Raw genomic sequence first — 57,671 nt, forward strand, 5'->3', positions numbered from 1 at the left:
AAGAAGTTACAAGTAATAACGCATCATCATCTTCCTCCTATCTTTTCACCTAAGAATAAGCCTTTTAATAAAGAATGTCCAGTTTTGTTACAAACAGGAACTGCAGTAAATAAAAACCTGGAGACAACAATTGAGGTTATAAAAGGAATGAATGTAAAATTACGTGTTTTAAAAAAAATGACAGATAAACAAATTGAATTATGTAAGAAATATAACATTGATTTTACAAATAGATATGGACTTCCTTTTTCTGAGGTCGTTGCAGAATATGACAATGCTGACATTGTTTTATTTCCAACTTTATTTGAAGGTCTGGGTGTACCTACAATAGAGGCACAGGCAGCAGGTAAACCGGTAATTACAACTAATAAAGAACCTATGAATTGGGTAGCCGGTCCTGATGGGGCTCTATTACTCGACAATCCGTTAGACGTAGAAGAATATAAATCTAAACTAATACAGTTAATTAATGATGAATCTTTACGAAACCGTTTAATAACAAATGGACTCAATAATATAAAAAGATTCTCATTAGAAAATGCGATAAAACTATATTGGGAATTATATTGTAAATTATAAAACTTATCATTGTTGGCTATAACTATATGTTTCTAATCCCATACAATAGATTTTTATGAGAAAAAGCAAGACAGCCCTATATAGAAATAGAACATTATTATTTTGTTTTCATGTAAGCTTCCAAAATTGGCGTATTGACTAGCATGGTTCTTTCCCATACCTTCGTGCTAAACTTAAAACTCGAAAGATTATGTTTAGCGAAAAAGATTTTGAAAGACTGTGGTTCCTCTACAAAACCGAGGGTGAGCCCAATGGAGTTTCCATCAACTCGTTCTGCATTGGCAACAATATTCCATACACGGCATTCTATGACTGGTTCAAGAAGACACAGAAGAAGGTTGTACCTGTAGAAGTGGAAGGTATTCCTGAAGAGTTGCTCCAAAGCGACAATACACATGAGGATGTTACTGAGGACAAGCCCAAACGTACAACTCCCCATAAAGGAAGTATCATGGTAACGATAAGAACCCGTGAGGGCTTGTGCATTCAGAAGAAAGGCTTAGACTATCAGGGGCTGAAAACGCTGGTAGAGAAACTGGAGGGCTTATGCTGAGCATCAACGGTCTTCACAACTTCTACTACCTTCCTGAGCTTCATGATATGAGATGCAAGGCTCAGCGTATATGTGAGATAATCCGCGGCAGGTACCACCGTGACCCGATGAACGGCGATGTTTACATGTTCATGTCTAAAGACCAGCGCAAGGTTCGCATGATACACTATGAGCGCAATGCCTATTATCTTCATGAGAAGTCCTTCATAAAGGGCTACAGGTTCATGAGGATAGAGCGCAAGGACGATGTGACAGTGTATAAGATAGACTGGAAAGACCTGGTCACGATACTTGAAACTCCGGTAATAACGAGCATAAGAATTTAATGATATAACTCTGAATATCAGCAATAAAAGTTCTCTAAATATTTGTGTATCTCACTGAAAATGAGTATTTTTACATAAAATTTAGAGAACATGGAAACAGAGGAACTCATAGAACACATACTCAGACAGAAGCATCTTGAAGAGATGATGAACAGGCCTGAAAAGGAGCATACACCCCTTGAAGGTATGGATAATGAGCAGATAAAGAGGTTCGCCCTGTTCCTGTTTGAGGAGAATCAGAACAAGAGCAAGCAGCTTGATGAAATGATAGCACGACTTGATGAAATAGGAAAAGACCTGAAGGAAGCCAACCGTAAGATTGATTCCCTTACAGATGCCCTGCTTAAGGCAAACAGCAAGGCAGAGAAGGCTGCCATTGAATGCAAGCTCCGCGACAAGGAATACAAAAAGCTTGAGAAAAAGCATAACGCCCTTGTCGAGCGTCTTTCACTTATGAATAACCAGACTTACGCTTCATCCAAAAGCCTTAAAGGCATTGACCGCAAAAAGGTCGTAAAAGGAAAGCATGACGACAAGGATGACTTTGACGGAACTCCCACTGCTCCGGCTGGTGAAGTTCCACAGTCAGACTCTGCCGCATCATGCGACGCGCAGGATACTCCGGCCACTCCTCATTCCAAGGAAAGACCGTATAGAAAAGGGATGAGATACAACAAGAACTGTGTAGGTACCCCGATAATACACAAGTCCGATTATACAATGCTTCCTGAGGGGTCTGTAGTGATATCATCAAGCTATCGTAAAATAAGAAATATCGTGAGCCATATTGAGGAACATCACTTTGAAGTGCTTAAGGTAAAGCATGCCGACGGCAGGATTGAAAGCATGTTCCTTCCTATGAAGGATGACGCCCGGGCTGACATCTACAATGAGATTGTACCGGGTACAAGCATTACGGCAAACATGCTCTCGTATCTTATGTTCAACCGCTTCCAGATGTCAACACCGGCATACAGGGAAGCTAAAAACCGTCTGTCGGATATGGACTGGAACACTTCTGTGCAGAACCTGCTGAACTGGGCCGACAAAGGTGCCATGCAGCTGAACAAGCTGATACCTGCCCTCAAGAAAATTGCCCTTCAGGACGGTGCGAACGTGAATGTGGACGAGACATGGCTTCGTTACCACGCTTACAATAAGAAACGCAAGACCTATATGTGGTGTCTGGTAAACAGAAAAGCCCGTATTGTCATCTTCTTTTATGAGAACACAACGGACGATGAAGGTTTGCAGAAACATGGAGGAAGGAGCAGAAATGTGTTGAAGGAGTTCCTTGGTGATGCAAAAATCAAATCACTGCAGAGTGACGGTTATAACGTATATATGTATCTTGACAACGAACTTATGGATATAGATCATCTCTGCTGTCTGGCTCATGCAAGGGCAAAGTTCAAGTATGCCTTCGACCAGGGAAGCCCGCAGGCAAGAATCTTCCTTGAGCAGATAGCAAAGCTATACGGCATGGAAGATACTTATCGCCGGGAAAAACTTACTGCAGACGAGATTTACCGCAGAAGGAACAGTAAGGAAACGACGGAAATCATCGATAGGATAAGGACAGAGCTTTATGATCTGCTTGCAAATCCGGATGAGAGCCGAAGTGAACTTATGAGCAAGGCCCTTAACTATCTGAAGAACTTCTGGAATCAGATCTTCGCCTACAGAAATGACGGAGAATACTCAATAGACAATATGGCGGCGGAAAGAGCGATAAGACCAATCACTGTCCAACGAAAGAACAGTCTGTTCTTCGGAAGCGTGAAAGGAATACAGAACTCCGCAATCTATAATACCTTTATAGAAACCTGCAAACAGGTAGGTGTCTCCTTCAGGGATTACTTCTGCAGGCTGCTCAGAGAATTAAAAAAGGGAAGAACGGATTACGAAAACCTGCTTCCCATGACAATATGCAAATAATAATCGTTAAATGTGTGAACTCTTTTTTAGACGGGTGCCTGCTGGCACCCGTCTAAAAGGGGCTACCCTAAAATTGGAAACTTACTGTTTTCATTTTATGCCATAGTTCTTGGAGATAGTAATTAGTTGTCAAATTTAGTATTTGCTGCTGGTATTGTATTTCATTTCTTCCAAAGAGAATAAAAAGAATTATGGACATCAATATTTTCATAGAAAAGAAAACAGAGTGGAATAAAAAATAATGCTAAAACAAAATATTGTATAAATAAAATACTGATAAATAGTTTTAATAATGAAAATAAGTCTTCTAATTACCGGTGATTTTTGTCCTCATCTAAATGATTTAGATGATAATTCTTTTGAAGACATAAAAGACATATTGTCTGGTCATGATTTAATTATAACTAATCTTGAATGTGCGCTTAAATATAAAGATGAAAAACCTATAATTAAAGAAGGACCCTCATTATACAGTAATGAAGAACAACTAAAATATATAACTTGCTATGGTAAGACTCTTTTTACAATAGCTAATAATCATACATTGGATTATGGTTATGAAGGATTTAATAATATTATAGACTATTGTAAAAATAATTCAGTTGAATTTGTCGGAGGAGGGAAAAATTCAGAAGAAGCTTCAAAACCTTTTTATTTTGAAAAAGATAAATGTAAAATAGCCATTATAAATTGTTGTGAGCAGGAGTTTTCCATCGCAGGTGATATGACTTCTGGAGCAAATCCTATGGAGCCTATTAAAATATATAATCAGATACAACAGGCTAAGAATAAAGCTTCAATAATAATATTAATAGCTCATGGCGGACATGAATATTATCAATTACCAAGTCCTCGATTACAAGAAAATTACAGATTCTTTATAGATGCTGGAGCAAATGCTGTTGTTGGCCACCATCCTCACTGCATAAGTGGTATGGAAGAATATAAAGATGGAATTATTTTCTATAGTTTGGGTAATTTTTATTTTAACAATAAAAATCGAGATAGAAGTGTATGGAATGAAGGTTTTTGTTTAAATATAAAAATAGATTCTGTCGCCCAAAAGATATCAACTTATGAAAAGATACCATATGTTCAATGCTATAATAATAATAAGATACTAAAACTAAGAGAACCTGATTTATCTATATTTAATAATAAATTTGATGAGTTAAGTTCGATAATAGTTGACGATATGCGTTTGAATGAAAAATATTGTAAATACAAGAAATCACAAGAGAGAAAAGCGATTTCACGTATTTTACCATATACTAATAGATATCTCGTAGCTTTATATAAAAGAGGCTATTTACCTTCTTTACTCTCAAGAAAGGATTTGGCAACACGCTTAAACGCTGTAAGATGTGAATCACATAGAGAATTACTGATTTCTGCACTAAATAAAAAATATCTTAAGAAATGAACGCAAAAGATTTAATATTTTGGATAAAGAATAGGCTTTTCAGAAAGGCTGCATGCTCTCAATATAAGTTATCGCTTATTAATATTTCTTTAAATTCCGGGGGGGGGCAAATTAGAATATTTAAAAAAATTAAATTGGGAAAGAAGAATTGAAATAGTACAATTTGCATATGATAACATACCATTCTATAAAGAATATTATGATAGCAAAGGTTTCAATCCTTCTGATCTTAAAAAAGAAAAAGACTGGGAAAAAGTTCCTATTCTTCCTAAAAAGTTAGTGCGAGAAAACATAGAGAAAATCAAAAATTCAAATGTACCGGATAAACATATAGGAATAGCAACAACAGGAGGATCTACCGGATTACCACTAAAAATCTATACAGACAAAAGGTTCAATTGGGAAGTGTTAGGATGGAGAATGTTCAAGCAATGGGACGTTTCCCCCGCCGATAATGTTGGAATTATACATAGAAGAGTGCCTACCACTTTTTTCGGAAAATTTAAGAACAGAGCCTTATGGTGGCCTACCCAAAGAGCTTATCTGAATGCTTCCTCGATGAATGAGGAAGAAATAAAAAACTTCGTAAATGAGATTATCAGCAAGAAAATAGTTTGGCTTCAGGGATACGTGGGTGGATTGGAAAAAGTTGCCGATTATATAAATACACATAATATTTCAATAACTACATTGAGATTAGTTTGGTCAACAAGTGCTCCATTGATGGATAATGTCAGACTAAAAATGGAAAGAGCTTACAATTGTAAGATTATGAATCAGTATGGTTCTAATGAGTTTCCTAATATTGCCATGCAATGTAAAGATTCGGATGATTTGCATATTAATTACGATTCAGTACACATAGATATTTTATCTAATAACAAATATGTAACTGATGAGGAAGGTGACATACTGGTAACATGCTTTGAGAATAAGGTCTTTCCTCTAATCAAATATGAAATAGGTGATAAAGGTACAATCATATCAACATCCTGCAAATGCGGCAACCCATTGCCTCAACTTAAAAGAATAAAGGGTAGGACTTCTGATTCTGTTTATACTCCCAATGGAAGATATATTGATGGCAATTATTTAACTTGTTTGTTTGATGATTATCCTACAATCTTTGATCAATTTCAGGTATATCAGGCGAAGGATTATTCTTTAGATATCAGAGTCAAAATATACAAAGATAATGTAGAGACAAAGAAAGCTCTTGATACCATAAAGAGAACACTTGAAGCTAAAGTAAATAATGAAATACCCGTCAGTATATCTATTGTGAACCATATTAATGATGATAAGGGGAAAATAAGATATATAATCAGTGAAATAGCATTGGATAAAATAAAGAACAATTTATGAAAGTCCTTCATTTCGGAACCCTTAATGTCAATGCCGGAGGACCGGCTATGAGTACCTATAACACGCTTTATGGACTCAAACAACAAGGAGTTAACGCAGAAATAATCATGTATCCTCTTTCTACAAACGGGAAACTAAGAGGTGAAGAGGTGCAAGTTCATTATGCCAAAGCTCCATTGGAACACAAATTAGCATACTCTCCTACTCTAAAAAAAGAGATAAAGGCTTTGGGTGATTACGACATATATCATGCCCAGGGTGTATGGCAATATCCGACATACGCCATAGCAAATGTGGCAAAATCATTGAATAAACCTTATATCATTACCCCAAGAGGAATGCTTTATCCGCAGGATATAAGGAAATCGAACAAGTTTTTCAAACTCCTGTCGTTAAAGCTTCGACTATTAAATGATCTGAACAAGGCTGCTTGTGTACAGGTGACATGTATGGATGAAATGAGGTATTGCAGGGAACTTGGAGTGACCTCTCCTATCGCTGTTATTCCTAACCCTATAGAAATCAAAGAATATACCGAGAAGAAGAAAGATGATATATTCAGGCTTGGTTATTTAGGCAGGTTGTCGCCAAGAAAAAATGTAGAGAGCCTTATATATGCTTTTGATGATTTAAAAGACATAGCAAAGGATGCTGAATTGCTGATAATAGGTGGTGGAGATGAAAAATACGAACGTTTCCTGAAGGACGAAGTAAAAAGGCTTGGACTGAATAACGTAAGATTTACAGGTTTCCTTTCAGGCAAAGAGAAAGATGAAGCTATAGCCTCTGTTTCCGTTTTGGCTATGCCAAGTGAATTCGAGAATTTGGGGAATGTCATTCTTGAAGGCTTAATAAGACGTATCCCATGTATAGCAACCAAAGGTTCACCATGGGAAGAACTGGAAACACACAAGTGCGGATGGTGGGTTGATTATAACCAGCAAGTAATTACAGAAGCAGTAAAAAAGGCTATACAATTACCTCAAACTGAATTGGATGAAATGGGTGAAAGAGGTCGTAAGCTGATGGAAGATAATTATTCGATAGAAGAAGTCGCAAAGAAATTCAAGATCCTTTATGAATGGATCTGTACAGATAAAAATAAACCTTCTTTTGTTTATTTTAATACATAGTTATTACTAACAATGATTAATAAAGTTCAGCTTGATTCTTTTTCAAACGGAAATTTTAGTAAGGGAACAGGTTTTCTTAAAATAATTATATGGTATTTCGTGAACGCACTAATTGTACGCGCCTCATGGAATCCGTTTATGGGAATAAAGATAGCTCTGTTAAAAGCATTCGGGGCCAAGATAGGTAAAGGGTTGATAATAAAAAATAATGTATGTATCAAGTTCCCATGGAAACTAACTATTGGAGATAATGTTTGGTTGGGTGAAAATTGTTGGATAGATAATCTGGATTACGTTACTATTGGTAACAATGTGTGTATATCGCAAGGGGCTTTACTACTTACTGGTAATCATGATTATACCCTTACTTCGTTTGATTATAGAAATGCTCCTATCATCATAGAAGATGGAGCTTGGATTGGAGCAAAATCAGTGGTTTGTCCGGGAGTAACAGTTCATAGTCATGCGCTACTGACTGTTGGATCTATTGCAACAAAGGATATGGAGGAATATAGTATTTATCAGGGGAACCCAGCTAAACAGATAAGAAAAAGAATAATCAGATGAAAAAACTAAAAATATTTTTGGCTATTCCAATTATTTTGTTAGGGGGGGGGGAAATCGCCCTAAGAATTTACGGATTATGCAATGCCCCACTCTATCAGGCAAGTGACAAATATGAATATATGGTTTGCCCCAACCAGGAGGGCTCGAGATTTTTCAACCATTACAAGTATAACAGCTATTCGCAACGAAGTGACGAGCCGGACAGCACAAAGACCATAATATTAGGGCTTGGCGACTCGGTGATATTCGGAGGAATACAGACAGACCAGAAGGACTTGGCTACGTCTGTATTCACGGCAGAAACGGGAATGCAGATGCTGAACATTTCTGCAGGCAGCTGGGGACCGGATAACTGTGCGGCGTATTTGAAAGAGAAGGGTCTGTTCAGGGCAAAGGCTATGTTTCTGCTTGTGAGCAGCCACGACGCACACGACAATATGGATTTTCAGCCTATAGTTGGAGTGCATCCTGCCTATCCTGACAAACAGTATAAATTGGCTCTATGGGAACTGATGGACAGATATGTGATGCCACGGGTGTTCAAGAAAAAGAGTACGGAGCCTGATCCTGACCAGAAGGTGGCGCAGGGTGTGGGGATAAAGAAAGGCGGAATGGTATTCAATTCGGGTTTTGACGAGCTGAAAGCCATAGCAGATAGTGCCGATATTCCCTTGGTGGTATATCTGCATGCAGACCTGGATGAACTGAAAAAAGACAAATACAATGAACAAGGCATGGAAATAATAGACTGGACAAAAAAGAACAAGGTAACTCTAATAAAAGAACTGGACTACAACTTTACGGAAAAGGATTACAGAGACGGAATTCATATCAACGCTAAGGGACAAAGGAAGCTGGCAGATATAATGGAAAAAATTATGCCGGAATATATAAAATGACGATTAATGAAAGTTTCAATAATAACCTCGTGCTTCAATCGTGAAGCTACCATAGCACAGGCGATAGAAAGCGTACTGGCACAGGACTACCCGGACATAGAATACATCGTAGTGGACGGAGCCAGTAAGGACAACTCACTAGAGGTGATAAACCGCTATAAGGACCGCATAGCGAAAATCATCTCGGAACCGGACAGAGGTATGTATGAGGGTATCAACAAAGGTATCAAACTGGCTACCGGAGACATTATCGGTCTGCTGCACAGCGATGACTTTTTATATTCCACTGACACCATCAGTAAAATAGTCCGGAAATTCCATGATTCGAAAGCAGACTTCGTGTATGGGAACGGACTGTTTGTTGACTTTCAGGATACAAACAAGGTAATCCGTAACTGGATAGGAGGAAATTATTCCAAATGGAAAGTGAAACACGGATGGCTTCCTTTGCACCCGACATGTTATATCCGGAAATCCTGCATAGACCGACTAGGACTTTATGATGAGAGCTACAAAATAGCGGCAGATTCGGATTTCCTGTTCCGCTACCTCTATGAAGCGAATCTGAAGGTATCCTACCTGAACGAATACATTGTCAGGATGCGGATGGGAGGGCTTTCTACCGATAGTGCCAAGCGCAAACAGATGTGGGAAGAGGATGTACGTATGTACCGGAGCCATGGGCTCCCCCCTACCTGGACTAAACTTCAAAAAATGGCCTGGAAGATACCTCAGTTCATTACAGCCAAATTAAAATTTTAAATTCTCGAAATATGAACGATTTCAAGCATATAAATATCGCCGTAGCCGGTACAGGCTATGTAGGTCTGTCCATCGCTACCCTACTGGCCCAACACCATAGAGTGACGGCTGTAGACGTGATTCCTGAAAAAGTCAATAAAATCAATAATAAAATCAGTCCGATACAGGACGAGTATATCGAAAAATACCTGGCTGAAAAGGAACTGGACCTGACCGCTACGCTGGACGGAGCTTCCGCCTACAAGGATGCGGACTTCATCATCATCGCGGCTCCGACCAACTATGATCCGGTGAAGAACTATTTCGACACAAGCCACGTGGAAGAAGTGATTGACCTGGTGCTGGAAGTGAACCCGGATGCGGTGATGGTCATCAAGAGCACTATCCCGGTAGGTTACTGCCGGAGCCTGTACGTGAAGTACGCGGAGAAATTCAAAACCTCTCCTGCCCTTCAGGGAAAGAAATTCAACCTGCTGTTCTCGCCGGAATTCCTGCGCGAGAGCAAGGCCCTCTATGACAACCTCTACCCCAGCCGCATCATCGTGGGCTATCCGAAATTCATCGACGGACGGGATGCCGAAAATGCAGCCATCAACGCCATCGCCGGAGAACACCTGGAAGAAAAGGCACATGAGTTTGCGGCCCTGCTACAGGAAGGGGCTATCAAGGAGAATGTGGAAACGCTGTTTATGGGACTGAAGGAAGCAGAGGCAGTAAAGCTTTTCGCCAATACATACCTTGCCTTGCGTGTTTCCTATTTCAATGAACTGGATACATACGCCGAAGTGAAAGGGCTGGATACACAGGCTATCATTCAGGGTATTTGTCTGGATCCACGTATCGGTACACATTATAACAATCCGTCGTTCGGCTACGGGGGCTACTGTCTGCCGAAAGACACGAAGCAGCTTCTTGCCAACTATGCAGACGTACCGGAAAACCTGATTCACGCCATTGTGGAATCGAACCGTACACGCAAGGATTTCATTGCCGACCAGGTGCTGAAAATGGCCGGATATTATGATTATTATAACCGGGGAGACTTTGACCCTGCGAAAGAGAAACAATGCGTCATCGGGGTGTACCGCCTCACCATGAAATCGAACAGCGATAACTTCCGCCAAAGCAGTATCCAGGGCGTTATGAAACGTATCAAGGCCAAAGGAGCCACCGTAATCATTTATGAACCTACGCTGGAAGACGGCAGCACCTTCTTCGGGTCGAAAGTAGTGAATGATCTGGAAACATTCAAACAGCAGAGCCAGGCCATCATAGCCAACCGCTATGATACGTGTCTGGACGATGTAAAGGAAAAAGTATATACACGGGATATATTCAGAAGAGATTGACATAAAAACAAAAAACAAACTTTTAATAATTTTATGAGTAACAAGACAGCATTGATTACCGGTATCACCGGACAGGACGGCTCTTTCTTGGCTGAGTTCCTATTGGAAAAAGGTTATGACGTACACGGCACCATCCGCCGCTCGTCGGTAGACTACCGTGAACGTATCGCACACCTGGAAGGAAAGCCACACTTCCACCTGCACTATGCCGACCTGGGAGACTCCATGAGCATAATCCAGGTGGTGAACAAGGTGAAACCGACCGAAATATATAACCTGGCCGCACAGAGCCATGTGCAGGTGAGCTTCGACTCGCCGGAATTTACGGCCGATGTGGACGCTACGGGCGTGCTCCGTGTGCTGGAAGCCGTGCGCCAGTGCGGACTGACGGAGACCTGCCGCATTTACCAGGCATCGACTTCGGAACTGTACGGCAAGGTGGAGGAGGTTCCGCAGAACGAGAACACACCGTTCCATCCTTACAGCCCGTATGCCGTGGCCAAGCTGTACGGATACTGGATAGTGAAGGAATACCGCGAGGCATATAACATGTTCTGCTGCTCGGGTATCCTGTTCAACCACGAAAGCGAACGCCGTGGGGAGACTTTCGTAACCCGCAAGATCACGCTGGCCGCCGCGCGTATAGCACAGGGCAAGCAGGAGAAGCTGTACCTGGGTAACCTGTCTTCCCTGCGTGACTGGGGCTATGCGAAGGACTACGTGGAATGTATGTGGCTGATCCTGCAGAACGACAAGCCGGAAGACTTCGTGATAGCTACGGGTGTGCAGCACTCGGTACGTGAGTTTACGGAACTGGCCTTCAAGTATGTGGGCATCGAGCTGGAGTTCAAGGGTGAAGGGCTGGACGAAAAGGGCTACGACAAGGCTACCGGCAAGGTGCTGGTAGAGGTATCTAAAGACTTCTACCGCCCGACGGACGTGGTGAACCTGTGGGGTGACCCTACCAAGGCGAAGGCGAAACTGGGCTGGAACCCGTCGAAGACCAGCTTTGAGGAACTGGTGAAGATCATGGTAGACCATGACATGGCGAAGGTGGCCGTGGAGAAGGCAGGCGACCATATCCGGATGAACCTGGCCGAATACCTGGAAAAAGGAATCGTGAAATAAGGGACGTTTTTAAAAGAAAGGGAAAAAGATATGTTGGAAAAATCGGCCAAGATATATGTGGCGGGACACCATGGACTGGTGGGTTCCGCCATCTGGAACAACCTGAAGGAAAGGGGCTATGAGAACCTGGTGGGCAAATCGCACAAGGAACTGGATCTGCTGGACCCGGTAGCGGTGCGCCGCTTCTTCGATGAGGAAAAGCCGGATGCGGTGGTGCTGGCTGCCGCACATGTGGGCGGCATCATGGCCAACCTGCATTACCGGGCGGACTTCATCTACCAGAACCTGCAGATACAGCAGAACGTGATAGGCGAAAGCTTCCGTCACGGGGTGAAGAAGCTGCTCTTTCTGGGCAGTACGTGTATCTACCCGCGTGAGGCTCCGCAGCCGATGAAGGAGGAATGTCTGCTGACTTCGCCGCTGGAATATACCAACGAGCCGTATGCCATTGCCAAGATTGCGGGACTGAAGATGTGTGAGAGCTTCAACCTGCAGTACGGCACGAACTACATTGCGGTGATGCCTACCAACCTGTACGGACCAAACGACAATTTCCACCTGGAGAACAGCCACGTGCTGCCTGCCATGATCAGGAAAATTTACCTGGCCAAATGCCTGAACGAAGGCGACTGGGCTGCGGTACGCGAGGACATCGGTCTGCGCCCGGTAAGCGTGATGCGCAACGGTGAGAAGTTTGTGGTGGACGGAACATCGGACGAGAAGGACATTACGGAGGTGCTGGCTCATTACGGCATAGCGGCCGAAGCGGTAACGCTGTGGGGCACCGGAAAGCCGCTGCGTGAGTTCTTGTGGAGCGAAGAAATGGCGGACGCCAGCGTGCATGTGCTGCTGAACGTGGACTTCAAGGATACGTATAGCACCGCAGTGAAGAATGCCGACGGCATTACGGAGATACGTAACTGCCACATCAACGTGGGCACAGGCAAGGAGCTGAGCATAAAGGAAGTGGCAGAGAAGATCATGAAGGAGATAGGCTTCAAGGGCGAACTGCGCTGGGACGCTACGAAACCGGACGGCACCCTGCGCAAACTGACTGACGTGACGAAGCTGCACAGCCTGGGATGGCACCACAAGATTGAAATAGACGAAGGTATACACCGCCTGTATGAATGGTATCTGAAGGGTATCTGCATTAACCATCAGACAGTGTAAGAGAAAACTGAATGGACTTGATTAAATTTACACCGATCTACAAGCCTACCCTGTGGGGTGGCAACAGAATACATATGTACAAGGGATTCCATACCCTGCCGGAACAGATAGGCGAAAGCTGGGAGCTGTGCGCTATGGAAGGAAACAATACGGTGGTAGCGGAAGGCAGGTACAAGGGCATCCCCCTACCCGACCTGGCGGACGAACTGAACGAGAAGCTGGTGGGAACAGAGAACTACCGCCGGTACGGAAATCGCTTCCCGCTGCTGGTGAAGTTCATCGACGCCCGCACGGATCTCTCGGTACAGGTACACCCGGGAAACGAACTGGCACGCATGCGGCACAACTGCCCGGGGAAGAGCGAGATGTGGTATGTGATAGACGCCGAACCGGGGGCGCGCCTCTGCCTGGGATGGAACCGGGAAATGACACCCGGGGAGTATGAAGACCGGCTGCGGAACCACACCATAGAAGAGGTGTTGCGCTGGCACGACGTTCACCCGGGGGATGTGTTCAACGTACCGGCAGGACGGGTACACAGCATCGGGGCGGGCATCCTGCTGGCGGAGATACAGCAGCCATCGGACATTACGTACCGCATCTATGACTACAACCGCCGGGATGCAAAGGGGAACCTGCGCGAACTGCACACGGAGCTGGCCAAGGATGCCATAGACTACCGCCTGGCGGACAACGCCCGGGTAGCATACACTCCCTGCAAGGACAGGCGGGGGGAACTGCTGGACACGCCGTACTACCGTACTTCCCTACTGGACCTTACACAGCCCATGACGTGCGACTACACGGAGCTGGACAGCTTTGTGGTGTATGTGTGCGTGGGCGGAAGGGCTACGCTTCTGCCCGACGGTGGTGCGGCATGCACGCTGGCACAGGGTGAAACGGTACTGGTACCTGCCTGTGTACACATGGTGGAGATAAGACCGGAAGGCGGAGTCAGGCTGCTGGAGTGTGGGGTGTAGCGTAAACAAGAATAACGCCGAAGGAATGAAGAAATACGTTACGGCCGGACATAGACTCATGGCCTTTACGTATACTCCCGAAAAGTAACGGACCAAACAAAGATGCAATTACCCTACGAACCGCAGGCATCCGTCTCTCCCTGGAGGAACGGATGCCTGCAGCGTTTATGGGGGGGGGGGGGGGGAAAGGGACAAGGGACTATGGCACGAAGGTTCCACCTCTTCCCATTCCGAACAGAGAAGTTAAGCTTCGTCACGCCGATGGTACTGCGTAAAAGTGGGAGAGTAGGTAGTCGCCGTCTTATCAAGGCCCCGAGGTCAGTCCGACTTCGGGGCTTTTTTTTATGCCCGATAAAATACGAATGTATTATTTCATATGGAAACAACAATTAAAAAAGAAAAAATATATTGGGTTTCTAGGGATTATCAATATTTATTTGTAACTTTGCTGCCCGATTTATATAGTGTTTCAAATTGGGAAAACTGAATACATATAAGGTTGAGTTAAAGGATATGAGTCAGGATTCGTGTGTTTATGAGTATACGCTGACTGACGATTTCTTTACTGCAATTGATGCTCCTGAAATTCAGAAAGGGAATTTAAAAGTACTTTTGAATGTCAGGAAGAGTATCGGTGTCTTCCTTTTGAGTTTTCATATTGAAGGTACGGTGGTTGTACCATGCGACCGTTGCTTGGATGATATGGATGTATCCGTCAATACGGATAATGAGTTGAAGGTAAAGCTCGGTATGGAATTCTCGGATGAAGAAGAGTTGGTTGTGGTTCCGGAAGAAGACGGATATATAGACGTCGCCTGGTTTATGTATGAGTTTATAGCTTTGAGCCTGCCGATGAAACATGTGCATGCGCCCGGTGAATGTAATAAAAGCATGATGGGAGCGTTGAGCCGACATTTAATGACATCGGCTGATGAGGAGGATGATTTTGCGGATGATATGGATGACGAAATCTATGATGAAGCGGAAATACCTCAGCAGACAGATCCCCGGTGGGATGCTTTGAAGAAAATATTAGATAATAATTAAATAAAGTTTTAGAAAAATGGCACATCCTAAAAGAAGACAATCAAAAACGAGAACTGCTAAGAGAAGAACTCATGACAAGGCAGTTGCTCCTACTTTAGCCATCTGCCCTAATTGTGGCGCATGGCATGTTTATCACACAGTATGTGGAGCTTGCGGTTATTACAGAGGTAAAGTAGCTATTGAAAAAGAAGCTGCTCTTTAATAAAAAAGCTTAGTTAGACACGTGTGTGTTGACATGTAAAGGATAAAAGCCGGAGAGCTTTCGGCTCTTCCGGCTTCTTTTATATGGAGAAACACATCAATCAAACTTTAGAAATGATGGAAAAAATAAATGCTGTAATTACAGGCGTCGGTGGATATGTTCCTGACTATGTATTGACAAACGAAGAATTGTCACGCATGGTGGATACTAACGACGAGTGGATTATGACCCGTATCGGAGTCAAGGAAAGACGTATCTTGAACGAAGAGGGTTTGGGTACTTCATATTTGGCACGTAAGGCTGCCAAACAATTGATGCAGAAGACAAACTCAGATCCGGATTCAATTGATGCGATCATTGTTGCTACAACGACTCCTGACTATCATTTCCCTTCAACTGCCTCTATTTTGTGTGATAAGTTGGGATTGAAGAATGCATACGCATTCGACCTGCAGGCTGCATGCTGCGGTTTCCTCTATGCAATGGAAGTCGCTGCCAGCATGATTCAGTCGGGAAGACATAAAAAAGTGATCATTGTCGGTGCCGACAAAATGTCTTCTATGGTCAATTATTCCGATCGTGCAACTTGTCCGATTTTCGGTGATGGTGCTGCAGCCTGTATGGTAGAAGCTACTACTGAAGATTATGGTATTATGGATTCTATCCTTAGAACAGATGGCAAAGGACTTCCGTTCCTTCATATGAAGGCTGGTGGTTCTGTTTGTCCTCCGTCATATTTTACAGTCGACAATAAGATGCATTATCTGTATCAGGAAGGTAGAACCGTATTCAAATATGCTGTATCGCATATGTCGGATGTTACAGCTGAGATAGCTGCAAAGCATGGCTTGACTAAAGATACAATTGATTGGATTGTACCTCATCAGGCTAATTTGCGTATCATTGATGCCGTTGCTTCTCGTCTTGAAGTTCCTTTGGATAAAGTGATGATCAATATCCAGCGTTATGGAAATACCAGTGCCGGTACATTGCCGCTTTGTTTATGGGATTTTGAAAAGCAGTTGAAAAAGGGCGATAACATCATCTTCACAGCATTCGGTGCCGGATTTACTTGGGGTGCTACTTATGTGAAGTGGGGATATGATGGTAACAAATGATAGAATCAGATTCAAATCAACCCAGATAGAAAAACGCATCCCAACCCGATGCGTTTTTTTGTCTGTCAATTAACTATATCTTTATGCACAAAGCCGGATTTGTAAATATTGTAGGTAACCCGAATGTCGGAAAATCTACTATAATGAACTTGTTGGTGGGCGAACGGATTTCTATCGCAACGTTCAAGGCACAGACAACGCGTCACCGTATTATGGGAATCCTGAATACGGACGATATGCAGATTGTCTTCTCTGATACTCCGGGAGTCTTGAAGCCTAATTATAAGCTTCAGGAATCTATGCTGAACTTTTCGGAGTCGGCACTTGTTGATGCAGATGTGTTGCTTTATGTGACCGATACTGTTGAGAAACCGGATAAAAACGCTGATTTTATTGAGAAGGTCCGCAATCTGAAGGTGCCTGTATTGTTGCTTGTCAATAAGATCGACCTGACCAATCAGGAGAATCTGGTCAAGATTGTAGAAGAGTGGCATGAAATATTGCCTGATGCTGAAATCATTCCTGTTTCGGCCAAGGCTAAGTTCAATGTGGATGTCGTGATGAAACGTATCAAGGATCTGATTCCGGATTCACCTCCATACTTCGGCAAGGACCAGTTGACCGACAAGCCTGCCCGCTTCTTTGTTACGGAAATCATTCGGGAAAAGATTCTGTTGTATTACGATAAGGAAATCCCGTATGCGGTAGAGGTAGTCGTAGAACAGTTCAAGGAGGAAGCTAAAAGCATTCACATCAATGCCGTCATTTATGTGGAACGGGAATCTCAGAAGGGGATAATTATCGGACATCAGGGCAAGGCTCTGAAAAAGGTTGCGACTGAGGCCCGCAAGACGTTGGAACATTTCTTCCAGAAGGCTATCTATCTGGAGACTTTCGTAAAAGTCGATAAGGACTGGAGAAGTTCGGATAAGGAACTGAAGAACTTTGGATATCAATTAGATTAATTATATTCGGCTGTGATAGCCGTAGTTTATTCAAGAAAGAATATGGGAAATTTAGTAGCAATTGTGGGACGTCCCAATGTGGGAAAGTCGACACTGTTTAATCGCTTGACAAAAACCCGTCAGGCAATTGTGAATGAACAGGCCGGTACAACCCGCGACCGCCAATATGGAAAGTCGGAATGGTTGGGAAAGGAATTCTCTGTAGTTGATACAGGAGGATGGGTGGTCAATTCGGATGATGTGTTTGAAGAAGAGATCCGTAAGCAGGTAGTTCTGGCAATTGAGGAAGCCGATGTAATCTTGTTTGTGGTAGACGTGATGAATGGAATTACCGATCTGGATATGGAAGTCGCTTCCATCCTGCGCCGTTCCAAGACTCCGGTAATTGTGGTAGCAAATAAGACCGATAACAACAATCTGCAATACAATGCTGCCGAATTCTATTCGTTGGGTCTGGGAGATCCTTATTGCATTTCTGCCTTGAGTGGTAGCGGGACCGGTGATTTGTTGGATCTGATCTTGTCTAAATTCAAGAAGGATGTAGAGGAAATGGTGGACGAGGATATTCCGCGTTTTGCTGTAGTGGGACGTCCTAATGCCGGAAAGTCATCTATCGTGAACGCCTTCATCGGCGAGGAACGTAATATAGTAACGGATATAGCCGGTACAACCCGTGACTCCATCTATACGCGTTATGACAAGTTCGGCTTCGATTTCTATCTGGTAGATACTGCTGGTATCCGTAAGAAGAATAAGGTAAATGAAGACCTGGAATATTATTCTGTAGTACGTTCGATCCGTTCCATTGAGAATTCGGATGTATGCATATTGATGCTTGACGCTACCCGTGGTATCGAAGGGCAGGACCTGAATATATTTTCGCTGATCCAGCGTAACCAGAAGGGGTTGGTAGTTGTAGTCAATAAATGGGATCTGGTGGAAGACAAGAGTGTAAAGGTGATGAAGAATTATGAAGATGCCATTCGCAGCCGTTTTGCTCCGTTCACTGATTTCCCAATCATTTTCGCTTCTGCAGTGACCAAACAACGTATCTTTAAAGTGCTGGAAGCGGCAAAGGAAGTTTATCAGGCACGTACAACGCGTATTCCGACTGCCCGTTTGAACGAAGAGCTGTTGCCGTTGATCGAGGCGTATCCGCCACCTTCAAATAAAGGTAAGTACATCAAGATAAAATATGTAACCCAGTTGCCGAATACTCAGGTTCCTTCGTTTGTGTTTTTTGCAAATCTGCCACAATATGTGAAAGAGCCGTATAAACGTTTCCTGGAGAACAAGATGCGTGAACGTTGGAAACTGTCGGGAACACCGATAAATTTGTTTATCCGTCAGAAATAATGATGGGGTATCTGATATAAAGACAGGAAGCAGAATTCTTTGGAACTCTGCTTCCTGTCTTTATTTTAAGTCTGGATGTGTTTCTTTTATTTGTTTCCTTCTTCCTTTACTTTTTTCAGCAGATCGGAAGCGAAAATGAAATTGTTTAACCGTTCGTTGGTGGACTTAAATACATCGTTTTTTGTCCCCTCCCATTCTTTATGTCCTTCGTAGATATATAGAATACTGTCACCGATGCCCAATACTGAATTCATGTCGTGTGTATTGATTACGGTAGTCATATTGTATTCTGTGGTAATGTCATGAATCAGTTCATCGATAACCAGGGAAGTCTTGGGGTCAAGGCCGGAATTCGGTTCATCGCAGAACAGGTATTGTGGCTGTAGGGCGATGGCACGTGCTATGGCTACACGTTTCTGCATACCGCCACTTATTTCACCCGGATACTTTTTCTGTGCATCAATCAGGTTGACACGGTCCAGACAGAATTGGGCCCGTTCTACACGTTCGCGGTAGGTCATTGTCGAGAACATGTCGAGAGGAAACATTACATTTTCCAGAACAGACAAGGAATCGAACAAGGCTGCACTCTGGAAAATCATACCCATTTCACGGCGCAACTTTTTCTTCTCTTTCTTGTCCATGGTAATCAGGTTGCGGTTGTCATATAGTACTTCGCCCTTCTCTGGTGTAAGAAGTCCTACCAGACATTTCATCAGGACCGTTTTTCCTGAACCGCTTTGTCCGATAATCAGGTTGGTCTTGCCATTTTCAAAAGTGAAATTGATATCGTTAAGGACATTACGTCCGTCGAACGATTTATAGATTGAATTGATCTGTATCATCCCATTAACAATTGAGTAAGTATCAAATCGGAGAATAGAATCAGGACACTGCTGCAAACGACCGAATCGGTACTGGCTTTACCTACTGCAATTGATCCTCCTTCTACGGTATAGCCGAAATAGGCCGATACACTGGCAATGATGAAGGCAAAGAACAGTGATTTGATGAAACTGCACCAGATGTACCATTCTACAAAACTGTATTGCAGTCCGTAGGTCAGGTCGGTGGCGGTCATGATACCTCCGAACCAGGCTGTACAATATGCTCCTATAATACCGGCTACAATACTGAATACAACCAGAAACGGAATCATGGTCATCAGTCCCAAGATTTTAGGGAGAATCAGATAGGAAGCCGAATTGACTCCCATAATTTCAAGGGCGTCGATCTGCTGGGTTACCCGCATTGTTCCGATTTCGGACGCAATGTTGGAGCCTACTTTACCGGCCAATATCAGACACATGATTGATGAAGAGAATTCCAACAAGAGAATTTCACGGGTAGTATAGCCGACAACGAAACGAGGCATCCAAGGACTTTCAATGTTCAGTTTGATCTGGATACAGATAACGGCTCCGATGAATAGTGATATCAGCAGTACGATACCGATGGAGTTGATTCCCAACTGTGCCATTTCGTTGACGTATTGTTTCAGGTACATCCGGATGCGTTCCGGACGGGAGAACACCCGGCCCATCAGCATGAGGTATTTACCTAAAGTAGTAATTGGTTTTACCATATGATTCTATATAAATTTGTACAAAAGTACTGTTTTTTAGCTATATTATAATAAAAGCCGGGATGAAAATAGCTGGATGTACCATAGAACCCAAGATTTTTACTACTTTTGCCGTCGGTAACCGTTTGGGGGAATTTTTACTTGGAGCGGTTGTGTAATTGACTAAAAATAAAGATTATGGCAGAGCAGGAAAATCAGCAGCAACCTGAAAATACGTTTGAATTACCTTCTGACGGGCGCATGGTACTCCGTACCGAAAACCTGGTGAAGAAGTATGGGAAACGTACGGTGGTCAGTCATGTTTCTATCAATGTGAAACAAGGTGAAATTGTAGGACTTCTCGGACCGAACGGTGCGGGCAAGACTACCTCGTTCTATATGACGACCGGACTGATTGTTCCGAATGAAGGACATATTTATTTGAATGATCTGGATATAACCGGCTATCCTGTATACAAGCGTGCTCAAAGTGGTATCGGTTATCTGGCTCAGGAAGCGTCTGTATTCCGGAAAATGAGTGTGGAAGACAATATCGCTTCCGTACTGGAGCTGACAAAGACATCAAAGGAATATCAGAAAGAAAAACTGGAAAGTCTGATCAGTGAGTTCCGCCTGCAGAAGGTCCGGAAAAACTTGGGGGACCAGCTTTCCGGAGGGGAACGTCGCCGTACGGAAATTGCACGTTGTCTGGCCATTGATCCGAAGTTTATTATGCTGGATGAGCCTTTTGCAGGAGTTGACCCGATTGCCGTAGAAGATATACAGCATATTGTCTGGAAGCTGAAGGACAAGAATATCGGGATTCTGATTACCGACCATAATGTACAGGAAACACTGAGTATTACTGACCGTGCCTATTTGTTGTTCGAAGGAAAGATTCTTTTCCAGGGAACGCCGGAAGAATTGGCGGAAAACAAGATTGTACGTGAGAAATACCTCAGTAACAGTTTTGTGTTGCGTAGGAAAGATTTCCAGACAAGGGGAGATATCCGGGAATAGATGACCGGGTGAAAATAAAAAGGAAGTGGCAGAAACAGTCGGGCTGTTTCTGCCACTTCCTTTTATGGGATTATGGACGGTTCGGGTTATTCGATTTTATTACTGCATGTTTTAAAACCAATTGTCTTCCGGCAAATTCTGTTCCGTTCAGTTCATCCAGTATTTTCGCTGCTGACTGATCATCCATTTCGACAAAACCATAGCCTTTCGATTTTCCTGTTTCACGGTCTCTGATTATCTTTACAGAGCTGACAGTTCCATAAGCGGACAAGAATTGTCCCAGATCTTCTTCCTTAACCCGATAGTTAAGGTTCCCAATGTACATATTCATGTTGGTAAAAGTATAAAATAAATGATTCGTTTCTTTTAGATCAGTGAGGTTAAAAGAAATTTGAGGGATTCGGTCAACGAGCGTTTACACAATGGGCTTGCGCTTATGAAGTAAAAACTAGAAGTGGAAATCGCTAAGCTTAATTTAATATCACTTTTCAGGAATCAAAGAAAACGATAATTTGTTGGATAAGCAAATTTTCAGGTAAAAAGTTTGCCGGAATTTGTGTAACGCTTATGGGTTGATTGTCTGCAGACTTTGACATATTTAGGTTGATAAGTCTGGTTTTATTTAAATTTTACTATGACTTTTTGGTTATTGAAAGATTAAACACTATTTTTGCAACCTCTTTAATATAAATGCAGAATATAGTAATAATTAAATAAATAAGTCGGAAATGAATATTTCACTGCAAAATGTAGACAAAGTAAGTGCTGTACTTACTGTAAAGATTGAAAAAGCTGACTATCAGGAAAAAGTAGAAAAAGCCTTGAAGACTCTTCGTCAGAGAGTCAATATGCCTGGTTTCCGTAAGGGTATGGTTCCTATGGGACTGGTAAAGAAACAGTTTGGAACTTCTGTTTTGGTGGAAGAAGTCGATAAGCTGATGCAGGAAAAAGTATCTGAATATATCCGTGAAAACAAAGTGGATATGTTGGGTGCTCCGCTGCCTAAAGAAAATAACGTGAATTTCGAAACTGATGAGGATTTCGAATTTTCATTTGATATCGCTTTGGCTCCTCAGTTTGAAGTAGCCTTGTCGAATGAAGACACGATAGACTATTACGATATAGATGTAACAGACGAAATGGTTGACCAGCAGGTCAAGATGTACACTCAGCGTACTGCCAAATACGATAAGGTCGATGAATATCAGGACAATGATATGTTGAAGGGTCTGTTGGCTGAGCTGGATGAAAATGGAAGTACCAAAGAAGGTGGCATCCAGGTGGAAGGTGCGGTTATGATGCCTACCTATATGAAGAATGATGATCAGAAGGCTATCTTCAACGGAGCCAAGACAAACACAGTTTTGGTATTTAATCCGGCAACAGCTTTTGACAATAACGAGGCTGAACTGGCATCATTGTTGAAGATCAAGAAGGAAGAAGTGGCTGCACATACCGGAAACTTCAGCTTCCAGATTGAAGAGATTACCCGTATGATTCCTGGTGATTTGAATCAGGAGCTGTTCGACCAGGTATTGGGCGAGGGAAAGGCTCATAACGAGGAAGAATTCCGTGCGCAGATAAAGGATGTCATTGCAAAGCAGTTTGAAGCTGACAGTGATTATAAGTTCTTGATTGATGTCCGTAACTATGTCGTTAACAAGATCGGTAAATTGGAATTCGCAGACGAACTGATGAAACGTATCATGTTGGAGAACAACAAGGACAAAGGCGAAGAATTCGTTGCAGAACATTATGATAAGAGCATTGAAGAGCTGACCTGGCACCTGATTAAGGAAAAACTGGTTGCAGCTAACAATATAAAGGTAGAGCAGTCTGATATCACTGATATGGCCAAAGAAGCTACACGGGCACAGTTTGCTCAGTATGGTATGATCAATGTTCCAGACGAACTGCTTGACAACTACTCTAAAGAAATGTTGAAGAAACGTGAAAGCGTTGAAGCGTTGGTTAACCGTGTAGTTGAATCAAAACTGACTGCAGTGTTGAAAGGTCAGGTTACATTGAATCACAAAGCTATTTCAGCAGAAGATTTCAATAAAATGTTTCAGTAATTCGTTATCGGATGACTGATCCAATTGCTAAAACTTGCTAAAAAGAGGAGCTTTTAATCTGGCTTTTTCCTATTCACGGAAGTTTTTGTACTTTTGTTCGACTTTGGAAAGAGAAGATTCATAGCTCCTCTTTTATATTTATTAATCAATTAATCAATAACAATATGGATGATTTTAGAAAATATGCTACAAAGCATTTAGGAATGAGCAGTATGGTGCTTGATGATGTAATCAAGTCACAGGCTGGTTATTTGAATCCGTATATTCTTGAAGAACGACAGTTGAATGTAACACAGCTCGATGTGTTTTCCAGATTGATGATGGACCGTATCATTTTCCTGGGTACACAGATCGATGATTATACTGCAAATACGTTGCAGGCCCAGTTATTGTATCTGGATTCTGTTGATTCAGGTAAAGATATTTCTATTTATATCAATTCACCTGGCGGTTCGGTTTATGCCGGATTGGGTATTTATGATACCATGCAGTTCATAAGCAGTGATGTGGCTACTATCTGTACTGGTATGGCGGCTTCTATGGCTGCCGTTCTGCTGGTTGCCGGTAAGGAAGGTAAACGGTCGGCATTGACACATTCCCGTGTGATGATACACCAGCCGATGGGTGGTGCCCAGGGACAGGCTTCCGATATCGAGATTACGGCCCGTGAAATCCAGAAACTGAAGAAGGAACTTTATACAATCATCGCCGACCATTCACATACCGACTTTGACAAGGTATGGGCTGACTCGGACCGTGACTATTGGATGACGGCCCAAGAAGCCAAAGAGTATGGCATGATTGATGAAGTATTGTCCCGTAAACCTTCATTATAATCGATAGTAGACATGAAATTTCAGCATGTGGAATACTGCTGGAGTATGATAATTAAATTCATTAGAACATTGGAAAATAAATCGTCTAGTAGAAATAGGAGACGTTGCAGTTTTTGTGGACGTTCGGAGGATGAGGTAGGATTTCTGATTGCAGGTATAAACGGATGTATCTGTGACAGTTGTTCTGAACAGGCACATGAAATTGTTCAGGAGTCTATGCGGCAGAAAAGAGGAGCGAACAACCTGAATCTGAAGGATCTGCCTAAGCCTAAAGACATCAAGGATTTTCTTGATCAGTATGTTATCGGTCAGGATGATGCCAAGCGTTATCTTGCCGTGGCTGTATATAATCATTATAAACGGTTGCTGCAGCCGAATACCAAGGATGATGTGGAGATTGAAAAGTCGAATATCATTATGGTCGGTAGTACCGGTACGGGGAAAACATTGCTGGCACGTACGATTGCCAAATTGCTGCATGTACCGTTTACAATCGTTGACGCTACGGTGTTGACTGAAGCCGGATATGTGGGTGAAGATATCGAAAGTATTCTGACGCGTCTGCTGCAGGTTGCGGACTATAACGTGGAGGAAGCCGAAAGAGGCATTGTCTTTATTGATGAAATCGACAAGATTGCGAGAAAGGGAGACAACCCTTCCATTACACGTGATGTAAGTGGAGAAGGAGTTCAGCAGGGGTTGTTGAAGCTGTTGGAAGGTTCTATTGTGAATGTTCCTCCTCAGGGTGGACGCAAGCACCCGGAGCAGAAGCTTATTCCGGTCAACACGAAGAATATCCTGTTCATTTGCGGTGGTGCGTTCGATGGTATTGAACGTAAGATTGCACAGCGGTTAAATACGAATGTGGTCGGATACAGTGCAGCCAAGGAAACGGTGAAGATTGACCGTGCCAACCTGATGCAGTATATCGCTCCTCAGGATTTGAAGTCATTCGGATTGATTCCGGAGATTATCGGGCGTCTGCCTATCTTGACTTATCTGAAGCCATTGGACCGTACGGCTTTGCGCAATATCCTGACGGAACCGAAGAACTCCATAATCAAACAGTATGTCAAGTTGTTCGAAATGGATGGAGTCAAGCTTGAGTTCCAGCCGGAAGTGTTTGAATATATTGTAGACAAGGCGATTGAGTATAAATTAGGTGCTCGTGGTTTGCGTTCTATTGTTGAAACAATCATGATGGATACCATGTTTGAAATTCCGTCTCATGCTGTTGACAAGTTTGTTGTGACATTGGATTATGCAAAGGAGCAGATGGGCAAGGCTAATCTTTCGCGTTTGCAGACTGCTTGACGAAAAGTTCTGAAAACCGCGTTTTTTTAGCAAAATAATCATCGGAATATTTGCATAATATCAAAAGTTGTTTATAACTTTGTTACATGTGTATAGAGGGGAAACCCCTACGAGTTAGAAAATCTCTTAAATCAAGGGCCATGACGGAAAACATCAATTTAGCGGAACAATTAAAAAAGTATTTTGGTTTCGATACCTTCAAGGGGAATCAAGAAGCTATAATTCGTAACCTGCTTGCCGGAAAGGATACTTTTGTTTTAATGCCGACCGGTGGAGGTAAGTCTCTATGTTATCAGTTGCCTTCTTTGTTGATGGAAGGGACTGCTATTGTGATATCTCCTTTAATTGCTCTGATGAAGAATCAGGTTGATGCGATGCGTAATTTCAGTGAGGAAGACGGGATTGCGCATTTTATAAATTCGTCTTTGACCAAGTCGGCCATTGATCAGGTCAAATCTGATATTTTGACGGGGAAAACCAAGTTATTATATGTGGCTCCCGAGTCATTGACCAAGGAGGAGAATGTAGATTTTCTGAAGCATGTCAAGATTTCATTCTATGCGATCGATGAGGCACATTGTATTTCTGAATGGGGACATGATTTCCGCCCGGAATATCGTCGTATCCGTCCTATCATTAATGAAATAGGTAAGGCTCCTGTAATTGCATTGACGGCAACTGCAACCCCTAAGGTGAAAATGGATATCCAGAAGAGTTTGGGGATGGTGGATGCTACAGAATTCAAATCTTCATTCAACCGTCCGAATCTCTATTACGAAGTTCGTCCTAAAACCAACAATGTAGATAAGGATATCATCAAATTCATCAAACAGAATCCCGAAAAGTCGGGGATCATATATTGTTTGAGCCGGAAGAAGGTTGAGGAACTGGCCGAAATCCTTCAGGCTAACGGTATCAAGGCCCGTCCATACCATGCAGGAATGGATGCTGCCACCCGTAATGCGAATCAGGATGCGTTCCTGAAGGAGGATATTGATGTTATTGTGGCTACCATTGCTTTTGGAATGGGAATTGATAAGCCGGATGTACGTTTTGTGATTCATTATGATGTCCCGAAAAGTCTGGAAGGATATTATCAGGAAACGGGACGTGCCGGTAGAGACGGCGGGGAAGGCCTGTGCATAACCTTTTATTCGAATAAGGATCTTCAGAAACTGGAAAAGTTTATGCAGGGCAAGCCTATATCAGAGCAGGAAATCGGTAAACAGCTTTTGTTGGAGACTGCAGCATATGCCGAATCATCGGTATGCCGCAGAAAGATATTGTTGCACTATTTCGGAGAAGAATATACTGAAGATAATTGTGGTAATTGTGATAACTGTTTAAATCCGAAAAAACAAGTGGAGGCTCAGGATTCATTATGTGCAGTGATTGAAGCAATCATTGCGGTAAAAGAAAATTTCAAACAAGATTATATTATAGATATACTTTTAGGAAACGAGACGTCGGAGGTGCTGGCGCATAAGCATGAGGATCTGGAGGTCTTCGGCTCAGGAATGGGAGAAGACGAACGTATGTGGAATTCCGTTATCCGTCAGGCTTTGATTGCAGGGTATCTTACAAAAGACGTTGAAAATTACGGTTTGCTGAAAGTTACTCCGGAAGGACATAAGTTCTTGAAAAAGCCGAAGTCATTCAAAATTGTAGAAGATGCAGATTTTGATGAGGAAGAGATAGAAGAAGTTCCGATGCGTAGCGGTGCATCGTGTGCCGTAGATCCGGTGCTTTTCTCTATGCTGAAAGATTTGCGTAAAAAGATGTCCAAGAAACTGGATGTTCCGCCCTATGTGATATTCCAGGATCCTTCGCTGGAGGCAATGGCGACTATTTATCCCATCACGCTGGAGGAATTGCAGAATATTCCAGGAGTAGGTGCCGGTAAGGCAAAACGTTACGGGCAGGAATTCTGCGAACTGATCAAGAAACATTGTGAGGAGAATGAAATAGACCGTCCGGAAGATTTGCGTGTACGTACCGTTGCCAATAAATCCAAGTTGAAGGTCTCTATCATCCAGAGTATTGACCGTAAGGTTGCGTTGGATGATATCGCAGTGGCGAAAGGGATTGAATTCAATGAGCTGCTTGATGAGATTGAAGCTATTGTTTATTCTGGTACTAAGTTGAATATTGACTATTTCCTGGAAGATGTGATGGATGAAGACCATATGTTGGACATCTATGATTATTTCAAGGAGTCTACAACCGATAATATAGATGATGCCATGGATGAATTGGGGGCAGATTATACGGAAGAAGAGATCCGTCTGGTCCGTATCAAGTTCATTTCTGAAATGGCGAACTGACCGATCGGTTGCAATATTGGGATTTATGATACAAGCAAGTGAGGATATGCGTCTTCACTTGCTTGTGCTTTTTTGAAAAAGTGTTAATAATTTTATAAAATCCGAATAAAATTGCTATATTTGCACGCAATATAATCTAAACGCATTAGCCCTATGTCATTTATTGCAGATAAAGTTGTAATGGACGGATTGACTTATGATGATGTATTGTTGATTCCGGCCTATTCTAATGTTTTACCTAAAACTGTCGAGCTCTCGACGAAATTTTCACGTAATATTACTTTGAATGTCCCGTTTGTGACTGCCGCAATGGACACGGTTACAGAAGCCCAGATGGCAATTGCCATTGCTCGCGAGGGTGGTATCGGTGTTATCCACAAGAATATGTCGATTGCTGAACAGGCCCGTCAGGTAGCTATTGTGAAACGTGCCGAAAACGGTATGATTTACGACCCCGTAACCATCAAGCGTGGTGTTACAGTAAAGCAGGCACTGGATATGATGGCCGAATATAAGATTGGCGGTATTCCTGTGGTAGACGATGAAAATTATTTGGTAGGTATCGTGACGAACCGTGATCTTCGCTTTGAAAAGAATATGGACAAGAACATTGATGAAGTGATGACCAAGGAACACATCGTAACAACGGCTCCCGGGACAGATATGGAAACTGCAGCCAGAATATTGCAGGAAAACAAGATTGAAAAATTGCCGGTTGTAGACAAAGACGGAAAGCTGGTCGGTCTGATTACCTATAAGGATATAACGAAGGCTAAGGATAAACCGATGGCTTGTAAGGATGCCAAGGGCCGTTTGCGTGTAGCTGCCGGAGTTGGCGTAACCAACGATACCTTGCAACGCATGGAAGCCCTGATCAATGCGGGAGCTGATGCTATTGTAATCGATACTGCTCACGGACATTCTCAGGGGGTTATAGATAAGTTGAAGGAAGCTAAGAAGAATTTCCCGGATGTGGATATCGTTGTCGGTAACATTGCAACGGGAGAGGCTGCAAAGATGTTGGTTGAGGCCGGAGCTGATGCGGTGAAGGTCGGTATCGGTCCGGGTTCTATCTGTACTACCCGTGTGGTTGCCGGTGTCGGTGTTCCTCAGTTGACTGCGGTATATGACGTTGCCAAAGCATTGGAAGGTACGGGCGTTCCTTTGATTGCTGATGGTGGTCTGCGTTATTCAGGGGATGTTGTCAAGGCTTTGGCAGCCGGTGCTTATAGCGTAATGGTTGGTTCATTGGTCGCCGGTACTGAAGAATCTCCAGGTGATACCATTATTTTCAATGGCCGTAAGTTTAAGTCATATCGTGGTATGGGTTCATTGGAAGCCATGGAACATGGTTCAAAGGACCGTTATTTCCAGGCTGATACGGTGGATGTCAAGAAGCTGGTTCCGGAGGGTATTGCGGCGCGTGTACCATATAAAGGTAGCCTGTATGAAGTGATCTATCAGCTGGTAGGCGGATTGCGCTCAGGTATGGGATACTGTGGTGCTCACAACATCATGGAACTGCATAATGCGAAATTTACGCGTATAACCAATGCCGGAGTACTGGAAAGTCATCCACACGATGTAACCATTACCAGTGAAGCTCCTAATTATAGCCGTCCACAGTAATTTTAATATAGATTTAGCGATATTTATAGATGTCGTTAAAGTAGAATGAAGAATTTCGTGTACATTTACGTCATGTTAGTGTATACGGAATTCTTCTTTTTGTTTTAGCGTATGAAGGTATTGGTCTGGAAAATTTTTGTTTCGGTGGCAGCTTGTCTGGTAAGTTTGTCATTTTATGCGGCTGAACCGGATAGGGTATTGTTACATATCCAAGGGGAGGGGGTGACAAAAGGCGAATTTGAGCATTATTGCCGGAGCCATATGCCGAAAGATCGTTTTACGAATTCTGTCGATAAATGTATGGAGGATTTTATCCGTTTCAAGCTGAAGGTATTTGCCGCCAGGTCGTGTGGATGGGATACTTTGCCTACTTTCAGACAACAGTGTAAGGTGCGGCAGGGCGAAGTTCTGAAGTCATATTTTATAGATAATAGGAAAATGGAAGACCGTTGCAGGGATCTGTTTCATTCTTCTGCTTCCCGTCTGGTAATGAACGATTGGGTACAGTTTGATCAGATTACAGTCCCATTGTCCCAACATGCCTCTAAAAAGGAAGAGTATGCTGCAAAGGTATACATGGATTCTGTTTATAAGGTCTTACAGCAGGGAGGAGGTTCCGGCTTGAAGTTCAGAAAATCTGGCGGATGGTTGCCTCTTGTCGGTTTGCTGCAGGAGTTTGTGGATGAATTGGTCGTTCTTCCCAAAGGAGGCTATTCGGCTCCTTTCTTTTCTCCTATGGGAATGCATATCATCCGTCTGGTAGACCGGAAACAGGGGCTTTCTTATGAAGAGGCACGTCCTTATTTGGAAGCCTACCTTGAGCAGCATGATATTTCTTCTTTCTTGAAGAAGAAATATTACGACGGATGGGTAGAGGGACGTTCTGTCACGGGGGATGTTGCTGTTGCCTTGAGAGAGGTAAAGGACCGTTTTCTGGTGGAATGTTGGGATGCCGTTCATCGGCCCGATACGGAATCTCTTGTTGGAAAAGACGGAGTCCTTGCCGGTTATTTTGAGAAGCATAAGGATGCATATCGATGGGAATTTCCTCATTATAAGGGAGCGGTGATACGGTGTTCCGATAAAAAAGCCGCAAAAAAGATAAAGAAATTGTTGAAAAAATCTCCGATGTCTGATTGGAAAGAAGCATTGGATACTTATTTGAAGGACAATCCGTCATTGAAGGCAGATATGCAGGTAGGGTTGTTTCAGATCGGAACCAATGCTTATGTCGATAAGTTGGCATTCAAATGTGGCGAACTGCCTTCTGATTCTGTGTATCATTATGCTTTTTTGGTAGGCAAGCGTCTGAAGAAGGGCCCGGAAGAATTCAAGGATGTGTATGATGATGTGTTGAAGGATTATCAGGAGGAGCAATACAGAACGGAGTTTGAAGATTTGCGCAAGCGTTTCCCTGTAGAAATCAATCAAGAGGTTTTAAAAACCGTTAATTGTGGCGGAAGTAATTAATTATTAATGTATCTTCGTTCATTAATTGATATTTGATGGCTGGGATGAATAAATTAAGTATCTTTGCCGCTGTGCTGTCTTTTTTGACAGGTTGCAGTCAGACGGTCGATCATAAAGGTAAGACCCCTTTGGTGGAAGTCGGCCATGACTTTCTGTACAAGGAAGATTTGCAGTCGGCTATGCCTCCCGGTCTTCATGGAGAAGACAGTACCCGGTTTGCTGAAGAATATATCCATAACTGGGTAGAAGATATATTGCTCTATCGGAAGGCTGAAGGAAATATCCCGGATAATGTAAAGGTGGATGAACTGGTAGCGTCTTACCGTCGTGCGTTGATTATGCACGTCTATCAGGAGGAACTGGTAAACCAGAAATTGGGTAGTAACATATCCGATGAAGAGATAGAAGAATATTATAAACAGAATGGTGGCATGTTTCAGGCTGACCAACCTTATATTCAAGGCCTGTTTATTAAGGTGCCGTTGAATACTCCTCATTTGAATAACCTGCGTAGCTGGTATAGAAAGAATACACAGGATGCAATTGATAAGATTGAAAAGTTCAGTGTGGGAAATGCGATCGTTTATGATTATTTTTACGACAGATGGAAGCCTGTATCCGATTTCGCGGTTAAAATGCCGTTAAAAGCTTTGGATAGTGATGTCGGTTATCTGGACCGTAATAGAAACGTGGAATTGCGCGATACTGCTTTCTGCTATTTTCTTCATGTTGAAAAGTTCCTGCCTAAAGGGGAACGTCTTCCTTTGGAGTATGCAAAGAATGAGATAAAGGAAATATTGGTTAATCTGAAGCGGGTTGAGTTTATAAATGAGATGAAAGAGAACTTGTATAAGGAAGCTTCGGATGACAAGGATATAATTTATTATTAGAACACGGACAATGGATAAGTGTAAATTGCTTAAAATTTATGTATGTATGCTTCTGTTGCTGGCTGGTATTCCGGCTTCTGCCCAGAATAATGTGATAGATGAGGTAGTATGGGTAGTCGGTGATGAAGCGATTTTGAAATCGGATGTAGAGAATGAACGTCTGAATGCACAATATGAGAACCGTCATTTTGAAGGTGATCCGTATTGTGTGATTCCTGAAGAGCTTGCCGTACAGAAACTGTTCCTGCATCAGGCTGAAATTGATAGTGTGACTGTTTCCGATCAGGAAGTACTCCAGCAGGTAGAACAGCGTGCAGCATGGTTGATGGATCAGATCGGGTCAAAGGAGAAGATGGAAGAGTATTATAACAAGAGTTATACCCAGATTCGGGAAATGCTCCGTGAGAACATCCGTGACGGTCTGACGGTCCAGCAGATGCGTGACAAAATTGTGGGAGATATCAAGCTGACACCGGCGGAGGTTCGTAATTATTTCAGTAAGTTGCCGCAGGACAGTATACCGTTTATACCTACTCAGGTTGAGGTACAGATCATAACGTTGGAACCTAAGATTCCGGAAGCGGAGATAGAGCGCGTCAAGGCCCAGCTGAGGGAGTATGCTGAACAGGTGAATAGCGGGGAGACTACCTTTTCGGTGTTGGCCCGTTTCTATTCGGAAGATCCGGGTACAGCCCGTAGAGGAGGTGAAGGAGGTTTTACCGGACGTGGTGAACTTGTTCCTGAATTTGCCAATGTGGTGTTTAATCTGACAGATCCGAAGAAGGTATCAAAAGTATTCGAAACAGAGTTCGGTTTCCATATAGCACAATTGATCGAGAAGCGGGGTGACCGTGTGAACTACCGTCACATATTGTTGCGTCCGAAGGTTGATCAAAAAGACATCGATGCAGCATTGGGACGTCTGGATTCCATTGCCGATGATATCCGGAAGAATAAGTTTTCTTTTGACGATGCTGCAACGTGGCTGTCTCAGGATAAGGATACAAAAAACAACCACGGTCTGTTGGCTAATCCGCAGACAAACACGTCGCGTTTTGAGATGCAGCAATTGGCCGGGCTGATATCCCAGGATGTGGCCAAGGTAGTTGAAGGCTTGCAGATTGGTGAGATTTCCAAGCCGTTTACAATGATCAATTCGAAGGGGAAACAGGTTTGTGCTATAGTCAAGCTGAAGAACCGTATTGACGGCCATAAGGCGACTATTACCGAGGATTACCAGAGATTGAAAGGCATTGTGACGGCTAAGCGGAGCGAAGAGAAGATTCAGAAGTGGATTGTTGAGAAACAGAAATCCACCTATGTCCGTATCAATCCGGAATGGAGGAAGTGTGACTTCAGGTATCCGGGATGGATTAAATAATAAATAATAGTTTCGGTCTGTTCCGTGAGGGACAGATGTTTAAAAGGATATATGCAGAATAGAAATCGACATACTTCTAGCGGGCATAGAACGTTGCTTTTCGGCGTTCTGTGCCTGTTCGGCTTTTGTTTATTGGCGCAGAAGCCCGTTACCGGTCCGCAGAAAAAACAGTCTGCTGGCACACAAGCAGGTCAGGTAAAGCAATCGGATAAGGGTAAGCAGAGCCAGCAACCTAAAAGTAAAGTGTATCTGCTTCATTCGGACTTGTTGCGGAAAGATTCACGCCATCCCGATGCACAGGTAGTGGTAGGTAATGTGGCGTTCCGTCATGACAGCATGTATATGTATTGTGACAGTGCCTATTATTATGATAAGATCAATTCGTTTGAGGCTTTCAGTAATGTAAAGATGGAACAGGGAGATACACTGTTTGTGTATGGTGACCGTTTGTATTACGACGGAATGACACAGATAGCTCAGGTCCGTGAAAATGTGCGGATGGAAAACCGTAACACGACATTGCTGACAGACAGTCTGAACTATGACCGTCTATACAATCTGGGTTATTATTTCGACGGGGGAACCTTGATGGATGAGCAGAATGTGCTGACTTCCGAGTGGGGGGAATACAATCCAAAGACCAAACAGTCGGTATTCAATTATAATGTGAAACTGGTGAATCCACAGTTTACTTTAACCTCGGATACCTTGCGTTACAATACGGCAACTAAGATTGCAGATATTGTAGGTCCATCGGATATTTACAGCGACCAGAACCATATCTATTCCGAATTAGGTACCTACAATACGGTGACAGGTAAAGCTGACCTGTATAACCGTTCTGTCATAACCAATGAAGGGAAACAGCTTACGGGAGATACGTTGTTTTATGACCGGAACAGCGGCGTTGGTGAAGCTTTTTCGAATATGGTCATGACTGATACCATCAATAAGAACATGATGACGGGTGATTATGGATATTATAATGACAAGACAAAATATGCTTTTGCCACAAAAAAGGCGGTAGCTGTGGATTATTCACAGGGTGACAGCCTGTTTCTGCATGCCGATACGCTGATGATGGTGACGTTCCATCTGGATACCGATTCCATGTTCCGTGAAATGCGGGCTTTCCATAAAGTCCGTTTTTTCCGTACCGACCTGCAGGGGACTGCCGATTCACTGGTGTTTTCGAGCAAGGACAGTTGCCTGACCATGTATCATGATCCTATCCTGTGGAATGACAAGCAGCAGTTGGTGGGAGAGAAAATTCTGATCTATATGAATGACAGTACCGTCGACTGGGCACATATAATCAATCAGGCGTTATCGGTCGAAGAGCTTGATTCCACTATGTATAATCAGGTATCGGGAAAAGAGATGAAGGCTTATTTCCGGGACGGACAGATGCATAAGACTGAAGTGGAAGGTTCGGTACGGGTAGTCTATTATCCGATGGACTCGGACAGTACCCTGATAGGGATGAATGTTTCTGAAACCAGTAAGCTGGAAGTTTATCTGCAGGATCAGAAGATAGAGAGGATGGTGATGAGCCCGCAATCAAGCGGTACTCTTTACCCGTTGCCCCAGATTCCGAAAGGTAAAGACAAACTTGAAAATTTTGTTTGGTTCGATTATATACGGCCGCTCGACAAGAACGATATCTTTAATTGGCGGGGAAAGAAAGTTGAAGACCAGTTGAAGAAGAGTGTCCGCGGGCCGATAGAATTGCCTAACCAACATTTGTTTGAAAATAAAAAGTAAGCGTTATGGGATTATTTACGATGAGAAAGCCACGCCCGTTCCATCATGAATATATTTATGTGGACGAGCGGAAGGAGAAGCTGCAGAAGATAGAAGAGACTGCAAAACGTGAATTAGGAATGCTTCCTCCTAAAGAGTTTTCACCGGAAGATATCCGTGGAAAATTCATTGAAGGTACTACTTACTTGAAGCGCCGGAAGGAAAGCGGACGTAAGCCTCTGAGTTATGCTACTATTTTTATAGCACTTGCTGTATTGATCTATATCATGCATTATCTGGTGACAGGCGAACTTACGTTCTGATAGCCTGAAGTGTTTAAATCATCTTTTAACTATGAGCGATGTAATCCGTTTATTACCCGATTCTGTAGCTAACCAGATAGCGGCGGGAGAGGTCATTCAGCGTCCGGCTTCGGTAGTGAAGGAGCTTGTCGAGAATGCTATAGACGCCGGTGCACATCATATTGATGTGTTGGTAACCGATGCCGGAAAAACTTGCATTCAGGTTATTGATGATGGCAAGGGAATGTCGGAAACCGATGCCCGTCTGGCTTTTGAACGGCATGCGACCTCCAAGATCCGTGAGGCCGCCGATCTGTTTTCTCTGCATACCATGGGGTTCCGTGGCGAAGCGCTGGCTTCGATTGCTGCGGTTGCACAGGTAGAGTTACGTACTTGTCAGGAGGGAGAATCCTTGGGTACACTTGTCAATATAGCTGGTTCGAAAGTTGAATCGCAAGAGCCTGTTGCGTGTGCGGTAGGAAGTAATTTTTCTGTCAGAAACCTTTTCTTTAATGTTCCGGCACGACGTAAGTTCCTGAAATCGAACCAGACTGAGTTGAGTAATATTCTGACCGAGTTCGAACGTATAGCTTTGGTCAATCCGGATGTTTCCTTTACCTTGCACCATAACGGTACGGAGATGTTGAATCTGCCGGCTATCCAGTTGCGCCAGCGTATTATGGGCGTTTTCGGGAAAAAACTGAACCAGGATCTGTTGTCGCTCGAAGTCGAGACTTCGATGGTGAAGATTCATGGATTTATAGGAAAGCCAGAAACGGCCCGTAAAAAAGGTGCGCGTCAGTTTTTCTTCGTGAACGGCCGTTATATGCGGCATCCTTATTTTCACAAGGCCGTTGCCGATGCATATGAGAATCTGATTCCGGTGGGGGAACAGATTTCTTATTTCCTTTATTTCGATGTCGATGCGGCTAATATTGACGTCAATATTCATCCTACAAAGACTGAGATAAAGTTTGAAAATGAACAGGCTATCTGGCAGATTCTGTCGGCAGCCGTAAAGGAGACGCTGGGGCGTTTCAATGCTGTTCCGTCTATTGATTTTGATACGGAAGGCATGCCTGATATACCGGCGTTCGATGCAGTACCCGAAGGGGTACATCCACCGGTAACGTCGTATGACCCTTCCTATAATCCGTTCGATACGCCTCCTTCCTCGTATACGCCTTCATCTTCCAGCAAGAAGCATCTGGAATGGGAACCTCTGTTCCAGGGACTGGAAAAGAATGAGAGACGTTCATGGGAAACTTCTGCCGACGGCTTTCAGGAAGAGGAATACTCCGGAACGCCTTCTCAGGAAGAGATGCCGTCCTTGTACGACGGACATCCCGAAGCCGCTGTAACAGAAAAGGCCGCACAGCATTATCAGTATAAAGGCAGTTATATCCTTACTTCCGTAAAGTCGGGGCTGATGATCATTGATCAGCAACGGGCACATATCCGTATTCTGTATGAGCAGTATATGCAGCAGATAGCCGACCGTCATAATGTATCGCAGCGCTTGCTGTTTCCCGATATGGTGCATTTCCCGCCTTCCGAGGTCCCTGTTCTGGAAGAGATAATGGACGATCTGACGGCATTGGGCTTTGATCTGAGCAGTCTGGGCGGAGGTTCGTATGCCATTAACGGTGTCCCTGCCGGAATTGAAGGCTTGAATCCGGAGACATTGGTTACCGATATGGTGCAGACAGCGGTTGAAAAGGGATGTAAGGTAAAGGAAGAAGTGCAGAGCATGCTTGCCCTGTCTCTGGCAAAGGCTGCGGCTATAGTCCCGGGGCAGGTGCTGACCAATGAGGAAATGAACAGTCTTGTGGATGGACTGTTTGCTGTTTCTACACCGAATTATACACCCGACGGCAAAACTGTCCTTTCTTTGTTGAAGGAAGAGGATATAGAAAAGATGTTCAAGTAGGGTAGAGACTGAAGGTTAAGCCCATATGTAAAAAAAGAACCTGATCTTTTTCCGGAAAGAACTTGAAATAATTGTCGGGACATTATAGAGTTTGAAAGAAAACGACTTGACGTTTTGTGTAGGATTCTTTGAAATCTTTTCATAACGTCAAGTCGTTTTTTTATGATATTTTTATTTGTATTCTTGCCAACTCTTTATCTGTATATCTTCCTGCTTCATCTTGCAGAACGCTTCTATAAAGGCTTGGGCCAGACGCGCATTGGTGATCAACGGAATGTTATGGTCGATGGCTCCACGGCGGATCAGGTATCCGTTTGTGAGTTCCCGTTTCGTGTGGTTCTTCGGAATGTTTACTATCAGGTCAAACTGATGGTTGGATATCATTTTCATGACATTGTTTTCGGCGTGTGGGCGTTCGTCGGGCCAGAACACCGGGGTAGTGGCGACACCATGTGAATTCAGGAAAGCGGCCGTACCGGCTGTAGCGTAGATGTGGTAGCCGTTCTTTTTCAGCATCTGGCTGGCATCCAGCAGGTCGACTTTCGATTTCGTGGCTCCAGATGAAAACAGTACCCCTTTCTGCGGTATTTTATAACCGGTAGCTATCATGGCGTTCAACAAGGCTTCATTGAAATCGTCGCCAAGGCAGCCCACCTCACCTGTCGATGACATGTCTACCCCCAGTACAGGGTCGGCGTTCTGAAGGCGTGCGAATGAGAATTGTGAGGCCTTTACCCCGATGCGGTCAATATCGAAGGCCGATTTGTCGGCTTTGGTGAATGGCGCATCCAGCATGATACGGGTAGCCGTTTCGATGAAATTACGTTTCAGAACTTTGGATACGAACGGGAAGCTCCGCGACGCACGCAGGTTACATTCGATGACCTTGACTTCATTTTTCTTGGCGAGGAACTGGATGTTGAACGGGCCTGAGATGTTCAGTTCCTGGGCAATCTTGCGGCTGATTTTCTTGATCTGGCGGGCGGTAGAGAAATAGATCTGTTGTGCCGGGAACACCATGGTTGCGTCGCCAGAATGGACTCCTGCATATTCTATGTGTTCAGAAATGGCATATTCTACGATTTCGCCTTGTTGGGCTACGGCATCGAATTCAATTTCTTTGGTTTCCTGCATGAACTGGGATACGACAACCGGATATTCCTTGGAAACTTCACTGGCCATCTGCAGGAAGCGGACCAGTTCTTCTTCGTCATAGCAGACGTTCATGGCAGCTCCTGAAAGTACATACGAAGGACGTACCAGAACCGGGTACCCTACCTGGGCTACAAAGTTTTTGATATCGTCCATGCTGGTGAGCTGCTGCCAGGCGGGTTGGTCGATACCGAGCTGGTCGAGCATGCTTGAGAACTTGTTCCGGTTTTCCGCACGGTCGATTGAAACCGGTGATGTACCCAGGATGGGCACCGACTGGCGATAAAGCTTCATGGCAAGATTGTTGGGAATCTGTCCGCCTACCGAAACGATTACACCGCGAGGCTGTTCCAGATCGATGATATCCATTACCCGTTCAAAAGAAAGTTCATCGAAATACAGCCGGTCGCACATGTCATAATCGGTCGATACGGTTTCGGGATTATAGTTGATCATGATGGCTTTGTAGCCCAGTTTCCGGGCAGTCTGGATGGCGTTCACCGAGCACCAGTCGAATTCTACGGACGAACCGATGCGGTAAGCTCCCGATCCGAGTACGACAACCGATTTTTCATTCTTGTAGTAGTTTACATCATATCCTTCTGCATCGTAGGTCAGATAGAGATAATTGGTCAGCTCGGGATGTTCGGATGCCACTGTGTTGATACGTTTTACGGCTGGAAGAATATGGAGTTTCTTACGGTATTCACGTACCTGCAGGTTTTCTTTTTCCATGTTTCCGGATGTCGGTTTCAGGACGAAACGTGCAATCTGGAAATCGGAGAATCCCAGTCGTTTGGCTTCACGGAGTACATTTTCGGGGAGTTCCTCCAGGCTGTTGTAACTTTCCAGTTTTGCCTTGAAATTGACGATATTTCTCAGGCGTGTGATGAACCAGGGATCTATTCTGGTCAGCTCGTAGATCCGTTCAATGCTGTATCCTTCTTCCAGTGCCTGTGCTATGGCGAATATCCGTAAGTCGGTAGGATTGGCCAGCTCATCGTCCAGGTTGTCGAAACGTGTGTGGTTATTACCAACAAAGCCATGCATGCCCTGTCCGATCATCCTTAACCCTTTTTGGATAATCTCTTCAAAAGAACGTCCGATAGACATGATTTCGCCTACCGATTTCATGCTGGAACCGATCCGTCGGGAAACACCTGCGAATTTGGTCAGGTCCCAGCGGGGAATCTTGCAGATAAGGTAGTCGAGTGACGGGGCCACATAGGCCGAATTGGGAGTTCCCATTTCACCTATCTGGTCGAGCGTATAGCCTAAAGCGATTTTGGCGGCAACAAAGGCCAGCGGGTAGCCGGTCGCTTTGGAGGCCAACGCTGAAGAACGGCTGAGGCGGGCGTTGACTTCAATGATACGGTAGTCGTCGGTATCGGCGTTGAAAGCATACTGGATATTACATTCGCCTACGATACCCAGATGTCTGATGCATTTCTTTGAGAGTTCCTGCAAGGCTGTTACCTGTTCTTCTGTCAATGAACAGGTCGGAGCGACTACGATGGATTCACCTGTATGGATACCCAGAGGATCGAAATTTTCCATGCTGGCAACGGTGAAGCAATGGTCGTTCGAATCGCGGATCACTTCGAATTCTATTTCTTTCCATCCTTTCAGTGACTCTTCTACCAGAATCTGCGGTGAGAAGGTGAAGGCGCTTTCGGCCAGTTCGATGAAAGTCGCTTCATCGGGGCAAATACCGCTTCCCAGACCTCCAAGGGCATAAGCTGAGCGGATCATCACCGGATAGCCGATACGTTGGGCGGCTGCAAGTGCTTCTTTCATGTTCTCTACAGCCTGGCTGACGGGAGTCTTGAGTGAGACTTCATTCATTTTCTTGACAAAGAGGTCGCGGTCTTCGGTATACATGATCGCTTCGACCGAAGTTCCCAGTACCTCGACCTGATATTCCTGCAATACACCTTTCTGATACAGTTCGGTCCCGCAGTTGAGGGCGGTTTGTCCTCCGAATGCAAGTAGAATTCCGTCGGGACGTTCCTTTTTGATGATTTCGGTCACGAAATAGGGAGTGACAGGCAAAAAATAAACCTGGTCGGCTATCCCTTCCGAAGTCTGGATTGTAGCGATATTCGGATTGATGAGGACCGAGCGTATGCCTTCTTCACGCAAGGCTTTCAATGCCTGTGAACCGGAGTAGTCGAATTCGCCGGCTTGTCCTATCTTTAAGGCGCCGGAGCCTAATACAAGTACTTTTTTCAATGCTTTTTTCATGATATGATAGATTTTGATTGTTAACAAGAGTATGGTGGATACAGTTTGCTCCGGAGGAACAGGTATCTCTATCCGTTACCTGCAAAGAAACAATTTATTTTGAAGAAAACAAAGTATTTATGTATCTTTGCCGTCATCAATGAACAAACAGGTAACTAGTATGAAAAAAGAAAAAATTATATTGACCGGTGACCGTCCTACCGGGAAACTACATATCGGACATTATGTAGGCTCTTTACGCCGCCGTGTCGAGCTGCAGAATTCAGGGCTGTATGACAAGATCTTTATTTTTGAGGCCGACGGACAGGCTTTGACGGACAATATAGACAATCCGGAGAAAGTCCGCCAGAATGTGATTGAAGTAGCTCTTGATTATCTGGCCGTAGGGTTGGATCCGGCAAAGTCGACCATCTTTATCCAGTCTCAGATTCCTGAACTGTGTGAGTTAACGTTTTATTATATGGATATGGTTACCGTATCACGTTTACAGCGTAATCCGACGGTGAAGACTGAAATACAGATGCGTAATTTTGAGACCAGCATTCCGGTGGGCTTCTTTACCTATCCGATCAGTCAGGCCGCCGATATAACAGCCTTTAAGGCAACTACGGTTCCAGCCGGTGAAGACCAGGAGCCTATGTTGGAGCAGGCACGTGAAATAGTGCGCCGCTTTAACCATATTTACGGTGACACTTTGGTGGAACCGGAAATACTGTTACCGGACAACGCTGCCTGTCTCCGTTTGCCGGGAACAGACGGAAAGACAAAGATGAGCAAATCGTTGGGTAACTGTATCTATCTGTCCGATTCGGCCGATGAGGTGGAAAAGAAGGTGAAGAGTATGTATACCGATCCGACGCATATCAAAGTGAGCGATCCCGGGAAACTGGAAGGGAATACCGTTTTCACTTATCTGGACGCATTCTGTAAGCCGGAACATTTCGGACGTTATCTGCCCGATTATGCTTCACTTGATGAACTGAAGGCTCATTATACCCGTGGAGGATTGGGAGATATGAAAGTCAAGAAATTCCTGGCCGCCATCATGCAGGAAGAGTTGGACCCTATCCGTAACCGCAGGAAAGAATTCGCGAAAGATATTCCGGCTGTGTATGACATGTTGAAGAAAGGGTGTGAAACAGCACGTGAAACTGCAGCCCGGACTTTGGATGAAGTACGCCGTGCCATGAAGATCAATTATTTTGATGACGATGCGTTGATTGCCGAGCAGGCCAAACGTTTCGCGGAAGAATGATAGTTTATTATTTTACCATCCTGTAAATTTTGTCAGGATGGTAAAATATTGGTTTTCAGTAATAACCGGTTTTACGTAATCGGGTTGGACGATAAATTGCGGATGTTTTCTCCAAAAAAACTGACGGAAAGTTTGCAAATTCAAAATAAAGATGTACCTTTGCATCCGCAATTAAGAACAAGATATTCGGGCGTTTAGCTCAGCTGGTTCAGAGCATCTGCCTTACAAGCAGAGGGTCGGCGGTTCGAATCCGTCAACGCCCACTCCGATTTTTATTTTGTTCTTACAATGCTTTTTGGGCGTTTAGCTCAGCTGGTTCAGAGCATCTGCCTTACAAGCAGAGGGTCGGCGGTTCGAATCCGTCAACGCCCACACCAAAAAGTATAATTGATCAAATTTCCCCCTTTCGGGCGTTTAGCTCAGCTGGTTCAGAGCATCTGCCTTACAAGCAGAGGGTCGGCGGTTCGAATCCGTCAACGCCCACTTCCGAAAGTATCGTTGATCGATTTTTTTGGGCGTTTAGCTCAGCTGGTTCAGAGCATCTGCCTTACAAGCAGAGGGTCGGCGGTTCGAATCCGTCAACGCCCACCTCCGTCAAGCCTCCGATTTATGATGAGGCTTTTTTTTATGCCCTTTTGTTTGTATAGGGTTTTCTGCATGATTATTTTTGTTATTGTAATCAAAATCATTTTTATTCTGATGAAGACTTTGCTTGTAGCCGATAATCAGGCTGTAACGGCGTATGGAATACGTGCATTGGCGTTGGACAGCGGTTTGTATGTGATTCCTGAGTCTCTGCCGTTGGGGGAAATGCATGAACTGTCGTCGGCTTTGGTGTCATACCCGGAGGCAGTGGTCATTTTGGATTATACGCTGTTTGATTGTACGGCGGATTTGTTGCTCGTGTTGGCCGAGCGTTTCCCTTTGTCTTCTTTTGTCTTGTTCAGCGATGTATTGAGTGCGGATTTTATCCGGAGAATGTGTTATGGTGGGCACCGTTTCAGTGTTCTGCTAAAGGATTCTGACTTGACTGAATTGAAGATATGTCTGCAGGAAGTAGCTTCTGGTAAGAATTATATATGCAATAAAGTGGCTTTATGGTTGTATAGTAAAGAATCTGGAATGGAAGTAATTCCTTTGACAGTGACAGAAAAAGAAATTCTCCGTTTGTTGGCCTTAGGTAAGAGTACAAAGGAGATTGCTGCCGAGCGTTTTTTGAGTGTCTATACAGTGATGACTCACCGTAAGAATATTTTCCGCAAACTGAAGGTGAACAATGCGCACGAAGCGGTGCGTTATGCGCTTCGTGCGGGAATTGTTAATGCTATGGAGTATTATATATAATGTCAAAGCGGATATTCTTCGAATGCATACAGGACGGTCGACAGATATCGCTCTCCGGTGTCGGGTAATAGGACTACTATGTTCTTTCCTGTATATTCAGGCTGTTGGGCCAGTTGCAGTGCTGCATAGGTGGCGGCTCCGGCCGATATGCCTACAAGCAGTCCTTCTCTGACGGGAAGTTCGCGTCCTGTACGTATCGCATCGTCATCCTTTACCCGGATGATGCGGTCCACTACCTTGGCATTGTATGTCTTAGGTACAAACCCGGCTCCGATACCTTGTATTTTATGTGGCCCGGGTTGTCCGCCTGAAAGAACTGCCGATGTATCGGGTTCTATACCGACAATTTCGATATTGGGGTTGTGGGCTTTCAATCCTTCGCCTACACCGCTGAGGGTACCTCCTGTGCCTACTCCGGCTATGAATACATCAATTTTCCCGTCAGTATCTTGCCAGATTTCCTCGGCGGTGGTATGGACATGCGTCTGTGGGTTTGCCGGATTCTCGAATTGTTGGAGGATAACGGACCCCGGCGTACTTCTTTGCAGTTCATCGGCTTTTTCAATGGCGCCTTTCATGCCCTTTTCACCTGGGGTGAGGACCAGTTGTGCACCGATAGCTTTCAGAAGATTCTGGCGTTCCAGACTCATGGTTTCGGGCATTGTGAGTATGGTCTTGTATCCTTTGACAGAAGCGACCCATGCCAATCCGACTCCTGTATTTCCGCTTGTCGGTTCTATGATGACGGCTCCAGGTTTTAGTGTTCCTCGTTTTTCGGCGTCTTCTATCATAGAAAGTGCTATACGGTCTTTTACGCTACCTCCAGGGTTGAAGAATTCTACTTTTGCTATGATGTTCGCTTTTGCTCCGTGTGCTTTTGCCAGCCGGCTGAGTTCGACCAGTGGGGTGTGCCCGATCAGGTCTGTAAGCTGTTTGTAGATGTGTGCCATAATCTTGTTTTTTTACTGTTGTTTATTGGCACAAAAATAGGGAAGTCCGGCATATAGGACAATACCCTTTTTGGGGTATATTGGAATATAATAAAAAAAGAGAAGCTTCATGCTTCTCTCTGTGAGTTGCGGAGGCCTGACTCGAACAGACGACCTTTGGGTTATGAGCCCAACGAGCTACCAACTGCTCCACTCCGCGATGTTATTTCCGTGAGTTGCGGAGGCCTGACTCGAACAGACGACCTTTGGGTTATGAGCCCAACGAGCTACCAACTGCTCCACTCCGCGATATTATAGCTTTCTTAAATCGAGTGCAAAGGTACGGTTTATATTTTGAAAAAACAAATATTTTATGGAAATATTTAATGCTTATATGATTTTGTATACTAAAGTGATGACGGAAATATTTAAAATAGGTGCTTAATTTGTGTAGTATTCAGAAATAGCTTATTTTTGCTCACAATATATAGAGTTGTGCAATTGAAATTGGAGAGAGATGACAGTATTGAAAACTAGAGCCAAGCTTGTGGATGTGGCTCGTCAACTGTTTGCTAAGAAAGGGGTAGAAGCAACTACAATGAATGACATTGCGGTTGCTTCAAAGAAAGGACGCCGTACACTCTATACGTATTTCAAGAGCAAGGAACAGATTTACATGGCTGTAGTAGAATCGGAATTGGAGATGCTTTCCAATAAGATGGAAGAAGTGGCTCATAAAAGTCTGGCGCCTGATAAGAAGGTTCTTGAACTGATTTCTACACATCTGGATATGGTAAAGATGGTTGTGTACCGTAACGGAACGTTACGTGCTGATTTTTTTCGTGATATCTGGAGGGTGGAAGCCATGCGCAAGAATTTTGATACCAAAGAGATACGTCTGTTGCGTGAAATTTTGGAGGAAGGAAAGTCCTCAGGGATATTTGATATAGATAATGTGGATATTACAGCCGATATCATCCATTATTGCGTTAAAGGAATTGAAGTTCCTTATATCCGGGGACAAATTGGGGAAGACCTGGACGATGAAACTGGATGGCGTTATGTCGCCAAGATTGTTTTCGGGGCATTAGGGTGTGTCAGAGATGAATAATTTATCTTTTTAAATAATAAACTTATGGGATTATTAACAGGAAAAACAGCCATTATTACTGGTGCTGCCCGCGGTATCGGTAAGGCTATTGCGTTGAAGTTCGCTTCAGAAGGCGCAAACATTGCATTTACAGATCTGGTAATTGACGAAAACGGAAAGAATACAGAAGCTGAAATCGCGGCGTTCGGTGTCAAGGTCAAGGCTTACGCTTCAAATGCCGCAAATTTTGAGGATACCGCAAAGGTAGTGGCTCAGATTAAGGACGATTTCGGTACTATTGACATTCTGGTAAACAATGCAGGTATCACCAAGGACGGTTTGATGATGCGTATGAGTGAAGCTCAGTGGGATGCTGTTATCGGAGTAAACCTGAAATCTGCATTTAACTTCATTCATGCATGCACACCGGTTATGTTGCGTCAGAAGAGCGGTAGCATCATCAATATGGCTTCTGTGGTAGGTGTACATGGAAATGCCGGTCAGTGTAACTATTCGGCTTCTAAAGCAGGTATGATCGGGTTGGCTAAATCCATCGCACAGGAACTGGGCTCACGTGGTATCCGTGCCAATGCAATCGCTCCGGGTTTTATCATTACAGAAATGACAGCACAGTTGTCGGACGAAGTTAAGGCTGAATGGAACAAACGTATCCCGTTGCGTCGTGGAGGAACTCCGGAAGATGTTGCCAATATCGCATTGTTCCTGGCTTCTGATTTGTCTTCATATGTATCGGGACAGGTCATCCAGGTAGATGGCGGTATGAATATGTAATGGTTGTCGGACTTTTGGAATAAATATCGTCTGAATAGATGCGGCAAGGAATCTTGTAGTGACTTCGGGAAGTGTTCAAGGTTCCTTGCTGTTTTTTTATGCAAATCATGAGTGGTGTATGACTGTAGTTTACGAGGATAATCATATCATTGTTGTAAATAAGACGGCTTCGGAGATTGTACAGGGAGATAAGACCGGGGATGTTCCTTTATCGGAAACGGTGAAGCAATATATCAAGGAAAAATACAATAAACCGGGAAACGTCTTTTTAGGTGTGACGCATCGTCTTGACCGTCCGGTAAGCGGACTGGTAATCTTTGCCAAGACCAGTAAGGCTTTGTCCCGTCTGAACGATATGTTCCGTAACGGTGAAGTGAAGAAAACCTATTGGGCTGTGGTAAAACAGCAACCTCCTCAGGATGAAGGTGTGCTGGAAAATTTTCTTGTCCGTAACGAGAAGCAGAATAAATCGTATGCCTATGACAAGGAGGTTAAAGGTTCAAAGAAAGCTATCCTTCATTATCGTCTGATCGGACATTCGCAGAATTATTATTTGTTGGAGGTTGATTTGAAAACCGGACGTCACCATCAGATCCGTTGTCAGTTGGCAAAAATGGGATGCCCTATCAAGGGTGATTTGAAGTATGGTTTTCCGCGCTCCAATCCGGATGGCAGTATTTGTCTGCATTCCCGCCGGGTACACTTCATACATCCGGTTTCAAAGGAGCCTGTTGACCTGATAGCTCCTTTGCCTGCCGGGAATTTGTGGAACGGCTTTGAAATGGATGACAAGTAAAAAGAAAAAGGACGCTTCACAGCGTCCCTTTTTCTTTTTATAACACATAGGCATCTTCTTTTCAAGAGAGTATAGATCAAGAATGTACTCCCTTGTTTTATGGGGTTGGGTTATAGTCTAGTATGTTTTTATGTTGTTTGAATTTTGTAATATACAATCTCCTTTATCTAAATAGCAATAGTCATGCCATAAACTATGAATTTTATAAATAATTTATTATCAGTATATTATGGTTTATAATAATTCTGTATTATCTTAAAATTGTGGAAAAAGATGTGGAAACTGTAGAAACTTTCCACACTATGTATTCCACACTTATCAATTTCAATAAATTTATTATTTATTGGGAGCTTGTTTTGTAAACTTCCAATTTTAGGGTATCCCCTTTTAGACGGGCGCCAGTCGGCACCCGTCTAAAAAAGAATCCACAAATTTAACGATTATTATTTGCATATTGTCATGGGAAGAAGGTTTTCGTAATCCGTTCTTCCCTTTTTTAATTCTCTGAGCAGCTTGCAGAAGTAATCCCTGAAGGAGACTCCTGCCTGTTTGCAGGTTTCTATAAAGGTATTATAGATTGCGGAGTTCTGTATTCCTTTCACGCTTCCGAAGAACAGGCTGTTCTTTCTTTGGACAGTGATTGGTCTTATCGCTCTTTCTGCTGCCATATTGTCTATGGAGTATTCTCCATCATTTCTGTAGGCAAAGATCTGATTCCAGAAGTTCTTCAGATAGTTAAGAGCCTTGCTCATAAGTTCGCTTCGGTTCTCATCCGGATTTGCAAGCAGATCATAAAGTTCTGTCCTTATCTTCTCGATGACCTCAGTTGTTTCCTTACTGTTCCTTCTGCGGTAAATCTCGTCTGCAGTAAGTTTTTCCCGGCGATAAGTATCTTCCATGCCGTATAGCTTTGCTATCTGCTCAAGGAAGATTCTTGCCTGCGGGCTTCCCTGGTCGAAGGCATACTTGAACTTTGCCCTTGCATGAGCCAGACAGCAGAGATGATCTATATCCATAAGTTCGTTGTCAAGATACATATATACGTTATAACCGTCACTCTGCAGTGATTTGATTTTTGCATCACCAAGGAACTCCTTCAACACATTTCTGTTCCTGCCTCCATGTTTCTGTACACCTTCATCATCCGTTGTATCCTCGTAGAAGAAGATGACTATACGCGCTTTTCTGTTTACCAGACACCACATATAGGTCTTTCGTTTCTTATTGTATGCGTGATAGCGGAGCCATGTCTCGTCCACATTCACGTTGGCACCGTCCTGAAGGGCAATCTTCTTGAGGGCAGGTATCAGCTTATTGAGCTGCATGGCACCTTTGTCGGCCCAGTTCAGCAGGTTCTGCATAGAGGTGTTCCAGTCCATATCCGACAGACGGTTCTTCGCCTCCCTGTATGCCGGTGTTGACATCTGGAAGCGGTTGAACATCAGATACGAGAGCATGTTTGCCGTAATGCTTGTACCCGGTACTATCTCGTCATAAAGGCTTGCCCGGACGTCATCCTTCATAGGAAGGAACATGCTTTCAATCCTGCCGTCGGCATGCTTCACCTTAAGTACCTCAAAGTGATGTTCCTCAATATGGCTCACAATGTTTCTTATTTTACGGTAGCTTGACGATATTACAACAGAATCCTCAGGAAGCATTGTATAATCAGACCTGTGTATAATCGGTGTACCTACACAAGTCTTATTGTATGTCATTCCTTTCCTGTATGGTCTTTCCTTGGAAAGGGAAGCCTTCGGAGTATCCTGCGTGTCGCATGATGCGGAAGAGTCCGGCTGTGGAACCTCGCTTGGTGGAGCAGTAGGAGTACCGTCAAAATCATCCTTGTCATCATGCTTCCCTTTTACGACCCTTTTACGGTCAATACCTTTGAGACTTTTGGAAGAGGCATAGGTCTGGGTATTCATAATGGAAAGACGTTCTAAAAGGGCATTATACTTTTTCTCAAGTTTTTTATACTCCTTATCGCGGAGCTTGTATTCAAGGACAACCTTGTCAGCCTTGCTGTTTGCCTTAAGCAGGGCATTTGTAAGGGAGTCTATTTTCTTATTGGACTCCTTCAGGTCTTTTCCTATTTCATCAAGCCGTGCTATCATTTCGTCAAGCTGCTTGCTCTTGCTCTGATTTTCCTCAAACAGGAACAGGGCGAACCTCTTTATCTGCTCATTATCCATACCTTCAAGGGGTGTATGCTCCTTTTCGGGTCTGTTCATCATCTCTTCAAGATGCTTGCGTCTGAGTGTATTTTCTATGAGCTCTTCCAGTTCCATGTTCTCTAATATTTTATGTAAAGATACTCATTTTCAATGAGATATACAAATATTTAGAGAATTTTTATCGCTGATTGTCAGAGTTTTATCTTTAAATTCTTATACTCGTTATTACTGGAGTTTCAAGTATCGTGACCAGGTCTTTCCAGTCTATTTTATATACTGTCACATCGTTCTTGCGCTCTATTTTCATGAACTTATAGCCCTTAATGAAAGACTTCTCATGAAGGTAGTAGGCATTGCGCTCATAGTGTATCATACGAACCTTGCGCTGGTCTTTAGACATGAACATGTAAACATCACCATTCAATGGATCACGGTGGTATCGACCTCGGATTATCTCGCATATACGCTGAGCCTTGCATCTCATATCGTGAAGCTCAGGAAGGTAGTAGAAGTTGTGAAGACCGTTGATGCTCAGCATAAGCCCTCCAGTTTCTCTACCAGTGTTTTCAGCCCCTGATAGTCTAAGCCTTTCTTCTGTATGCACAAGCCCTCACGAGTTCTTATTGTCACCATAATGCTTCCTTTATGGGGAGTTGTACGTTTGAGCTTGTCTTTAGCAACCTCCTGCCGTTCTTCATTGCCTGTCCGAATCAGCTCTTCCGGAATTCCTTCAACTTCTACAGGTACAACCTTTTTCTGTGTCTTCTTGAACCAGTCATAGAATGCCGTGTATGGAATATTGTTGCCAACGCAGAACGAGTTGATGGAAACCCCATTGGGCTCACCCTCGGTTTTGTAGAGGAACCACAGTCTTTCAAAATCTTTTTCGCTAAACATAATCTTTCGAGTTTTAAGTTTAGCACGAAGGTATGCGAAAGAGACATGCTAGTCAATACGCCAATTTTGGAAGCTTACTCATTTTGGGGCTGACGGAAATGGAGTTTTTTTGATAGGACACGTATAAAACAAAAAAAGCGACTATTCATCCTTATGAATACCGCCGATTTGATAAAGAACCCCCCAATTAAGGGTTCTTGCGTCAAGCTCATCTAGTTGTTGTGTTATCCTTCTCTCTTTTTTAACCTTAAAATGCAATCTTAATCCTATTAAAAACCTAATCTGAAAACAAATCTTTTTTATGCTAATACCTTTTATAAAAACTTAAATCTTTAATACCTTAATACTAACCTAATACCTGAATAAAATTGCTTTTCTCTTACTATATATACCTAATTGTAATTTTTTAATTACCTTAAATCTATTGACTAATACCTAAAACTATCTTTGTTATCCTTTGGTTTCACAACCACGATGCAAATATATAGCTATTTCGGTTATTTGCAATGCTTTGTGACAGGTATTATGCGGAAATACCTTTTTTCTTGATTTAAATCATGAAAATGCCTGTTTTTTCGTGTGCGATAACGGATTTTGCACAGAAACCTGATTCGGTGGCTGTTCTTCAGGTTGGACTTCATGATTTGTCAAGCTGATTGGTTGGATATACTCGTTAATGTTAAAACGTATATTTATCTGAGCTTGATGATGCGTTGGTTGCTGCTTCCTCTAAACGTCAGTTGGGGAGAATACAGGTTCTGTTCGAAACGTCCGTCTACCAGTACGTTGATGTATGGCAGAATCTGTTTCCTTTCCGGATCGGCGGCAAGTTCTTCGTAGGTATATCCTGTATAGCACCAGATGTTCTGGCGGGTCCGTTCACTGATTTCTTTGATGAGAGGGAAAAAATCCTTGGGGTTGTAGAAAGGATCCCCTCCGCTGAACGTGATACCGTCCAGTAACGGGTTACCGTTTATGGCTGTAATGAATTCCTCCACCTTTTCGGGGGTCAGGGGATGTCCGGCCCGGGGATTCCAGGATTCCGGATTGTGGCATCCTTTGCAATGATGACCGCATCCTGCAAGATAGATGGAAAAACGGATTCCGTCTCCATCGACAATGGTTTCCGGGTAGGTGAACAAATAGTGTAGCATCGTTTCGGGATGATTTGGAGTGGTGTCAGAATGAAAAGATAGTAATCTTTCCTCCCATTCTGACACCTCTTTGCATTATAGAAGAAGGATATTGGATCAATTGTGTTTTACACGGTCGCGTTCCTCTGCGCGTTTGGCGGAATTCCAACTGCTTAAGTCGCCGGTAAGATAACCGGTTATACGCCGCATGCGGAGGATGTTCTCGCTGTTGCAGATAGGGCATTTGTCGTAAATGACACCTTTATATCCACAGTCGTGGCAGGTATCGACGGGATGGTTTATGGAACCGTATCCGATACCTTCGTCGTGCATGACCTTGACAATCTTCGTGATGGCCTTTACGTTTTTCTGGGCTTCACCGTCAAGTTCCACATAGGTGATGTGTCCTCCCCGGGTAAGTGCGTGGAATGGAGCTTCGCATCTGATCTTTTCGGTTATGCTGATAGGTTCCTTTACGTCTACATGGAAAGAGTTCACATAATAGTCGCGGTCGTTCACTCCGGGAATGATACCGTATTTGCGCCGGTCGATGCGGGTAAACCGTCCGGCGAGTCCTTCGGCGGGGGTTGCCAGTACCGAATAGTTCAGGTGGTATTTTTTCTTGAACTGTTCAGCCACCCGGTTCATCTCTTCTACTGCCTCATAGAGCGTATCCCACGATTTCCGGCTGTGCCCGTGCCCTTTCCCGTAAAGGGCAACCATGGCGTTGTGTCCTCCTATAAAGCCTATACCCAGAGTTCCTTGGTTCAGAACATCACCCACTTCATCGTTGGGGGCAAGCTTTCCTCCTCCTTTCCATACATCGTTGCTCATCATGAAAGGGAATTGGCGGGCAAGTGCCGTACGCTGGTATTGGTAACGTGTGTACAGCTGTTCACCGATGAATTCGGCCATCTTGTGCACCGACTGCAGGAACTCTTCTTTGGCCAGCCGTTCTGTTGCGTCTTTATTGGTATTACCGGCAATGCTTTCGGCCTTGATGCGGGCTTCGATGGCCAGACGCGGCAGGTTCATGGTGGTAAATGACAGGTTACCGCGTCCCAGACAGGTCTTTTCTCCGTTCAGGTTTTCATATACACGTGTGCGGCATCCCATGGTTGCCAGCTCGTAACGGTAGCGTTTCGGATCATTCCGGTCCCATTTCTCGTTTTGGTTGAACGGAGTATCCAGAAACATGAAATTGGGGAACAGAGCTTTGGCCGTGGTACGGCAGGCCTTCAGGAAGAGGTCGAAGTTGGGTGTTTCGAACTGGATTTTTCCTTCCAGTGCAGCATCGAAATCCCCCATGGCCCGGTGATAGTCGGCTTCCGAGTATGATACCCCATCCTTTACCTTAAAGATCTGGATGGGGAAGACCGGGACTTCTCCGTGGGTACCCAGTCCTTCGACCGTGGCTTTCAGTAACTCTTCGATGACCATACGTCCTTCGGCCGACGTGTCGGTCCCGTAATTGATGGAACTGAATACAACCTGGTTTCCGCCGCGTGAATGCATGGTGTTCAGGTTGTGGATGAAACCTTCCATGGCCTGATGGGTGTCTTTGCGTACCTGTTCATGCGATTTGTGCAGCAGGTGTGCGAGTTCCTCTTCCGTTAGTGCGATTCCCTGTTCCTGCAGGGTACGGAGGTAGGTCTGTCTGGTCTCCTCCGATGGTGTGATTGATCCGAAATGCTTCTTGATTTCCGGCATCAGGTTTTTTTCGGAAATCGTCTTGCCTTTCATCTCCATATAGAACGACAGGTTGCCGGCTATGGCCCTCCGGTAACTTTTCAGAACCCCTTTGGCCATGAAAAAGTCGAAGGCAGGGATTGCCTGTCCGCCGTGCTGTTCGTTCTGGTTGGTCTGGAATATGATGGTAGCCAGTGTGGCATAGCTCTGGATTGACTGCGGTGTACGTATGCTTCCGTTTTTTGTGTGGAAGCCCCGTTCAAACAGATCATCCAGATCATATTGTATGCAGGTTGTAGTCTTGGTGGGATAATAATCCAAGTCATGGATATGGATGTCCCCCAACTGATGTGCTTCGGCGTATTGTTTCGGCAGAAGATACTTGAATGTATAGTCTTTTGTGATTTCCGAAGCGAAAGTCATCATCTGTCCTGCAGGAGTATGGCTTGACATGTTGGCGTTGCTTAGGTTTACGTCGTTTTTGTCGATAGCCACAATGCCGTCCATAATATGTTTGATCTGGGTCTTGCGGTCACGTTCGGTATTTCTCCATTGGCGGTAAATGATGTATTTTTTCGCCACATCCGGCTGGACTTTCATCAGTTCGTTCTCTACCAGGTCCTGTATGTCCTCTACTCCGATGACGGGCTTTCCGAAATGTGATATGACCCTTCGGGTGATTTCGTCTATCAGTTGTTCCTGGTTGTTGATTCCTGTCGCTGCAAACGCTTTGCCGATTGCATTCGAGATTTTTGACGCTGAAAAGTTTTCCCGCTTTCCATCACGTTTGACGATGCAAATGTCATTGAAATTCATAAAGCTTGTTGATTGAAAATGGATTAAACATGATATTTCCCGTTTTCTAAGGCAGGTCTTCTGACTGATCTCTCCCTGGAAAAACCTTCCCGTCTTTTTTCTGACAGTGGTTGCGCAGGCGCTTTTCCCCAGTTCTTCGAGAAACACAGCAGCGGGTACTGTTGCCGGTTCGCACGACATTCCCTTTTGAAACTTCCGTTACCTTCCGAAAACGTTGCAAATATAGGGAAAAAGGAACAGATATTAAAATCGGTATATTGTTGAGTTTTCTAAATTGGATAACATTTTATAAATAGAATAGGCCTCAGATTATGTCTGAGGCCTATAATCGGACAACTATAATTTATATAGGTTTTTATAAATGAAAATTTTTATGTAATTTTTGCTTGAGTATCATACCTGTTGTATTTCAAATATTTGGTATGTCTGGCGCCGTTTGGGAGCTGGGAGAGGCTGTTCCAAGGTTGACCGGCTTCAGCCCCATTTCTTCGGCTTTTTTCAGCATGTATTCAAATGCTGCGTCATGTTCGTTAGGGATGATACCGTCCAGAATGGCGTCCTTGATGGAACTTTTCAGGCTACCTATTTCACGGCAGGGTTGCAGATTGAACACGTGCATGATTTCGGCTCCGCCTACCGGAGGCTGGAAATTGCGGATACGGTCTTTTTCCTCCAGGTCCTTCAGTTTCTGGCGTACCAGTTTGAAGTTGTCGAGGAACCGTTGTTTACGGGCCTCGTTTTTCGAGGTGATGTCCGCCTCACAGAGCAGCATGAGGTCGTCTATGTCGTCTCCGGCTTCAAAGAGCAGGCGGCGGACAGCCGAATCGGTTACTACATCGTCGGCAATGACAATGGGACGCATATGCAGGCCTACCAGTTTCTGTACATATTTCATCTTTTCATTCATCGGAAGCTTCATCTTGCGGAAAATTTCGGGAATCATCTTTTCTCCGATGAAATTGTGGTTATGGAAGGTCCATCCGGCGCGGGGGTCCCAGCGTTTGGTACGTGGCTTGCCTATGTCGTGGAGCAGGGTAGCCCAGCGCAGCCACAGGTTGTCGGTCACCTTGGCTATGTTATCCACAACTTCCAGCGTATGGTAGAAATTGTCCTTATGTCCTCGTCCGTTCCGTATTTCCACACCTTGCAGGGCAACCAGTTCCGGGAAAATCAGTTCCAGTAGTCCACAGCGGTCCAGATCGACAAAACCTTTCGACGGAACGGGCGACAGAAGTATCTTGTTCAGTTCGTCGGCGATGCGTTCGCGTGAAATGATCTTGATACGTTCGCGGTTGCGTTCCAGTGCGTTGAACGTTTCGTCTTCTATGTAGAAGTTCAGTTGGGTGGCAAAACGGATGCACCGCATCATGCGCAGCGGGTCGTCACTGAAGGTTATGTCAGGGTCGAGCGGAGTACGGATGATACGTTCTTTCAAGTCAGCCAGTCCGTTGAACGGGTCGACCAGTTCTCCGAAGCGGTTGCTGTTGAGGCATACAGCCATTGCATTGATGGTAAAGTCGCGCCGGTTCTGGTCGTCTTCCAGGGTGCCGTCTTCTACCATAGGCTTGCGGCTGTCGTGGCTGTATGATTCCTTGCGTGCTCCTACGAACTCCACTTCGGTATCATGGAACTTCACCTGTGCCGTTCCGAAGTTCTTGAACACGGAAACATGGGCTCCCCGTCCCAGTTTTTTTCCGAAGGCTTCGGCTATTTCGATACCGCTTCCTACCACTACCACATCAATGTCTTTGGAAGGGCGGTTCAGGAAGATGTCGCGTACGTATCCTCCTACAACATAACATTCCAGTCCCAGTTCATCGGCGGTTTCGGAGATCAGTTTGAATATTTTGCCAGTAAAGTGTTCTTTCAGTTCCATATTGTTTTTATGATTGGGCTGCAAAATTACAAAAAAAAGGGGAGGTTTGTGGCGGATGAAATAATTAAGTTGTATTTTTGTCGTACTAAAAATGTGTTAAGTATATGAAAAAGACGATGTTGGTAGCTGCATTGATGATGGCGGCACTTTCTTCATGCAACAGTGATGGCAAGAAAGCCGGAGAACTGTACCAGAGGGCGCAGGAAACTTTTGCCGCAGGCGATTATAACCTGGCTAAACTTCAGCTTGACAGTATCCGGACGCTTTATCCGAAAGCTTTCGACGCCCGTAAGGCAGGTATCAAGCTGATGCAGCAGATTGATCTGGAAGAGCAGCGGAAAACGTTGGCTTATCTTGACAGCATGATGGTGGTGAAACAGGCGGAGCTGGATTCTGTCAAGTCCGATTTTGTGTTTGAAAAGGATACTGCCTATCAGGAGGTCGGCAACTATTTCTATCCGACTCAGGTGGTTGAGAAGAATATTGGCCGTTCGTTCCTGCGTGCCCAGGTGAATGAAATGGGAGAGATGTCGCTTACTTCCATCTATTGTGGAGGAGGGAATATCCATCATACGGCGGTAAAGGTGAGTGTAGGAGATATGTCGGCCGAGACACCGGCTTCTTCCGACAGCTATGAAACGACCGATTTGGGGCGTGCCATAGAAAAGGCGGACTATAGGGTCGGTTCCAAGGACGGAGGGGTAGCCGCTTTTATCACCGCCAACCAGGACAAGAAGATTTCGTTGGAGTTTTTAGGTGACCGCAACTATAAGACGGTGATGCGGCCAGACGATGTCAAGGCTGTTGCCCGGATTTCTGATCTGGCCCGTATCCTGTCGGGGATGGAGGAAATCAGGAAGGAGCAGAAGGAAGCCAACCTGAAAATCCGTTTTGTAACCCGTAAAATGCAGGAAGGGGAGGCATCGGAAAAGTGATGCTGGCCTCAATTCTGTAGAGGAAAGACGGCCTGTCTCCAGAAAGTGGGGACAGGCCGTCTTTTTGGGTTGTTATTGTGTTTGTTACGGTCAGTCGTCAATCGGCTTGAATGCATCCTTATAAAGGCCGCATATCGGGCATGTCCAGTCGTCCGGTATTTCTTCAAACGGCGTTCCTGGAGCGATTCCGGTTTCGGGTGAGCCTTTTTCGGGGTCGTAGATGTAATCGCATGCGGTACATTCATAGCGTTTCATCACACATCTTTCGGCCACTTTGTTCCAGTCCACCAGTTTCCAGAAAGCTTCCACAAAGGCAGCGCGGCGGTTGCGGTAGTCAATGTAGTAGGCGTGTTCCCATACATCGATGACCAGAATCGGCTTGAGGCCCTTGGTCAATGGATTCCCAGCATTCGGTTCTGCCACGATTGAAAGTTTATGTTGTTTGTCGGAAACCAGCCATACCCATCCGGAACCGAACAGTCCCACGGCCGCTTTGGTAAACTGTTCCTTGAATGCATCAACCGAACCAAAATCACGTGCCAGCAGTTCCGCCAGTCTGGCCGGCATGGCTGGTTGTGTGGGGGTCAGTGTCTGGAAAAAGAATGTATGGTTCCAGGTCTGGGCCGCATTGTTGAATATCCCGCCGTCCGATTTCAGGATGATTTGTTCCAGCGACATCTTTTCAAAAGGTGTACCCTGGATCAGCCGGTTCAGGTTGTCAATGTAGGTCTGCAAATGTTTTCCATAATGGAATTCCATTGTTTCCTGGCTCATGTACGGGGCAAGTGCATCCTGTGCGTAAGCAAGTTTCGGCATAGTGTGTGTCATAATCGTATTGTTTTTAAAGTTAATGGTATGTCAATATATAATTTTTCCGGTAACGCTGTTATCCGACTGGGTTACAGACGTTTTAAAGCCAGTTTGATAACCTTTTCCACCGGGGTATCAGGGGCTTCCTGCATGATGGCTGATACCACCTTCTGCGAGGGTGCCTGTGCGAATCCCAGCATCGTAAGGGCTGCCACTGCCTCTTCATAGATTTCGGCATTGACCGTCGTGGCAATGGAAGAGACCGTTGCCGCCGAATCGATGCCTGTTGCCGCAATCTTGTCCTTCAGGTCGACAATGATACGTTGGGCGGTCTTCAGGCCGATTCCTTTTACAGTCTTCAGCAGCTTGTCGTTTCCTGTGCTGATTACGTTACA

50 protein-coding genes, 6 tRNA genes, 1 rRNA gene and 1 riboswitch (2 of these 58 running past the window's edge) are annotated in these 57,671 nt (G+C 44.2%); of the genes, 42 read left to right on the forward strand and 15 right to left on the reverse strand.

From position 1 onward, the window contains the following. The 20 genes from BQ7489_RS10705 to der all read left to right on the forward strand — a co-directional run. Positions 1-579: the 3' portion of a glycosyltransferase gene (locus BQ7489_RS10705; RefSeq protein ID WP_072530996.1), read on the forward strand. It extends 414 nt beyond the left edge of the window; only the last 579 of its 993 coding nucleotides appear in the window; its start codon lies beyond the left edge, outside the window; its stop codon occupies positions 577-579. 190 nt (positions 580-769) lie between these two features. After that, the gene (locus BQ7489_RS10710; RefSeq protein WP_072530538.1) at positions 770-1,132 is read left to right on the forward strand and encodes a hypothetical protein; all 363 of its coding nucleotides are present in this window, start codon (positions 770-772) and stop codon (positions 1,130-1,132) included. A 47-nt stretch (positions 1,133-1,179) separates the two neighbouring features. Further along, positions 1,180-1,458 (forward strand): transposase, encoded by a 279-nt coding sequence (gene tnpB, locus BQ7489_RS10715; RefSeq protein WP_230315480.1) that lies wholly within the window; start codon positions 1,180-1,182, stop codon positions 1,456-1,458. A 90-nt stretch (positions 1,459-1,548) separates the two neighbouring features. Then, positions 1,549-3,396: an IS66 family transposase gene (gene tnpC / locus BQ7489_RS10720; protein WP_072530997.1), complete on the forward strand. Its 1,848-nt coding sequence runs from the start codon at positions 1,549-1,551 to the stop codon at positions 3,394-3,396. 292 nt (positions 3,397-3,688) lie between these two features. Then, the gene (locus BQ7489_RS10725) at positions 3,689-4,819 is read left to right on the forward strand and encodes a CapA family protein (protein WP_083580572.1); all 1,131 of its coding nucleotides are present in this window, start codon (positions 3,689-3,691) and stop codon (positions 4,817-4,819) included. A 279-nt stretch (positions 4,820-5,098) separates the two neighbouring features. After that, entirely contained in the window at positions 5,099-6,184 is a 1,086-nt protein-coding gene (locus BQ7489_RS10730; protein ID WP_072530998.1) for a phenylacetate--CoA ligase family protein, read from the forward strand. Then, positions 6,181-7,317 (forward strand): glycosyltransferase, encoded by a 1,137-nt coding sequence (locus tag BQ7489_RS10735; RefSeq protein ID WP_072530999.1) that lies wholly within the window; start codon positions 6,181-6,183, stop codon positions 7,315-7,317. The genes BQ7489_RS10730 and BQ7489_RS10735 overlap by 4 nt, the downstream gene beginning before the upstream one ends. Positions 7,318-7,329: 12 nt before the next feature. Then, complete coding sequence (locus BQ7489_RS10740; RefSeq protein ID WP_083580574.1) at positions 7,330-7,884, forward strand: WcaF family extracellular polysaccharide biosynthesis acetyltransferase; 555 nt, start codon at positions 7,330-7,332, stop codon at positions 7,882-7,884. Beyond that, complete coding sequence (locus BQ7489_RS10745) at positions 7,881-8,783, forward strand: hypothetical protein (RefSeq protein WP_072531000.1); 903 nt, start codon at positions 7,881-7,883, stop codon at positions 8,781-8,783. Before BQ7489_RS10740 ends, BQ7489_RS10745 begins: the two co-directional genes overlap by 4 nt. Before the next feature lie 6 nt (positions 8,784-8,789). Next, on the forward strand, positions 8,790-9,545 hold the full coding sequence (locus BQ7489_RS10750) for a glycosyltransferase family 2 protein (RefSeq protein ID WP_072531001.1): 756 nt from the start codon (positions 8,790-8,792) through the stop codon (positions 9,543-9,545). A gap of 11 nt (positions 9,546-9,556) precedes the next feature. Beyond that, positions 9,557-10,894 carry a nucleotide sugar dehydrogenase gene (locus tag BQ7489_RS10755; protein WP_072531002.1) on the forward strand — a complete coding sequence of 446 codons (1,338 nt, stop codon included), beginning with the start codon at positions 9,557-9,559 and terminating at the stop codon, positions 10,892-10,894. Between the two features lie 33 nt (positions 10,895-10,927). Next, positions 10,928-12,022 (forward strand): GDP-mannose 4,6-dehydratase, encoded by a 1,095-nt coding sequence (gmd, locus tag BQ7489_RS10760; RefSeq protein ID WP_072531003.1) that lies wholly within the window; start codon positions 10,928-10,930, stop codon positions 12,020-12,022. 30 nt (positions 12,023-12,052) lie between these two features. Next, complete coding sequence (locus BQ7489_RS10765; protein ID WP_072531004.1) at positions 12,053-13,195, forward strand: GDP-L-fucose synthase family protein; 1,143 nt, start codon at positions 12,053-12,055, stop codon at positions 13,193-13,195. 11 nt (positions 13,196-13,206) lie between these two features. Then, complete coding sequence (locus tag BQ7489_RS10770) at positions 13,207-14,175, forward strand: type I phosphomannose isomerase catalytic subunit (RefSeq protein WP_072531005.1); 969 nt, start codon at positions 13,207-13,209, stop codon at positions 14,173-14,175. Between the two features lie 192 nt (positions 14,176-14,367). Further along, positions 14,368-14,477: ribosomal RNA gene (gene rrf, locus BQ7489_RS10775) — 5S ribosomal RNA — on the forward strand. 211 nt (positions 14,478-14,688) lie between these two features. Continuing rightward, positions 14,689-15,222: a YceD family protein gene (locus BQ7489_RS10780; RefSeq protein WP_072531006.1), complete on the forward strand. Its 534-nt coding sequence runs from the start codon at positions 14,689-14,691 to the stop codon at positions 15,220-15,222. 16 nt (positions 15,223-15,238) lie between these two features. Next, positions 15,239-15,424 (forward strand): 50S ribosomal protein L32, encoded by a 186-nt coding sequence (rpmF, locus tag BQ7489_RS10785; protein ID WP_072531007.1) that lies wholly within the window; start codon positions 15,239-15,241, stop codon positions 15,422-15,424. A gap of 116 nt (positions 15,425-15,540) precedes the next feature. After that, positions 15,541-16,542 (forward strand): beta-ketoacyl-ACP synthase III, encoded by a 1,002-nt coding sequence (locus BQ7489_RS10790; protein WP_072532137.1) that lies wholly within the window; start codon positions 15,541-15,543, stop codon positions 16,540-16,542. Between the two features lie 83 nt (positions 16,543-16,625). Then, positions 16,626-17,507 carry a GTPase Era gene (gene era, locus BQ7489_RS10795; protein WP_072531008.1) on the forward strand — a complete coding sequence of 294 codons (882 nt, stop codon included), beginning with the start codon at positions 16,626-16,628 and terminating at the stop codon, positions 17,505-17,507. A 42-nt stretch (positions 17,508-17,549) separates the two neighbouring features. Continuing rightward, complete coding sequence (der, locus tag BQ7489_RS10800) at positions 17,550-18,863, forward strand: ribosome biogenesis GTPase Der (protein WP_072531009.1); 1,314 nt, start codon at positions 17,550-17,552, stop codon at positions 18,861-18,863. 86 nt (positions 18,864-18,949) lie between these two features. Here the strand turns inward: der and BQ7489_RS10805 are convergent, their stop codons facing one another. Together BQ7489_RS10805 and BQ7489_RS10810 are read right to left on the reverse strand one after the other, a co-directional pair. Then, entirely contained in the window at positions 18,950-19,708 is a 759-nt protein-coding gene (locus BQ7489_RS10805; protein ID WP_072531010.1) for an ABC transporter ATP-binding protein, read from the reverse strand. Beyond that, the gene (locus BQ7489_RS10810; RefSeq protein ID WP_072531011.1) at positions 19,705-20,448 is read right to left on the reverse strand and encodes an MlaE family ABC transporter permease; all 744 of its coding nucleotides are present in this window, start codon (positions 20,446-20,448) and stop codon (positions 19,705-19,707) included. The genes BQ7489_RS10805 and BQ7489_RS10810 overlap by 4 nt, the downstream gene beginning before the upstream one ends. Before the next feature lie 177 nt (positions 20,449-20,625). On the opposite strand from BQ7489_RS10810, the gene lptB reads away from it, so the two are divergent. Next, positions 20,626-21,447: an LPS export ABC transporter ATP-binding protein gene (lptB, locus tag BQ7489_RS10815; protein ID WP_072531012.1), complete on the forward strand. Its 822-nt coding sequence runs from the start codon at positions 20,626-20,628 to the stop codon at positions 21,445-21,447. A gap of 70 nt (positions 21,448-21,517) precedes the next feature. Here the strand turns inward: lptB and BQ7489_RS10820 are convergent, their stop codons facing one another. Continuing rightward, a complete protein-coding gene (locus tag BQ7489_RS10820; RefSeq protein WP_072531013.1) occupies positions 21,518-21,778 on the reverse strand; it encodes an RNA recognition motif domain-containing protein in 261 nt (86 codons plus the stop codon). A 397-nt stretch (positions 21,779-22,175) separates the two neighbouring features. On the opposite strand from BQ7489_RS10820, the gene tig reads away from it, so the two are divergent. The 11 genes from tig to mutL all read left to right on the forward strand — a co-directional run bounded on the left by tig (position 22,176) and on the right by mutL (position 37,341). Continuing rightward, entirely contained in the window at positions 22,176-23,522 is a 1,347-nt protein-coding gene (gene tig, locus BQ7489_RS10825; protein WP_072531014.1) for a trigger factor, read from the forward strand. A gap of 164 nt (positions 23,523-23,686) precedes the next feature. Then, on the forward strand, positions 23,687-24,358 hold the full coding sequence (clpP, locus tag BQ7489_RS10830) for an ATP-dependent Clp endopeptidase proteolytic subunit ClpP (RefSeq protein WP_072531015.1): 672 nt from the start codon (positions 23,687-23,689) through the stop codon (positions 24,356-24,358). Between the two features lie 45 nt (positions 24,359-24,403). Then, positions 24,404-25,672: an ATP-dependent Clp protease ATP-binding subunit ClpX gene (gene clpX / locus BQ7489_RS10835; protein WP_072532138.1), complete on the forward strand. Its 1,269-nt coding sequence runs from the start codon at positions 24,404-24,406 to the stop codon at positions 25,670-25,672. A 140-nt stretch (positions 25,673-25,812) separates the two neighbouring features. Beyond that, positions 25,813-27,996 carry a DNA helicase RecQ gene (gene recQ / locus BQ7489_RS10840; protein ID WP_072531016.1) on the forward strand — a complete coding sequence of 728 codons (2,184 nt, stop codon included), beginning with the start codon at positions 25,813-25,815 and terminating at the stop codon, positions 27,994-27,996. Between the two features lie 153 nt (positions 27,997-28,149). Beyond that, a complete protein-coding gene (guaB, locus tag BQ7489_RS10845; RefSeq protein WP_072531017.1) occupies positions 28,150-29,625 on the forward strand; it encodes an IMP dehydrogenase in 1,476 nt (491 codons plus the stop codon). Positions 29,626-29,736: 111 nt separating this feature from the next. Then, entirely contained in the window at positions 29,737-31,095 is a 1,359-nt protein-coding gene (locus tag BQ7489_RS10850) for a hypothetical protein (RefSeq protein WP_083580576.1), read from the forward strand. 44 nt (positions 31,096-31,139) lie between these two features. After that, complete coding sequence (locus tag BQ7489_RS10855) at positions 31,140-31,985, forward strand: peptidylprolyl isomerase (RefSeq protein ID WP_113745292.1); 846 nt, start codon at positions 31,140-31,142, stop codon at positions 31,983-31,985. Positions 31,986-32,031: 46 nt separating this feature from the next. Beyond that, positions 32,032-33,366, forward strand: a complete 1,335-nt coding sequence (locus tag BQ7489_RS10860) for a peptidylprolyl isomerase (RefSeq protein WP_374044802.1) — start codon at positions 32,032-32,034, stop codon at positions 33,364-33,366. A gap of 51 nt (positions 33,367-33,417) precedes the next feature. Then, on the forward strand, positions 33,418-35,130 hold the full coding sequence (locus tag BQ7489_RS10865; protein WP_072531020.1) for an OstA-like protein: 1,713 nt from the start codon (positions 33,418-33,420) through the stop codon (positions 35,128-35,130). Positions 35,131-35,135: 5 nt separating this feature from the next. Continuing rightward, positions 35,136-35,432: a hypothetical protein gene (locus tag BQ7489_RS10870; RefSeq protein ID WP_072531021.1), complete on the forward strand. Its 297-nt coding sequence runs from the start codon at positions 35,136-35,138 to the stop codon at positions 35,430-35,432. A 31-nt stretch (positions 35,433-35,463) separates the two neighbouring features. Beyond that, entirely contained in the window at positions 35,464-37,341 is a 1,878-nt protein-coding gene (gene mutL / locus BQ7489_RS10875) for a DNA mismatch repair endonuclease MutL (protein WP_072531022.1), read from the forward strand. Positions 37,342-37,512: 171 nt separating this feature from the next. Here the strand turns inward: mutL and carB are convergent, their stop codons facing one another. Beyond that, the gene (gene carB / locus BQ7489_RS10880; RefSeq protein ID WP_072531023.1) at positions 37,513-40,737 is read right to left on the reverse strand and encodes a carbamoyl-phosphate synthase (glutamine-hydrolyzing) large subunit; all 3,225 of its coding nucleotides are present in this window, start codon (positions 40,735-40,737) and stop codon (positions 37,513-37,515) included. A gap of 160 nt (positions 40,738-40,897) precedes the next feature. On the opposite strand from carB, the gene trpS reads away from it, so the two are divergent. The 6 genes from trpS to BQ7489_RS10910 all read left to right on the forward strand — a co-directional run bounded on the left by trpS (position 40,898) and on the right by BQ7489_RS10910 (position 43,336). Next, entirely contained in the window at positions 40,898-41,992 is a 1,095-nt protein-coding gene (gene trpS, locus BQ7489_RS10885) for a tryptophan--tRNA ligase (RefSeq protein ID WP_072532140.1), read from the forward strand. A 188-nt stretch (positions 41,993-42,180) separates the two neighbouring features. Continuing rightward, a tRNA-Val gene (locus BQ7489_RS10890) sits at positions 42,181-42,255 on the forward strand. A 34-nt stretch (positions 42,256-42,289) separates the two neighbouring features. Continuing rightward, a tRNA-Val gene (locus BQ7489_RS10895) sits at positions 42,290-42,364 on the forward strand. Between the two features lie 36 nt (positions 42,365-42,400). After that, positions 42,401-42,475 (forward strand) — tRNA-Val (locus tag BQ7489_RS10900). 30 nt (positions 42,476-42,505) lie between these two features. Further along, positions 42,506-42,580: transfer RNA gene (locus BQ7489_RS10905), tRNA-Val, on the forward strand. A 111-nt stretch (positions 42,581-42,691) separates the two neighbouring features. After that, positions 42,692-43,336, forward strand: a complete 645-nt coding sequence (locus BQ7489_RS10910; RefSeq protein WP_072531024.1) for a response regulator transcription factor — start codon at positions 42,692-42,694, stop codon at positions 43,334-43,336. Positions 43,337-43,338: 2 nt separating this feature from the next. Here BQ7489_RS10910 and cysK read toward each other — a convergent pair whose 3' ends face one another. The 3 genes from cysK to BQ7489_RS10925 all read right to left on the reverse strand — a co-directional run bounded on the left by cysK (position 43,339) and on the right by BQ7489_RS10925 (position 44,574). After that, positions 43,339-44,286: a cysteine synthase A gene (gene cysK / locus BQ7489_RS10915; protein WP_072531025.1), complete on the reverse strand. Its 948-nt coding sequence runs from the start codon at positions 44,284-44,286 to the stop codon at positions 43,339-43,341. Positions 44,287-44,412: 126 nt separating this feature from the next. Continuing rightward, positions 44,413-44,485, reverse strand: a tRNA-Met gene (locus BQ7489_RS10920). A gap of 16 nt (positions 44,486-44,501) precedes the next feature. Beyond that, positions 44,502-44,574 (reverse strand) — tRNA-Met (locus tag BQ7489_RS10925). A 208-nt stretch (positions 44,575-44,782) separates the two neighbouring features. On the opposite strand from BQ7489_RS10925, the gene BQ7489_RS10930 reads away from it, so the two are divergent. The 3 genes from BQ7489_RS10930 to BQ7489_RS10940 all read left to right on the forward strand — a co-directional run bounded on the left by BQ7489_RS10930 (position 44,783) and on the right by BQ7489_RS10940 (position 46,943). Beyond that, positions 44,783-45,376, forward strand: coding sequence for a TetR/AcrR family transcriptional regulator (locus tag BQ7489_RS10930; protein ID WP_072531026.1), 594 nt, complete (start codon positions 44,783-44,785; stop codon positions 45,374-45,376). Positions 45,377-45,400: 24 nt separating this feature from the next. Beyond that, on the forward strand, positions 45,401-46,147 hold the full coding sequence (gene fabG / locus BQ7489_RS10935) for a 3-oxoacyl-[acyl-carrier-protein] reductase (protein ID WP_072531027.1): 747 nt from the start codon (positions 45,401-45,403) through the stop codon (positions 46,145-46,147). 118 nt (positions 46,148-46,265) lie between these two features. Next, positions 46,266-46,943 carry an RluA family pseudouridine synthase gene (locus tag BQ7489_RS10940; protein ID WP_072531028.1) on the forward strand — a complete coding sequence of 226 codons (678 nt, stop codon included), beginning with the start codon at positions 46,266-46,268 and terminating at the stop codon, positions 46,941-46,943. Positions 46,944-47,386: 443 nt separating this feature from the next. Here the strand turns inward: BQ7489_RS10940 and tnpC (BQ7489_RS10945) are convergent, their stop codons facing one another. From tnpC (BQ7489_RS10945) to BQ7489_RS10970, 6 genes are all read right to left on the reverse strand, one after another. After that, positions 47,387-49,234: an IS66 family transposase gene (gene tnpC, locus BQ7489_RS10945; protein WP_072531029.1), complete on the reverse strand. Its 1,848-nt coding sequence runs from the start codon at positions 49,232-49,234 to the stop codon at positions 47,387-47,389. 91 nt (positions 49,235-49,325) lie between these two features. Continuing rightward, a complete protein-coding gene (gene tnpB, locus BQ7489_RS10950; protein ID WP_007901161.1) occupies positions 49,326-49,658 on the reverse strand; it encodes an IS66 family insertion sequence element accessory protein TnpB in 333 nt (110 codons plus the stop codon). Then, entirely contained in the window at positions 49,652-50,017 is a 366-nt protein-coding gene (locus BQ7489_RS10955) for a hypothetical protein (protein WP_072531030.1), read from the reverse strand. The genes tnpB (BQ7489_RS10950) and BQ7489_RS10955 overlap by 7 nt, the downstream gene beginning before the upstream one ends. 692 nt (positions 50,018-50,709) lie before the next feature. Further along, positions 50,710-51,171 (reverse strand): anaerobic ribonucleoside-triphosphate reductase activating protein, encoded by a 462-nt coding sequence (gene nrdG, locus BQ7489_RS10960; protein ID WP_072531031.1) that lies wholly within the window; start codon positions 51,169-51,171, stop codon positions 50,710-50,712. 96 nt (positions 51,172-51,267) lie between these two features. Further along, entirely contained in the window at positions 51,268-53,655 is a 2,388-nt protein-coding gene (locus BQ7489_RS10965) for an anaerobic ribonucleoside triphosphate reductase (protein ID WP_072531032.1), read from the reverse strand. Between the two features lie 33 nt (positions 53,656-53,688). Then, positions 53,689-53,877, reverse strand: a riboswitch (cobalamin riboswitch). A gap of 187 nt (positions 53,878-54,064) precedes the next feature. Further along, entirely contained in the window at positions 54,065-55,531 is a 1,467-nt protein-coding gene (locus BQ7489_RS10970; RefSeq protein ID WP_113745258.1) for a CCA tRNA nucleotidyltransferase, read from the reverse strand. A gap of 104 nt (positions 55,532-55,635) precedes the next feature. Between BQ7489_RS10970 and BQ7489_RS10975 the strand changes: the two genes are divergently transcribed. Continuing rightward, entirely contained in the window at positions 55,636-56,466 is an 831-nt protein-coding gene (locus BQ7489_RS10975) for an outer membrane protein assembly factor BamD (protein ID WP_072531034.1), read from the forward strand. 90 nt (positions 56,467-56,556) lie between these two features. Here BQ7489_RS10975 and rd read toward each other — a convergent pair whose 3' ends face one another. Both rd and ruvA read right to left on the reverse strand, forming a co-directional pair. Then, positions 56,557-57,294, reverse strand: coding sequence for a rubredoxin (gene rd, locus BQ7489_RS10980; protein WP_072531035.1), 738 nt, complete (start codon positions 57,292-57,294; stop codon positions 56,557-56,559). Positions 57,295-57,365: 71 nt separating this feature from the next. Then, on the reverse strand, positions 57,366-57,671 hold the 3' portion of the coding sequence (gene ruvA / locus BQ7489_RS10985) for a Holliday junction branch migration protein RuvA (RefSeq protein ID WP_072532141.1). 291 nt of this gene lie beyond the right edge of the window; 306 of the gene's 597 nt are visible here — the last part of the coding sequence; its start codon lies beyond the right edge, outside the window; the stop codon is at positions 57,366-57,368.

This window comes from Bacteroides ilei (assembly GCF_900128495.1).
GTDB lineage: Bacteria > Bacteroidota > Bacteroidia > Bacteroidales > Bacteroidaceae > Phocaeicola > Phocaeicola ilei.

Excerpts from the sequence above, each read along its gene's own strand:
- BQ7489_RS10970 (WP_113745258.1), bottom strand. The coding sequence starts at position 55,531 with ATGGAACTGAAAGAACACTTTACTGGCAAAATATTCAAACTGATCTCC.
- BQ7489_RS10870 (WP_072531021.1), top strand. The coding sequence starts at position 35,136 with ATGGGATTATTTACGATGAGAAAGCCACGCCCGTTCCATCATGAATAT.
- tig (WP_072531014.1), top strand. The coding sequence starts at position 22,176 with ATGAATATTTCACTGCAAAATGTAGACAAAGTAAGTGCTGTACTTACT.
- BQ7489_RS10735 (WP_072530999.1), top strand. The coding sequence starts at position 6,181 with ATGAAAGTCCTTCATTTCGGAACCCTTAATGTCAATGCCGGAGGACCG.
- tnpB (WP_007901161.1), bottom strand. The coding sequence starts at position 49,658 with ATGCTGAGCATCAACGGTCTTCACAACTTCTACTACCTTCCTGAGCTT.
- BQ7489_RS10765 (WP_072531004.1), top strand. The coding sequence starts at position 12,053 with ATGTTGGAAAAATCGGCCAAGATATATGTGGCGGGACACCATGGACTG.
- clpP (WP_072531015.1), top strand. The coding sequence starts at position 23,687 with ATGGATGATTTTAGAAAATATGCTACAAAGCATTTAGGAATGAGCAGT.
- BQ7489_RS10965 (WP_072531032.1), bottom strand. The coding sequence starts at position 53,655 with ATGAATTTCAATGACATTTGCATCGTCAAACGTGATGGAAAGCGGGAA.
- BQ7489_RS10975 (WP_072531034.1), top strand. The coding sequence starts at position 55,636 with ATGAAAAAGACGATGTTGGTAGCTGCATTGATGATGGCGGCACTTTCT.
- BQ7489_RS10865 (WP_072531020.1), top strand. The coding sequence starts at position 33,418 with ATGCAGAATAGAAATCGACATACTTCTAGCGGGCATAGAACGTTGCTT.
- lptB (WP_072531012.1), top strand. The coding sequence starts at position 20,626 with ATGGCAGAGCAGGAAAATCAGCAGCAACCTGAAAATACGTTTGAATTA.
- BQ7489_RS10745 (WP_072531000.1), top strand. The coding sequence starts at position 7,881 with ATGAAAAAACTAAAAATATTTTTGGCTATTCCAATTATTTTGTTAGGG.
- BQ7489_RS10955 (WP_072531030.1), bottom strand. The coding sequence starts at position 50,017 with ATGTTTAGCGAAAAAGATTTTGAAAGACTGTGGTTCCTCTACAAAACC.
- rd (WP_072531035.1), bottom strand. The coding sequence starts at position 57,294 with ATGACACACACTATGCCGAAACTTGCTTACGCACAGGATGCACTTGCC.
- BQ7489_RS10930 (WP_072531026.1), top strand. The coding sequence starts at position 44,783 with ATGACAGTATTGAAAACTAGAGCCAAGCTTGTGGATGTGGCTCGTCAA.
- recQ (WP_072531016.1), top strand. The coding sequence starts at position 25,813 with ATGACGGAAAACATCAATTTAGCGGAACAATTAAAAAAGTATTTTGGT.
- tnpC (WP_072530997.1), top strand. The coding sequence starts at position 1,549 with ATGGAAACAGAGGAACTCATAGAACACATACTCAGACAGAAGCATCTT.
- BQ7489_RS10810 (WP_072531011.1), bottom strand. The coding sequence starts at position 20,448 with ATGGTAAAACCAATTACTACTTTAGGTAAATACCTCATGCTGATGGGC.
- BQ7489_RS10780 (WP_072531006.1), top strand. The coding sequence starts at position 14,689 with ATGAGTCAGGATTCGTGTGTTTATGAGTATACGCTGACTGACGATTTC.
- der (WP_072531009.1), top strand. The coding sequence starts at position 17,550 with ATGGGAAATTTAGTAGCAATTGTGGGACGTCCCAATGTGGGAAAGTCG.
- gmd (WP_072531003.1), top strand. The coding sequence starts at position 10,928 with ATGAGTAACAAGACAGCATTGATTACCGGTATCACCGGACAGGACGGC.
- guaB (WP_072531017.1), top strand. The coding sequence starts at position 28,150 with ATGTCATTTATTGCAGATAAAGTTGTAATGGACGGATTGACTTATGAT.
- mutL (WP_072531022.1), top strand. The coding sequence starts at position 35,464 with ATGAGCGATGTAATCCGTTTATTACCCGATTCTGTAGCTAACCAGATA.
- cysK (WP_072531025.1), bottom strand. The coding sequence starts at position 44,286 with ATGGCACACATCTACAAACAGCTTACAGACCTGATCGGGCACACCCCA.
- BQ7489_RS10710 (WP_072530538.1), top strand. The coding sequence starts at position 770 with ATGTTTAGCGAAAAAGATTTTGAAAGACTGTGGTTCCTCTACAAAACC.
- BQ7489_RS10805 (WP_072531010.1), bottom strand. The coding sequence starts at position 19,708 with ATGATACAGATCAATTCAATCTATAAATCGTTCGACGGACGTAATGTC.
- BQ7489_RS10725 (WP_083580572.1), top strand. The coding sequence starts at position 3,689 with ATGAAAATAAGTCTTCTAATTACCGGTGATTTTTGTCCTCATCTAAAT.
- era (WP_072531008.1), top strand. The coding sequence starts at position 16,626 with ATGCACAAAGCCGGATTTGTAAATATTGTAGGTAACCCGAATGTCGGA.
- BQ7489_RS10940 (WP_072531028.1), top strand. The coding sequence starts at position 46,266 with ATGACTGTAGTTTACGAGGATAATCATATCATTGTTGTAAATAAGACG.
- BQ7489_RS10860 (WP_374044802.1), top strand. The coding sequence starts at position 32,032 with ATGCTTCTGTTGCTGGCTGGTATTCCGGCTTCTGCCCAGAATAATGTG.
- BQ7489_RS10740 (WP_083580574.1), top strand. The coding sequence starts at position 7,330 with ATGATTAATAAAGTTCAGCTTGATTCTTTTTCAAACGGAAATTTTAGT.
- BQ7489_RS10850 (WP_083580576.1), top strand. The coding sequence starts at position 29,737 with ATGAAGGTATTGGTCTGGAAAATTTTTGTTTCGGTGGCAGCTTGTCTG.
- fabG (WP_072531027.1), top strand. The coding sequence starts at position 45,401 with ATGGGATTATTAACAGGAAAAACAGCCATTATTACTGGTGCTGCCCGC.
- trpS (WP_072532140.1), top strand. The coding sequence starts at position 40,898 with ATGAAAAAAGAAAAAATTATATTGACCGGTGACCGTCCTACCGGGAAA.
- tnpB (WP_230315480.1), top strand. The coding sequence starts at position 1,180 with ATGAGATGCAAGGCTCAGCGTATATGTGAGATAATCCGCGGCAGGTAC.
- BQ7489_RS10755 (WP_072531002.1), top strand. The coding sequence starts at position 9,557 with ATGAACGATTTCAAGCATATAAATATCGCCGTAGCCGGTACAGGCTAT.
- BQ7489_RS10750 (WP_072531001.1), top strand. The coding sequence starts at position 8,790 with ATGAAAGTTTCAATAATAACCTCGTGCTTCAATCGTGAAGCTACCATA.
- BQ7489_RS10855 (WP_113745292.1), top strand. The coding sequence starts at position 31,140 with ATGAATAAATTAAGTATCTTTGCCGCTGTGCTGTCTTTTTTGACAGGT.
- BQ7489_RS10910 (WP_072531024.1), top strand. The coding sequence starts at position 42,692 with ATGAAGACTTTGCTTGTAGCCGATAATCAGGCTGTAACGGCGTATGGA.
- BQ7489_RS10770 (WP_072531005.1), top strand. The coding sequence starts at position 13,207 with ATGGACTTGATTAAATTTACACCGATCTACAAGCCTACCCTGTGGGGT.
- rpmF (WP_072531007.1), top strand. The coding sequence starts at position 15,239 with ATGGCACATCCTAAAAGAAGACAATCAAAAACGAGAACTGCTAAGAGA.
- clpX (WP_072532138.1), top strand. The coding sequence starts at position 24,404 with ATGATAATTAAATTCATTAGAACATTGGAAAATAAATCGTCTAGTAGA.
- carB (WP_072531023.1), bottom strand. The coding sequence starts at position 40,737 with ATGAAAAAAGCATTGAAAAAAGTACTTGTATTAGGCTCCGGCGCCTTA.
- tnpC (WP_072531029.1), bottom strand. The coding sequence starts at position 49,234 with ATGGAACTGGAAGAGCTCATAGAAAATACACTCAGACGCAAGCATCTT.
- BQ7489_RS10790 (WP_072532137.1), top strand. The coding sequence starts at position 15,541 with ATGGAAAAAATAAATGCTGTAATTACAGGCGTCGGTGGATATGTTCCT.
- BQ7489_RS10820 (WP_072531013.1), bottom strand. The coding sequence starts at position 21,778 with ATGAATATGTACATTGGGAACCTTAACTATCGGGTTAAGGAAGAAGAT.
- nrdG (WP_072531031.1), bottom strand. The coding sequence starts at position 51,171 with ATGCTACACTATTTGTTCACCTACCCGGAAACCATTGTCGATGGAGAC.